Annotated in this window: 58 protein-coding genes and 1 pseudogene (2 of these 59 running past the window's edge); 16 read left to right on the forward strand and 43 right to left on the reverse strand. The window is 41.7% G+C overall.

Features of this window, described 5'->3' with window-relative positions; all coding sequences use genetic code 11:
• The 12 genes from MKZ16_RS20550 to MKZ16_RS20605 form a co-directional block, all read right to left on the reverse strand.
• On the reverse strand, positions 1–1,909 hold the 5' portion of the coding sequence (locus MKZ16_RS20550) for a GNAT family N-acetyltransferase (RefSeq protein WP_076104961.1). Its footprint begins 1,262 nt before the window's first position; only the first 1,909 of its 3,171 coding nucleotides appear in the window; its start codon is at positions 1,907–1,909; the stop codon falls past the left edge of the window.
• Positions 1,910–2,132: 223 nt separating this feature from the next.
• The gene (locus MKZ16_RS20555; RefSeq protein WP_036688825.1) at positions 2,133–3,152 is read right to left on the reverse strand and encodes an LCP family protein; all 1,020 of its coding nucleotides are present in this window, start codon (positions 3,150–3,152) and stop codon (positions 2,133–2,135) included.
• Positions 3,153–3,182: 30 nt separating this feature from the next.
• Positions 3,183–4,304, reverse strand: a complete 1,122-nt coding sequence (locus tag MKZ16_RS20560; RefSeq protein WP_076104962.1) for an FtsW/RodA/SpoVE family cell cycle protein — start codon at positions 4,302–4,304, stop codon at positions 3,183–3,185.
• A gap of 99 nt (positions 4,305–4,403) precedes the next feature.
• Entirely contained in the window at positions 4,404–4,967 is a 564-nt protein-coding gene (locus MKZ16_RS20565; RefSeq protein ID WP_339814656.1) for a hypothetical protein, read from the reverse strand.
• A gap of 60 nt (positions 4,968–5,027) precedes the next feature.
• Positions 5,028–6,413: a HAMP domain-containing sensor histidine kinase gene (locus MKZ16_RS20570; protein WP_076104964.1), complete on the reverse strand. Its 1,386-nt coding sequence runs from the start codon at positions 6,411–6,413 to the stop codon at positions 5,028–5,030.
• A gap of 3 nt (positions 6,414–6,416) precedes the next feature.
• On the reverse strand, positions 6,417–7,121 hold the full coding sequence (locus MKZ16_RS20575; protein ID WP_036689130.1) for a response regulator transcription factor: 705 nt from the start codon (positions 7,119–7,121) through the stop codon (positions 6,417–6,419).
• Between the two features lie 139 nt (positions 7,122–7,260).
• A complete protein-coding gene (locus MKZ16_RS20580) occupies positions 7,261–8,343 on the reverse strand; it encodes a Gfo/Idh/MocA family oxidoreductase (protein ID WP_076104965.1) in 1,083 nt (360 codons plus the stop codon).
• Between the two features lie 17 nt (positions 8,344–8,360).
• Positions 8,361–9,278: an AraC family transcriptional regulator gene (locus MKZ16_RS20585; RefSeq protein WP_235219571.1), complete on the reverse strand. Its 918-nt coding sequence runs from the start codon at positions 9,276–9,278 to the stop codon at positions 8,361–8,363.
• Positions 9,279–9,280: 2 nt separating this feature from the next.
• Positions 9,281–10,279, reverse strand: coding sequence for a Gfo/Idh/MocA family oxidoreductase (locus MKZ16_RS20590; protein ID WP_076104966.1), 999 nt, complete (start codon positions 10,277–10,279; stop codon positions 9,281–9,283).
• A gap of 188 nt (positions 10,280–10,467) precedes the next feature.
• Entirely contained in the window at positions 10,468–10,827 is a 360-nt protein-coding gene (locus tag MKZ16_RS20595) for a GIY-YIG nuclease family protein (RefSeq protein WP_036688839.1), read from the reverse strand.
• 42 nt (positions 10,828–10,869) lie between these two features.
• Complete coding sequence (locus MKZ16_RS20600) at positions 10,870–11,349, reverse strand: DUF6530 family protein (protein WP_036688841.1); 480 nt, start codon at positions 11,347–11,349, stop codon at positions 10,870–10,872.
• Between the two features lie 190 nt (positions 11,350–11,539).
• Positions 11,540–12,094, reverse strand: a complete 555-nt coding sequence (locus MKZ16_RS20605; RefSeq protein ID WP_081386528.1) for a GNAT family N-acetyltransferase — start codon at positions 12,092–12,094, stop codon at positions 11,540–11,542.
• 116 nt (positions 12,095–12,210) lie between these two features.
• Here MKZ16_RS20605 and MKZ16_RS20610 point away from each other — a divergent pair, with 116 nt between their 5' ends.
• Complete coding sequence (locus MKZ16_RS20610; protein WP_076104967.1) at positions 12,211–12,792, forward strand: LysE family transporter; 582 nt, start codon at positions 12,211–12,213, stop codon at positions 12,790–12,792.
• 19 nt (positions 12,793–12,811) lie between these two features.
• On the forward strand, positions 12,812–13,582 hold the full coding sequence (locus tag MKZ16_RS20615; protein WP_036688847.1) for an AraC family transcriptional regulator: 771 nt from the start codon (positions 12,812–12,814) through the stop codon (positions 13,580–13,582).
• On the opposite strand, the gene nagA is transcribed toward MKZ16_RS20615, so the two are convergent.
• From nagA to MKZ16_RS20640, 5 genes are all read right to left on the reverse strand, one after another.
• The gene (gene nagA, locus MKZ16_RS20620; protein ID WP_076104968.1) at positions 13,571–14,719 is read right to left on the reverse strand and encodes an N-acetylglucosamine-6-phosphate deacetylase; all 1,149 of its coding nucleotides are present in this window, start codon (positions 14,717–14,719) and stop codon (positions 13,571–13,573) included. The two genes, MKZ16_RS20615 and nagA, sit on opposite strands and share 12 nt — an antisense overlap.
• Before the next feature lie 23 nt (positions 14,720–14,742).
• Positions 14,743–15,528, reverse strand: coding sequence for a DeoR/GlpR family DNA-binding transcription regulator (locus tag MKZ16_RS20625; RefSeq protein ID WP_038572168.1), 786 nt, complete (start codon positions 15,526–15,528; stop codon positions 14,743–14,745).
• A 175-nt stretch (positions 15,529–15,703) separates the two neighbouring features.
• Positions 15,704–16,183, reverse strand: a complete 480-nt coding sequence (locus MKZ16_RS20630; RefSeq protein WP_036688853.1) for a DinB family protein — start codon at positions 16,181–16,183, stop codon at positions 15,704–15,706.
• Positions 16,184–16,221: 38 nt separating this feature from the next.
• Positions 16,222–17,688 carry a YdiU family protein gene (locus MKZ16_RS20635; RefSeq protein WP_076104969.1) on the reverse strand — a complete coding sequence of 489 codons (1,467 nt, stop codon included), beginning with the start codon at positions 17,686–17,688 and terminating at the stop codon, positions 16,222–16,224.
• A 196-nt stretch (positions 17,689–17,884) separates the two neighbouring features.
• Positions 17,885–19,174, reverse strand: coding sequence for an L-serine ammonia-lyase, iron-sulfur-dependent, subunit alpha (locus MKZ16_RS20640; RefSeq protein WP_076104970.1), 1,290 nt, complete (start codon positions 19,172–19,174; stop codon positions 17,885–17,887).
• A 132-nt stretch (positions 19,175–19,306) separates the two neighbouring features.
• On the opposite strand from MKZ16_RS20640, the gene MKZ16_RS20645 reads away from it, so the two are divergent.
• On the forward strand, positions 19,307–20,116 hold the full coding sequence (locus MKZ16_RS20645) for a lipase family protein (protein WP_076104971.1): 810 nt from the start codon (positions 19,307–19,309) through the stop codon (positions 20,114–20,116).
• A gap of 302 nt (positions 20,117–20,418) precedes the next feature.
• Here the strand turns inward: MKZ16_RS20645 and MKZ16_RS20650 are convergent, their stop codons facing one another.
• Positions 20,419–20,760, reverse strand: coding sequence for a DUF4181 domain-containing protein (locus MKZ16_RS20650; protein ID WP_036688860.1), 342 nt, complete (start codon positions 20,758–20,760; stop codon positions 20,419–20,421).
• 425 nt (positions 20,761–21,185) lie between these two features.
• Between MKZ16_RS20650 and MKZ16_RS20655 the strand changes: the two genes are divergently transcribed.
• The gene (locus tag MKZ16_RS20655; protein WP_076104972.1) at positions 21,186–21,617 is read left to right on the forward strand and encodes a flavodoxin domain-containing protein; all 432 of its coding nucleotides are present in this window, start codon (positions 21,186–21,188) and stop codon (positions 21,615–21,617) included.
• Between the two features lie 56 nt (positions 21,618–21,673).
• Here MKZ16_RS20655 and MKZ16_RS20660 read toward each other — a convergent pair whose 3' ends face one another.
• Together MKZ16_RS20660 and MKZ16_RS20665 are read right to left on the reverse strand one after the other, a co-directional pair.
• The gene (locus tag MKZ16_RS20660) at positions 21,674–23,749 is read right to left on the reverse strand and encodes a serine hydrolase domain-containing protein (RefSeq protein WP_076104973.1); all 2,076 of its coding nucleotides are present in this window, start codon (positions 23,747–23,749) and stop codon (positions 21,674–21,676) included.
• 92 nt (positions 23,750–23,841) lie between these two features.
• Complete coding sequence (locus tag MKZ16_RS20665; RefSeq protein WP_076104974.1) at positions 23,842–24,564, reverse strand: MOSC domain-containing protein; 723 nt, start codon at positions 24,562–24,564, stop codon at positions 23,842–23,844.
• A gap of 197 nt (positions 24,565–24,761) precedes the next feature.
• Between MKZ16_RS20665 and MKZ16_RS20670 the strand changes: the two genes are divergently transcribed.
• The 3 genes from MKZ16_RS20670 (at position 24,762) to MKZ16_RS20680 (ending at position 28,047) form a co-directional block, all read left to right on the forward strand.
• Positions 24,762–26,225, forward strand: a complete 1,464-nt coding sequence (locus MKZ16_RS20670) for an ATP-binding protein (RefSeq protein WP_256715487.1) — start codon at positions 24,762–24,764, stop codon at positions 26,223–26,225.
• Between the two features lie 86 nt (positions 26,226–26,311).
• On the forward strand, positions 26,312–27,163 hold the full coding sequence (locus MKZ16_RS20675; RefSeq protein WP_076104975.1) for an AraC family transcriptional regulator: 852 nt from the start codon (positions 26,312–26,314) through the stop codon (positions 27,161–27,163).
• Complete coding sequence (locus tag MKZ16_RS20680; protein ID WP_256715488.1) at positions 27,163–28,047, forward strand: DMT family transporter; 885 nt, start codon at positions 27,163–27,165, stop codon at positions 28,045–28,047. The genes MKZ16_RS20675 and MKZ16_RS20680 overlap by 1 nt, the downstream gene beginning before the upstream one ends.
• Positions 28,048–28,128: 81 nt before the next feature.
• Here MKZ16_RS20680 and MKZ16_RS20685 read toward each other — a convergent pair whose 3' ends face one another.
• From MKZ16_RS20685 to MKZ16_RS20700, 4 genes are all read right to left on the reverse strand, one after another.
• On the reverse strand, positions 28,129–32,610 hold the full coding sequence (locus MKZ16_RS20685; RefSeq protein WP_076104977.1) for a hypothetical protein: 4,482 nt from the start codon (positions 32,608–32,610) through the stop codon (positions 28,129–28,131).
• Complete coding sequence (locus MKZ16_RS20690; protein WP_076104978.1) at positions 32,597–33,355, reverse strand: DUF6063 family protein; 759 nt, start codon at positions 33,353–33,355, stop codon at positions 32,597–32,599. The genes MKZ16_RS20685 and MKZ16_RS20690 overlap by 14 nt, the downstream gene beginning before the upstream one ends.
• A gap of 12 nt (positions 33,356–33,367) precedes the next feature.
• The gene (locus MKZ16_RS20695; RefSeq protein WP_143759049.1) at positions 33,368–34,876 is read right to left on the reverse strand and encodes a hypothetical protein; all 1,509 of its coding nucleotides are present in this window, start codon (positions 34,874–34,876) and stop codon (positions 33,368–33,370) included.
• 371 nt (positions 34,877–35,247) lie between these two features.
• On the reverse strand, positions 35,248–35,628 hold the full coding sequence (locus MKZ16_RS20700; RefSeq protein WP_235219572.1) for a GNAT family N-acetyltransferase: 381 nt from the start codon (positions 35,626–35,628) through the stop codon (positions 35,248–35,250).
• A 404-nt stretch (positions 35,629–36,032) separates the two neighbouring features.
• Here MKZ16_RS20700 and MKZ16_RS20705 point away from each other — a divergent pair, with 404 nt between their 5' ends.
• Positions 36,033–36,845 (forward strand): undecaprenyl-diphosphate phosphatase, encoded by an 813-nt coding sequence (locus tag MKZ16_RS20705; protein WP_036688882.1) that lies wholly within the window; start codon positions 36,033–36,035, stop codon positions 36,843–36,845.
• 70 nt (positions 36,846–36,915) lie between these two features.
• Here the strand turns inward: MKZ16_RS20705 and MKZ16_RS20710 are convergent, their stop codons facing one another.
• The 3 genes from MKZ16_RS20710 to MKZ16_RS20720 form a co-directional block, all read right to left on the reverse strand.
• Entirely contained in the window at positions 36,916–37,509 is a 594-nt protein-coding gene (locus tag MKZ16_RS20710) for a hydrolase (RefSeq protein WP_076104980.1), read from the reverse strand.
• A gap of 85 nt (positions 37,510–37,594) precedes the next feature.
• Entirely contained in the window at positions 37,595–37,927 is a 333-nt protein-coding gene (csaA, locus tag MKZ16_RS20715; RefSeq protein WP_038572193.1) for a chaperone CsaA, read from the reverse strand.
• A 35-nt stretch (positions 37,928–37,962) separates the two neighbouring features.
• A complete protein-coding gene (locus MKZ16_RS20720) occupies positions 37,963–38,247 on the reverse strand; it encodes an EamA family transporter (protein WP_339814665.1) in 285 nt (94 codons plus the stop codon).
• A gap of 205 nt (positions 38,248–38,452) precedes the next feature.
• Here MKZ16_RS20720 and MKZ16_RS20725 point away from each other — a divergent pair, with 205 nt between their 5' ends.
• Complete coding sequence (locus tag MKZ16_RS20725; RefSeq protein WP_076104981.1) at positions 38,453–39,508, forward strand: ankyrin repeat domain-containing protein; 1,056 nt, start codon at positions 38,453–38,455, stop codon at positions 39,506–39,508.
• Between the two features lie 138 nt (positions 39,509–39,646).
• On the opposite strand, the gene MKZ16_RS20730 is transcribed toward MKZ16_RS20725, so the two are convergent.
• A complete protein-coding gene (locus tag MKZ16_RS20730) occupies positions 39,647–39,727 on the reverse strand; it encodes a YjcZ family sporulation protein (protein WP_232061537.1) in 81 nt (26 codons plus the stop codon).
• Between the two features lie 266 nt (positions 39,728–39,993).
• Here MKZ16_RS20730 and MKZ16_RS20735 point away from each other — a divergent pair, with 266 nt between their 5' ends.
• Positions 39,994–40,419, forward strand: coding sequence for a MarR family transcriptional regulator (locus MKZ16_RS20735; protein ID WP_076104982.1), 426 nt, complete (start codon positions 39,994–39,996; stop codon positions 40,417–40,419).
• A gap of 82 nt (positions 40,420–40,501) precedes the next feature.
• Positions 40,502–41,917 carry an MDR family MFS transporter gene (locus MKZ16_RS20740; RefSeq protein WP_143759051.1) on the forward strand — a complete coding sequence of 472 codons (1,416 nt, stop codon included), beginning with the start codon at positions 40,502–40,504 and terminating at the stop codon, positions 41,915–41,917.
• 190 nt (positions 41,918–42,107) lie between these two features.
• Here MKZ16_RS20740 and MKZ16_RS20745 read toward each other — a convergent pair whose 3' ends face one another.
• The 7 genes from MKZ16_RS20745 to MKZ16_RS20775 all read right to left on the reverse strand — a co-directional run bounded on the left by MKZ16_RS20745 (position 42,108) and on the right by MKZ16_RS20775 (position 47,309).
• The gene (locus tag MKZ16_RS20745) at positions 42,108–42,380 is read right to left on the reverse strand and encodes a hypothetical protein (RefSeq protein ID WP_305953735.1); all 273 of its coding nucleotides are present in this window, start codon (positions 42,378–42,380) and stop codon (positions 42,108–42,110) included.
• A gap of 269 nt (positions 42,381–42,649) precedes the next feature.
• Entirely contained in the window at positions 42,650–43,303 is a 654-nt protein-coding gene (locus tag MKZ16_RS20750; protein ID WP_076104985.1) for a DUF421 domain-containing protein, read from the reverse strand.
• Between the two features lie 122 nt (positions 43,304–43,425).
• On the reverse strand, positions 43,426–44,664 hold the full coding sequence (locus MKZ16_RS20755; RefSeq protein WP_038572208.1) for an ATP-binding protein: 1,239 nt from the start codon (positions 44,662–44,664) through the stop codon (positions 43,426–43,428).
• Between the two features lie 461 nt (positions 44,665–45,125).
• Positions 45,126–45,725, reverse strand: coding sequence for a chorismate mutase (locus MKZ16_RS20760; protein WP_076104986.1), 600 nt, complete (start codon positions 45,723–45,725; stop codon positions 45,126–45,128).
• Complete coding sequence (gene fabZ, locus MKZ16_RS20765; RefSeq protein WP_076104987.1) at positions 45,722–46,162, reverse strand: 3-hydroxyacyl-ACP dehydratase FabZ; 441 nt, start codon at positions 46,160–46,162, stop codon at positions 45,722–45,724. Before fabZ ends, MKZ16_RS20760 begins: the two co-directional genes overlap by 4 nt.
• 206 nt (positions 46,163–46,368) lie before the next feature.
• The gene (locus tag MKZ16_RS20770; RefSeq protein ID WP_036688911.1) at positions 46,369–46,842 is read right to left on the reverse strand and encodes a GNAT family N-acetyltransferase; all 474 of its coding nucleotides are present in this window, start codon (positions 46,840–46,842) and stop codon (positions 46,369–46,371) included.
• A gap of 155 nt (positions 46,843–46,997) precedes the next feature.
• A complete protein-coding gene (locus MKZ16_RS20775) occupies positions 46,998–47,309 on the reverse strand; it encodes an antibiotic biosynthesis monooxygenase (RefSeq protein ID WP_076104988.1) in 312 nt (103 codons plus the stop codon).
• A 166-nt stretch (positions 47,310–47,475) separates the two neighbouring features.
• On the opposite strand from MKZ16_RS20775, the pseudogene MKZ16_RS20780 reads away from it, so the two are divergent.
• Positions 47,476–47,863 (forward strand): annotated as a pseudogene (locus MKZ16_RS20780) (LysR family transcriptional regulator substrate-binding protein); the annotation flags it as partial.
• Positions 47,864–48,073: 210 nt separating this feature from the next.
• On the opposite strand, the gene MKZ16_RS20785 reads toward MKZ16_RS20780, so the two are convergent.
• The 3 genes from MKZ16_RS20785 to MKZ16_RS20795 form a co-directional block, all read right to left on the reverse strand.
• Positions 48,074–48,487 (reverse strand): transporter, encoded by a 414-nt coding sequence (locus MKZ16_RS20785; protein ID WP_076104990.1) that lies wholly within the window; start codon positions 48,485–48,487, stop codon positions 48,074–48,076.
• A 262-nt stretch (positions 48,488–48,749) separates the two neighbouring features.
• On the reverse strand, positions 48,750–49,238 hold the full coding sequence (locus MKZ16_RS20790) for an LURP-one-related family protein (protein ID WP_076104991.1): 489 nt from the start codon (positions 49,236–49,238) through the stop codon (positions 48,750–48,752).
• A gap of 46 nt (positions 49,239–49,284) precedes the next feature.
• Positions 49,285–49,800 (reverse strand): GNAT family N-acetyltransferase, encoded by a 516-nt coding sequence (locus MKZ16_RS20795; protein WP_076104992.1) that lies wholly within the window; start codon positions 49,798–49,800, stop codon positions 49,285–49,287.
• Between the two features lie 110 nt (positions 49,801–49,910).
• On the opposite strand from MKZ16_RS20795, the gene MKZ16_RS20800 reads away from it, so the two are divergent.
• From MKZ16_RS20800 to MKZ16_RS20810, 3 genes are read left to right on the forward strand one after another with little or no spacing between them, the layout of a single operon-like run.
• A complete protein-coding gene (locus tag MKZ16_RS20800) occupies positions 49,911–50,315 on the forward strand; it encodes a hypothetical protein (RefSeq protein ID WP_143759050.1) in 405 nt (134 codons plus the stop codon).
• A 29-nt stretch (positions 50,316–50,344) separates the two neighbouring features.
• Positions 50,345–50,734: a hypothetical protein gene (locus MKZ16_RS20805; protein WP_339814672.1), complete on the forward strand. Its 390-nt coding sequence runs from the start codon at positions 50,345–50,347 to the stop codon at positions 50,732–50,734.
• Positions 50,734–51,087 carry a hypothetical protein gene (locus MKZ16_RS20810; protein ID WP_339814673.1) on the forward strand — a complete coding sequence of 118 codons (354 nt, stop codon included), beginning with the start codon at positions 50,734–50,736 and terminating at the stop codon, positions 51,085–51,087. Before MKZ16_RS20805 ends, MKZ16_RS20810 begins: the two co-directional genes overlap by 1 nt.
• 270 nt (positions 51,088–51,357) lie before the next feature.
• Here the strand turns inward: MKZ16_RS20810 and MKZ16_RS20815 are convergent, their stop codons facing one another.
• The 3 genes from MKZ16_RS20815 to MKZ16_RS20825 form a co-directional block, all read right to left on the reverse strand.
• The gene (locus tag MKZ16_RS20815) at positions 51,358–51,819 is read right to left on the reverse strand and encodes a hypothetical protein (protein WP_076105271.1); all 462 of its coding nucleotides are present in this window, start codon (positions 51,817–51,819) and stop codon (positions 51,358–51,360) included.
• Between the two features lie 68 nt (positions 51,820–51,887).
• On the reverse strand, positions 51,888–53,180 hold the full coding sequence (locus tag MKZ16_RS20820) for a DUF4179 domain-containing protein (RefSeq protein ID WP_076105270.1): 1,293 nt from the start codon (positions 53,178–53,180) through the stop codon (positions 51,888–51,890).
• Positions 53,170–53,718, reverse strand: a complete 549-nt coding sequence (locus tag MKZ16_RS20825) for a sigma-70 family RNA polymerase sigma factor (protein ID WP_076105269.1) — start codon at positions 53,716–53,718, stop codon at positions 53,170–53,172. Before MKZ16_RS20825 ends, MKZ16_RS20820 begins: the two co-directional genes overlap by 11 nt.
• 206 nt (positions 53,719–53,924) lie before the next feature.
• Between MKZ16_RS20825 and MKZ16_RS20830 the strand changes: the two genes are divergently transcribed.
• Positions 53,925–55,790: an LTA synthase family protein gene (locus tag MKZ16_RS20830; protein WP_038572228.1), complete on the forward strand. Its 1,866-nt coding sequence runs from the start codon at positions 53,925–53,927 to the stop codon at positions 55,788–55,790.
• A 69-nt stretch (positions 55,791–55,859) separates the two neighbouring features.
• On the opposite strand, the gene rbsB is transcribed toward MKZ16_RS20830, so the two are convergent.
• The gene (gene rbsB, locus MKZ16_RS20835) at positions 55,860–56,783 is read right to left on the reverse strand and encodes a ribose ABC transporter substrate-binding protein RbsB (protein WP_036688935.1); all 924 of its coding nucleotides are present in this window, start codon (positions 56,781–56,783) and stop codon (positions 55,860–55,862) included.
• Positions 56,784–56,796: 13 nt separating this feature from the next.
• A protein-coding gene (gene rbsC, locus MKZ16_RS20840) for a ribose ABC transporter permease (protein WP_036688938.1) crosses the window boundary here: on the reverse strand, positions 56,797–57,671 show its 3' portion. The gene runs 94 nt beyond the window's last position; only the last 875 of its 969 coding nucleotides appear in the window; its start codon lies beyond the right edge, outside the window; its stop codon occupies positions 56,797–56,799.

The following is a 57,671-nucleotide window of genomic DNA, read 5'->3' on the forward strand; positions in this document are numbered from 1 at the left end:
CTCCAGCGGAGATTCGGCCAAGATTATGCTCCAGCCCAAGCGGGTATTCCGGACGAAGCAATTTTAGCGAAGGATCCCAGCAGATTCCGCATGTGACGTTCTCTTCCTTGCAGAACAACCAGTTCTCCGTAATTTGTGCACTGTCCCAAAGACTTGGATCGCCTGAGTAAGCATCGCCCATGTCCACGTATTGGCCCTGATATGGCAAGATGAGCTGTTTACCGAAAAAGCCGAAATTCGTCAACAGATACATGTCTTCTTCCAGAATATCACTATTGGTATTGCAGACCTCACTATAAAACTCAGCGATTCCGTTGGCAAATAGCTTAGCCACTCTTTTTATCTCAAGACCCGGGAATTCTTCCGACTCGTAAAGAGATTCGAGAACCTGGCTCTCCCCTTCAGAATAGATCTTTACTTCTTTGGCCTGTTTCTTAGAGAATTCTTCTGCGAATGGCTTGCCTAACTTCGGATGGGTCAACCAGAAATTATGGCTCGAGCCGGGATATTCAATCCACATTCCATTGTCGGTATTATTAAGATGAATAGAGTAAGCGCCATTCACAGCCACCCACTGATCCCCGTTTTCCCCGCCAAAGCGGCCATGCGTTCCCTTCATTAGAACGGATAGCTTGCTTATGAAGGTGACTGCCTTCTCTCCAACCGGAACGGCCGTTACCTCAATAGCCTGTGAATAAAGACCGTATGAATTTAGGGTAAAGGGTACTTGAATAGAAGCCTTACTCTTAGCTGGAACAGTAAAGCTTACTGTACGGTCCGCCCACATCAGGAATTCGTCTTCGGGCAAATCAAAAGAAAATTCTGCTTCTGCAGCAAAATTATTCTCCACATTAAGGTACAGTTCCGAAGGAAGACCCAGATACAATTCCCGGTGTGGCAGCGCTATCTTCATTTTGAGTGGAAATTTAGGAGCAACGCCAATGCGGAATTCCGCACGCTTGCCACCGATGATCCACTTGCTCATAACAACGGGGTGTGTCTTCTTATCGTTCTGTTCTTCCCGAACTGAATCAAGCTCAAAATCACCTTCCACGATAACCGTTTCACCTGGAGCGAGTATTCGCGCAGCAGATAGAGCAAAACGGATATTTTTATCGTTCTGGCCTTCGATCTCAATAGCCAGCTCAGACGTCGAACGATTCTTGATGCGATAGCGAATCTTGTAGGTCGAACCAAACACAAGATCATGATCATCAATTTCCGTAGAGATTTCATAGTCTGGTGTATCAAGAGCGGTCAGACCGCGGCCAGTCTTCTCGAATTCCGCCCGCAAGGAGAGTTCTCCCTTTTGCCAAGTATAATCAAAGAAATCAAAGCCACGCTCCTGGCGGCCATCTGGCTGGATGGGAAGTTCACGGGTACTGTCTGCATACCAATCCAGTTCTTCAAAATAAGGAGCAAGTGCTTCCGTTTGCAATACAGTTGGAATGAAGTTCATCAGATGGACGTAATCTTCATTTTTCTCCCAAAAAAATCCGCATTTCTTATACATCGGTACGGCTTTCGTATTACCTGCCCAAGTGAACAGATCAAGACGTGGCCAGCCCGCTTCTATTGTTTGGCGAACAGCGTTCAGAATCAGATTGCGGCCAACCTTGTATCCGTGATAATCGGGCCGTACATTCAATAGCGGGACATACAATGCCCCTTCATCTTGACGGTAGTGGGCGAAGCTGCAGAAGCCGACTACCTCTTTGCCATCAACGGCAAGAAAGGCATTAAGATTGGACGAGATCTCCATCTCACGGCGCACACTGTCCTCAGTTCTCTGATTAGTGCCTCCGCCCCAGCTTTCGTTGCTGCGGTTCCACATTTCTGCGACCGCCCCAGCATAAGAAGAATCGTATTCGATAATGCGGATTTGTTCCGCAGTAGTTTTTACAGTCATGCTCTCATCTCCTTATTCCTCAAAAAAATATGAGTATGTATTCGCATAAAGTTATTGTGGATAAGCTCTCTACAACATATTGAAATAACTCCTACGAGTTCTTATTATACTATTAATTGGAAGCTCAATACGAGGTAAAAAACTCTTTCACCTTATTTTCTACATAAACTCACAGCCGGCAGAAAGCTACAAAAAAACTGCTCCTAAGAGCAGTTTGTTGATGTTAATCCACCGTCCCAACATTCTCCAAGTGTAATGAGCTTTCGGAGCTGACGCCTGCTTCCGTACTCAGAGTAGTAAGTGCTTGTTTTAGATCCTCTTTATTCACATAGACATACGGACTCTTCCAAAGAGATTCCACATGTAAGGAATTAATATGCTCTGGTTTAAGTTTAGGGAAGTTGAATAACCACTGCTGCAGATCTGCTTGAGGAATATCCGTCTTCACATTTTCACCAATGATATCCAATACATTTCCCCATTGGGACACGCCTTGGAAATTTCCTAGCTTATCCAGAATCTGCTTGATTACTTGCTGCTGCCGATCATTGCGCTGGAAATCGGAGGATTCAGCCGTTCCTTGATTCGATTTACGGTACCGTACAAAATCAAGAACTTGTTTGCCATCCAGCTTCTGCAAGCCTTTCTTTAAATCGATGTGTGTACCATCTGCCGTATCGGTATATTTCATATCCATATCGACATCTATAGTCAGTCCGCCAAGCAAATCCACGGTCTTCTGCAACACATCAAAATTCACCACAACCATGTGCTCAATCGGCAGACCGAGCAAATTGCTGAAGAACTCTTTTGTATTTGGAATAGCCTCTGTTTTGTCTTTTATGTAATGATAAGCATAATAATAATTGGCTTTGCGGGAAGGCAACGATTTAGGTTTTAGCAACAAATCCCGTGGTAAAGATAAGAAACTCGTCGACTTCGTGTCCGGATTGAAGCTGACAAGCATCAGAACATCGGTATTCATTACTCCACCACCGCCATCCCGGCTATCTACCCCGGCTAGCAGAAAAATCATAGGTTCAACCGATACCGTCTCCTTTTTTTCCTCTGGAGCAGCTGTGGGCTGGATGGTGACTGGAGCTGCCATACGCTGTATCGCATCATCCGTCTTTTTATATAAATACCCTGCATATACTCCAATCCCTATAATAGCTGCGCCTAAGACAAGACCAATGCTCGTCAGAATTTTACGGGTTGTTGTCCACTTGCGTTTGTTAGACATAATTTCCTCCACTCAGTTCCAATAGCTAATTCAATCAGTGCTTTCATCCTTATGAACTTTAACACTTAACACCATGCCAATCGCAATCATATTAGTTAGCAATGAGCTGCCTCCATAACTAATAAAAGGCAATGAAATCCCCGTCAGGGGCAGCAACCCAATATGCATCCCAAGATTAACGGAAACTTGAAAGATGAACATGGCGATAAACCCGGTGACAATATAGGTACCCGCACGGTCCCTACTATCCAGCGCAATAAAGATCATTCGGTACACGAGCAGTAAATAAAGCATCAGCAGCACGGATGAACCTATAAAACCGTATTTCCCCCCGATGACTACATAGATCGAATCGGAATACGCATATGGAATATATCCTTTTCGCAAAAAAATACCTTCACTGCCCGATAATCCTCCGGAGCCAATGGCTATCATTGCGTTTTTTACATGCCAAGATTTATCAGGATCGCTTTGCGGGTCCAAAAAAGCTTGGATTCGTGACAATTGATGGGGTTCGACAATCTTGGATAACAAGTCGAAGTTGGCATAATACAGCCATAGTATCGTGCCGATCGAAATAATCACAACACCAAGGATCAGAATCATATATAGAGCACGGATGTTACCAATCCACAGCATACTAAGTAATATGCCAGCAAAAACGAGCGCTGTACCCAAATCGGGCTGATCCATTATTAAAATAAAAGGAATTAAAAAAACGAAACAAACCGGTACTAAATCTTGAAAAAACCGCAGCTGCTGGCCCTCTCGTGTACCTAATAGATGAGCAATGAGCAGCACCGTACATATTTTAGCCAACTCGGAGGGCTGAAGCTGAAAGCTCCCAATGCTTAACCAACGCACGGCACCATTGAGGTTTTCTCCAACCAGCTTGACTAGTACGAGTAAACCTATGCCCACGCCATAAAAGAGATACGCTAACCTGCCTAATAGAATCTTATAATCTACCAAAGCAATGAATAACATGGGTAGGCAAAATAAAGAAAATAAATACAAATAACTTATGTAAAGACCGTCTAACCGCGTATCCGTAGTCGCTTCATAAATAGCAACAGTACCCACGCCAACTAAGCAGGTGGTGAGAAAAAGTACGGATCTGTCCAGCTTTGCAATTTTGGTAGAGATGAGCATAAAACAACCTCTATTTAATTTCTGTAGTTTTCTTGTTGTGCTGAGCACTTTTACTTCTTTTTTTCACATTGAAGCGCTACGGATGACTAGATTGAATGATTACCTCAGATCAAATTTGCCCTGATACGCTTTCTTCGATAACAGCTTCAGTTTATCTTCACTTAGCGTATAGATATCCAGACCATTCCCAGCCTCACCCAATGACCAGCCCAGCGCGAGCTCCTTATGGCCATCTTCATCAACATCAAAGAATCCGGCATAATCTAGACCATACCCAAACCCCTCAACCTCGGAAATCTTCTGCCAAGCTTCATTTTCCTGCCTCAACAACATTGCTTTTATAGTATATCCTTTGTTTTTACTGTACTCATACACAACCACAGCTTCGTCAATTCCGTCTCCATCCATATCGCCAAAAGAGATGGCATTATCCTCTTGTCCCTTCATCGGAGTTATCAATTGAGCTTTGTCTGGAAGCCACTTAATAAATTCCTGGCTCGTTTTGTCTCGCTCCAGGCTTGCTTCTGATGATGGAGGTTTAATCAGCTCTCCGGGTGTTGCCGGGACTCCGCATCCTCCGAGCAAAAATAAAGTTGTAAACAGGGTACCAATTTTCATGAATTTGCCCGGCATTTGGATCATCGACTCCTCGCTTGTCCGCATATATAGTATTTTATCTGTGAAAGAGATGAAAGTGGTTATGAAATAGTTAAATTTGAATTCTTATTCTATCGGTAAGTCAAATTGGACAATCGTTCCTTTGCCTAAAGTGCTGCTTATTCGCAGCTCTCCATGATGCAATTTAATGATCTGTTCCGAGATGGATAATCCCAAGCCGCTGCCCGAAGCCTGTTGATCCCCTTTGTAAAATTTTTGCCGCACATTCTCTAAATCCGTCTCTGCGATACCTGAGCCTGTATCCTCTACAGAAATCACGACTTTCCCTGGAACCGTTTGGGCGCTGATTAAAATCCGATCTGATGAACCAGTAAATTTGATTGAATTATCAATGAGATTAATCATGACTTGCTTCAAACGATTCTCGTCAGCTTGAATTACTGGCAGATGTTCTTCTATTTTCACTTCTAGTGAGATGCCTTGTCGGGTCGCTCTAGGGGTAAGTTGTCTGCCGATATGCTGCAGCAGTTCTGTTAGATCCACTGATGTGAAGTGAACGGCAATTCTTCCGTTATCCAACTTAGAGAAATCCAACAATTCATCCACCATATGAGTTAACCTGTCACTTTCGGATTCAATAATATCAAGCCCATCATAAAATAGAGGTTGATTACTCACCTCACTCGCCTTTAAGGTAATTGCCCAACCTTTGATCGAGGTCAAGGGTGTTCGCAGTTCATGGGATACGGAAGCGATAAAATCATTCTTAAGCTGTTCACTCTTGGAGATTCGGCTTGCCATCATATTTAACGTATCCGCCAATGAACCAAGCTCATCTTGATAGCGCTTATGCACTCTGATGCTGAAATCTCCTTCGGTCATCTGGTCTGCTGCCTGCTTCAGATCTTTAATTGATCTGGTTATGGTCCAAGACAGCAATAATCCAAGTAAGGTGACAATGCCAATAACGATTATCCCCACCCCGATCAGTAAAACCGTAATATGTTTAACTGTATGTATAGTTTCCGTTAAGGACGTGATAAATCTGACTCCCCCCACTATGTTTCCATTAGCCTGCAAGGGATAAGATACCGCGTAAATTGCTTCCTCTGTGTTAGGGTCCGCACCTTTCCAACTGCCGGGCTGCCCTTTTATTGCTGCTTGTACATCTATGTACTCAGTCATAGTTAGATCGCCTTGAAGTCCATTTGAGTCCTGCAACAGCCAGCCTTCAACATTAATAATCTGCACCTGTGCATCAGAATGACTCGCAAAACCCTTCAGTAACCTATCCGATTGTTCCACCAGATCCTGGTCCCCAAAGTATTGCTGAAAAAAAGAAGCCGATAGCTCTGCTTGATTCATCAAGGTTTCCTCTATGTTATGAAAATAATAATATCGCACAGATACATTAAGAATGATTTCAAGAATGAGCACAGTAAGACAAATGAGTATAAAATAGCTTCCTACTAATCTTTTCTGAATCCCCATTCTTCAACCATCCTTTCTAAAGCGGTAACCGAGCCCCCATACCGTCTCAAGCCAATGCGGATTAGAAGCATCAACCTCAATTTTCTCTCTTAACTTACGCACATGAACATCCACCGTTTTGGGATCTCCAATATAATCCTCTCCCCAGACAAGATTCATTAATTCATTTCTAGAGAGTGCTGTATCCGGATGCTCCAGAAAGGTTTTCATCAACTGAAATTCCTTCGGAGTTAATTCAATGCTGTCATCCTGCTTAAACATCTTGTTCGCGTTCAAATCCAGCCGGATCGGTCCAGCTTGAAGTATAGTTCTTTGCGGCTTTAGAGCGGATTCTGTACGGCGCAAAATAGCTTTAATACGTGCTACCAATTCTAATGGATTAAAAGGTTTAACAATGTAATCGTCAGCACCCATTTCAAGGCCATTGATTTTGTCCAAATCCTGTCCACGTGCGGTTAAGAAAATGATGATGACCCCAGCGTCTTTCTCTCTTAGCTTTCGGCATATTTCGAACCCATTAGAATCAGGCAACATGATATCCAGAACCATAACATCTGGACGGCTCACCTCAAAGCTCTGCAATGCTTCTTCTCCACAAGCAGCTTCACTAACCACAAACCCATTATTCGTTAAATTTATAGATATAAAACGTCTAATATTATCGTCATCTTCCACAATAAGCACATGATTGCGATCAACAGTATCCACGATTTCCACCCCTATTACCCAGAGTCTAAACAAGTAAAAAAACAAAAAAACTCTCCCGGTAAAGAGAGAGTCTTGTCTCGGATCCCTATAATTAAATCACAAGTGGATATTACTCTAAATCGCTATAGTTGTCAAAAATCTAATCCAGATACACAGCCTTGCCGGTCTGCGCCGATTCATAAATAGCTTCCAATATTTGCGAAACGACAAAAGCCTGTTCAGGAGTTACAACCGGGTCTTTATCCTGTTCAATCGCTTCAATCCACTTTCTTAATTCTATATCCGGAGCACTTTCAGCTTTTCCTTCATAATAGGCAACACCGCCTGCCCCAAGCTCAATTTTATTGGTGTACAGCTTGCTGAATTTCTCTCCGTTAATTCTAAGTCCGTCCTTCATATCTGCGCCTGCTTCCGTCCCACTTAAGCTGCATTTCGCTTCATGTATGTCTAGTGAATTCAGAGCCCAGCTCGCTTCCAGCATGATTGTTGCACCATTCTCCATTACGACCATTCCAAAGGCTGAATCCTCTACGGTGAACTTTTTAGGGTCCCACGGTCCCCATGCGTTGGCGGCTTCTTCTTTTTGTGAAAGTTCATGATATTTAGTGCCCAGCACAACTTTTGGTTTATAGTTATCCATCATCCAAAGGGTTAGATCCAGCGCATGGGTTCCGATATCGATAAGCGGACCGCCGCCTTGTTTCTCTTCATCAAGAAATACTCCCCAGGTCGGTACGGCTCTTCGTCTGATGGCATGTGCTTTTGCAAAATAAATATGACCAAGCTCTCCGGACTCACAAGCTTTTTTCAAATATAAGCTGTCTTCTCTGTACCGGTTGTCATATCCAATGGTCAGCTTCTTGCCTGTACGTTTCGCTGCTTCAACCATTCGTTTGGCATCTGCCGCCGTCTTAGCCATTGGTTTTTCGCACATCACATGTTTTCCGGCTTCTAGAGCAGCGATTGATATTTCCGCATGGACATCATTAGGCGTAAGCACATGAATAATATCAATGGATTGATCTTTTAATAGTTCAGTGTAATCCGTATAGACAGTAGCTTCATTATTTCCGTATTTCTCCGCTGCCTCATCAGCACGTTCTTTAATAATGTCACAGAAAGCCACGATCTCAACCTTACTTTGTCTGCTCAAGCTTGGAAGATGTTTGCCATTCGCAATACCACCACATCCAATAATCCCTACACGAAAAACCTTACTCATATCCTTCACCCTCACCTCTAATGGATTTGTTTGCTGTTTCGATAAGTTGCCGGTGTCATACCTAACCGCTTGCGGAAGACAATATGCAAATAGGTAGCATTGGTAAACCCTTCCGACTGTGCGATTTGTTCTATCGGATAATTGCTTTCTTCAAGCTTGCGGCAGACCGCTTGCAATCGAATATCCTCAAGCGCCCTACTGAATGATTGTTCTGCATTTACTTGCTTAAACACCCGCTGCAGCTGCCTTGAACTAATATTTAGCTTTTCCGCAACATTTTCTAAGGTAACCGTTCCTGAATAATTCGCTTCCATATATTGCATTGCGTATTGATACCGGTAAGTCAGCATATCTCTAACCGGCGCCTCCGTGCGGATCCCGCCTGAATCATACGCTCTAACGGCTTTTAGTAAAATACTGATCACAAGATGCTTAATTGAAGTATAATATCCGGTCAACTTCCCATCGCATGCTTCGTACGCTTCTCGAAAACACTTCATAGCCCCGTGATAGTCTTGTGCTGGAACCAAGGGTAAACACTTCAGCTTCTCCACACAGGTCTCAGCTTCCGCAACCTCCCAAAGATCAGCATCATCCCTGATCCTCTTTTTGATGTCAACATGCAGACATAGCTCTTCCATGGATTCATCAGCATCTGCCTCTTGACGATGCATAACACCTGGTCCGGTTAGATAGAACATTCCTTCTGAAAGAGGATATTTTTGATCCCCAAGAATGACTTCTCCCTTCCCGCGCGGAATGAAATGAAATTCAAATTCAGAATGATTATGGAACTCGACTACTCTGCCCGGTGGAAAAGATGTCAAATGAAATCTAAACACTGTAATCTCGTAATGTCCCCATAAAATCGTGATATCCAATCTTTCAAGCATGTCCTGCTTCTCAAACATCATCTCATAGGGAAAGCTGCTCAACGTTAAGTCCTCCCAATCGGAATTACACAGCCTTCTTTAGCCGAACGGTTCGCCGCCTCCATTAATCTGGTAAGCTCAACTGCCATTTCAACATTTTGAGTGGCAAGTGTATTATTTTGGATATGATCAACCCATTGATGGAAGGCGCTTTCACGATTGCATTGCAGGGCTACTTCTTTCCAGCCTTCTTCTTTATCTGTGGATTTGTTCGTTCTAAGAAGAAGCTTATTCTCTGGTGTTCCGTAAAGCAGCGTTCCTTCAGTTCCATGCACCTCGATAGTAAACGGCGAATGACTATTCACGAAACCAGCCTCCACCACACCAATCGCTCCTGAATCCGTAAATAGTGTCACTAAGGCATTATCTTCCACTTCTTTACCGGTTACATAACCAAAATTAGCACTTACCCCAGTCACATCTTGATCTAAGAAAAGCTTCGCCAAATACATGGGATGACAGCCCAGATCAATCAAAGCTCCGCCTCCACATTGCTCCAAGCTAAAGAAATGATCAGGAAGCCAGCTTTCCGTTGCTCCGTTATGGGATAAGCGAACTCTAACGTAAGTAATCTTGCCGAGCAGTTCCTGACTTAGAATCTCTTGAATAGTTAATGTATAGCCGTCATTTAAACGAGGCAAGGAGACCGTTAGCTTCACTTTGTTCTCGTTAACTTCTGCGATGATTGCGTTAACTTCTTTTAACGTTGGGGCAATAACTTTTTCTGTGAAAATATGTTTACCCGCTTTGGCCGCAGCCATGATTACGTCTCTATGCATATTCGTTGGTGCATCCACGATAACGGCATCTATATCCTCTTGCGCAAGCAGATCATCCAGTGATTCGAAATAAGGAATATTCAAGCTTTCCGCAGCTTTGTTCCCACGCTCTACGTTTTCGTCCCAAACTGCAGCTAATACGGTATCTTCATGCTCCTGAGCTTGCTTGGTATAATCCCATGCATGCACATGCCAATAGCTGAGCTTACCAATTCTAATGGTCATTTACTTGTGCCTCCCGTATATATGTTATTCTGACATCTGCTATAAAAATAACACATAATAAACAGCTTTTTTAGTAGGAAAATGCGACAAAACATATATAATATTACGACACATAAAATCCGGAGTGAAATACGATCAAAAAAAAAGAAACCCTTGCTATGAAAGCTAAAGGTTTCTTTATACTTGGCTTAATGGGTAAGTGGCTTATTATATCCTTTGTCATCAAAGGGTTGCAATTTCTCAAACCACTTCTTTTTCAATAGTTTAAGCTCCCAGCGCACGTCAGTTAAGTCTTCTGACTCCTTCTGCTCTAATACCTCATAGCTGAAAGCTTCTGCTCCAAGTTCCTTCCAGTCCTTTTGCAGCTCTGCATTCGCAAATCTGCCCATATCTAATTGCATCTGTATAGTCATCCATTTATTCTTCAGGTTGGGATAGCTGTCAACGAATATTTTTCCGCTTATTTTGTTTGTAATTTGAATAGCACCCATGTAAGTCTTGAGCTGCTTATATTGCTCCTGAAGTTCTTTACGTTTGCTTTTGTCCATTATGATTCATGATTCTCCTTCCACAAACAATTCTGCTAAATTTCAGTACCCCATTTCTTTTAATAAACGGGACAATACCGAAAGTCGTTCTCCAATCATTTCACCATCATCACTAAGCGCCTGGGCGAACAGCTTAATATCATTATCAATCATGGGATTGTCTGCACAGACAGATACACTCATTGCATCTCCTTGCAGCCCAACACGATCAATCATAGGGCTCTCGGGATCATACATTTTTGGAAAACGATAGGCCTCTTGAAAATACAAACTACTTCTGCAAATCAAAATTGCCAGGTCAAGCACTCTGTGCATTGGCAGCTCTTCGGACTGTCTCGACCATTTGTCCCCTGTATGTCTCCATACCTTTGCTGAGATGTCGACCTTTCCTCTATCATTCCATTGAGCTAATCCTAGGGACAGACCTTTTGCATCTGTGTCCCCGGCGTAGCGGCCATCAACCTGCTCGTAATTTTCTGACACGATTACAGGTTTATGTTTTAGAGTTGTTGGAATTTTCATGATTAGTCACTCTCCATTTTATGATTTACTAATTTACTCATTTACTAAATTACTAATTTACTAAATCTAAGATTCATATTACCCGGCAAAAGATCATCTGTCAAACGACATTACACCCGTTTTATCCAACAAAACAAAAAATCCCTCTGCGCGCAGCAAAGGGACTGTTATTTTTATGAAAAATATATCTCTAGCTTAAATGATCACTCACATTACACAACCAAACCATATGGACGGAATCAGGTCCCCAATAGTCTTCCACTACTTTATAAGGTTTCCCAAATTTACGTTGCCACCTGATTTGTGCACGTTTATAACCGCTGTCCAGACAAAACCGCTCTACCCCTTGCTTTTTTAGAAATATCATCATTTCCTTAATTAAGGCTGAACCCACACCTTGACCCTGATAACTTGGCATAATGTATAGACTGCCCAATTCCCCTATTTCATCTAACTGATGATCCGTGCAGGTTTGAATATCTTCGCCACAAGCTCCAAAGGAAATCGTACCGACCACCTGCTCTTCTATTTTTGCAAGAAGGAAGTAAGGCTCCGCAGTTGTAGTATCCAGTGAAGTCATCACCATTTGCTTTTTATGATCTATTTCACTTTGGATATCGTCTTGTAAATGATCAAGCCCTTCTTTTTCAAAAGCATCTGGGATTGAAATTTCAAAAACAGAGCATGTGGATTCAAAATCATCTGGAGAAAGTGTGCTTATGGCCATTTGATTACTCTTATTCATTGATTCGTACACCTCTTCTATTCCCGGCCGGAATTCTTAAAAATCCTGCAATAATATACTATCAGCATTCAGACTGAAAGGTTTATATTCATAGAACTACTTTACTGGAGGTCATCATGAATATATTGTCCTTTCTGATCTATTGCGTTGTCGCTACATTTACACCCGGTCCTACCAATATTGTTATTCTTTCTTCCGTGCAACATTCCGGGGCTAAAAAATCAATGGGGTATGTATACGGATCCACGCTGGCTTTTGGCTTATTACTTATCATTTCTACTCTGCTGAACCGTGTTCTAGTAGAAATCATCCCAAATATCCTGTTCATTATGCAAGTCATTGGGAGTTTATATATGCTCTACCTTGCTTATAAAATCTTTAAAATGGGTTCAATGGAAGACCAGCCTGACCCCAATGCCAATTTCCGCTCAGGCGTGCTTATGCAGCTTGTGAATCCTAAAGTGCTAGTATTTACACTAACGGTCATTCCCAACTACGTAATGCCATTCTATACCTCTTCGCTTGCCTTGTTTATGTTTGTTATAATTATAACTGTGATCGGATTTTTTGCATTTACGACATGGGTTGTTTTTGGGACAATCTTCAGAACATTTATGAAAAATCATCAAAAAGTTCTAAATACCGTGATGGCACTGTTTTTAGTATACTCAGCCATTATGATATCGGGAATCCTATAAAGTCGCGGAGGTTAAGAACGTGGAGAGATTTAACTATAAAAAGTCAGCAGAGATCCTGTCCTTATCCGCCAGCCTTACTGATTTCACCTATAAAAAACATTGCCATGAGGAATATGCACTCGGTGTGACCCTTCGTGGCATTCAGCAATATAATCTTGACGGTAGTTTGCAATCCTCTCATAAAAATGGCGTAATGTTGTTTAATCCAGAACAAACGCATGATGGCAATGCGTATGATAAAGGTGGCATTGATTATGTCATGCTTTATATTAAGCCAACCCTAATGCGAGAGATACTAGATAAAAAAGAACTCCGCTTCGCCACTCCTATCTTATACGATGACAAATTGGCGCAGTGCATATTAGCCCTAAACCATGCCATCCAGAATGGCAAAGAGGAGTCTTTGTGCAGTGAACTGTTATTCACTCTGCTTCATTTAGTATCTAATACTGAAATAGTTACCGATCGTAGAACGAATAATAAATTTCTCAAAAAAGCAAAGGAAATGATGTACTGCAGTTTAGACCATGTGCTGAAGCTGGACGATCTCTGCACAGAATTTGGTCTGTCCAAATATCAGTTTATTCGCGAGTTTAAGACACATACAGGAATATCGCCCTATCAATTTTTCTTAAATTGCAAGGTAGAGCGTGCCAAGCAGTCCATTGAGAGAACCAAGGATATCTATGCAGCTGTTGTAGATTGCGGATTTGTGGATCTAACTCATCTGAACAGGCATTTTAAGAGCGTGTTCGGAATAACGGCACATGAATATCGGTCACAGCTGTAAGATTTGCCCTCCTACCATTGTCCAGAGCACTTTAAATTCATCATCCAAGAGGACCAGGTCAGCATCTAAGCCAGTGGTTATCGTCCCCTTTTGTTGAAGTTCAAGAATATTAGCAGGTGTAGTTGAAGCCATTTGTACGGCATCTGTCAGCGAAATTCCAGTTTCGACAGTATAACGTAAGGCTTCATTCATGGTAACTGTACTGGAGGCCAGCGTGCCATCTTCCAATCGCGCTATGCCCCCAGATACCGTAACCTGATGTCCTCCAAATATATAGTTCCCATCCCCTAACCCCATTGCTTGTAACGCATCTGTGATCAAGACCATTCCTTCTGGTCCTTTCATGGTATGCATCAATCGGATAATTGCAGGATGCAGATGGACATTATCCACAATAGCTTGCAGGCTTACATGTTTCTCTTCGAAAGCGGCAACCACAATCCCCGGATCTCGATGATGGATCGGCCGCATGCCATTAAAACAATGCGTAACATGACTTGCCCCAGCGGCAAAAGCTTGTTTGGCTTCCTCATATGTGGCATCCGAATGAGCAATTGCTATCACCACTCCCCGTTCCTTCAAAAAGGAAAGAAGCTCCATGCCTCCCGGCAGCTCAGGAGCAATCGTAACCATTTTAATGAGTGATCCAGCTTCTTGGAAAATGAGCTTCATTTCTTCTAAGTTAGGATGCCGCAGATACTTTTCATTTTGCATTCCTTTTCTCTTGGGGTTTAGATAAGGTCCCTCTAAGTGAATGCCTGCGATCTTTGCTCCCACTTCATGCCCAATTACACGTTTGACACTACGAATCATCTCTAAAAGATCTTCCATCGTAGAACTCACAGAGGTAGCCAGAAATGAGGTGCAACCAGATGCTGCGCAAGCCTTCGATACTTCTTGAATACTCTCTGCAGTACCGTCCATCATATCAAACCCGTTAGCACCATGAATATGCACATCTATCATTCCGGGCACTAACAAATGCCCTCCGCCATCAATCCGTTCATACTCACCCTCTGGAATAGAGGTATCTCCTGAGTCTATCCTCATCACTTTTCCTTCAGAAATCCATACATTGGCCGCTGAAACTATACTATTCTGAAGCACTACTTGTACATTTTGCAAAATATAAGTCATAAACGTTCTCCTCCATTTCGTTATCACTCTTGATTTCGAACCTCTTCAGCTTCATCTTGACACTCAATAACTGTGATGTTCTTCTGATCTAGAACTTCTCTGATCTCGATTGGAAGCTCTCGATTTGTAATTAAAATATCAATGAAGTCAAAGTCTAGCCGATAAAAGGATTTGGCATTAAATTTGGTGTGATCGGCTACTAAAATCACTTGATCAGATCTTCGAGCCATTTCTCTTTTTACCCGCGCATCTTCTTCATAAGGATAATAGAGCCCATCAGCACAGATCGCCGACGCTCCAATAAAGGCTTTATCCGCACGAATTTCACTAAGTTTATCGATAATGGAAGAACCATATAACAAGCGGTTTTTCACATTCAAGTAACCACCAAGTACATAAATTTGCAGATCCTCACGATGGGATAAAATCCCTACATTATCTATTGAATGCGTGACAACCGTAATATCCTGTGCACTAATTTGTTCAGCAACAAACTGTACAGTGGTCGATACGTCTAAAATCACAGTCTCACGATCTTGGATAAGCGCGGCTCCGATCTTCCCTATTCTCTGCTTACTCTCGGATTCATCGATCAAACGATCCTGGTAAGATAATAATTCTTTTTGTAATTCTGGTAACGCTAGACCGCCATGCGTCCGAACAACGACGCCCTCTTGTACTAACCTAACAATATCCCGTCGGGCAGTATCTCTTGAGACTTCAAATTGCGTACAGATATCTTGAACACTCATTGCTTGGTGTTGTTTCAAATATTCGAGTATTTTTAATAATCGTTCCTCTTGATACATAAGGTAATCCACCTCCTAAAGTCATCATAAGTCATTTAATAAGTATTTACAAGCGTTTATGAGTATATGATTAAGCATATGTAAGTATTAATACGTAAAAAAAGACGAAAGCCAGATGAATGTGCATCCGCTAACGCCTTTTTAATTTTATTTTTTTAGGATTTACTTCACAATGTCACTTCACATTGCGGTTCCAGCTTTTTTGTATTTTTCGAATAAAAACAATCTGGCCCACATGATAAGCATTATGGGTTGTTACATTTCCGAGTACTTCCCACCATTTACTGTCTGGGAATCCTTGAACATCAGCTTCCAATTGTTCTTTCTTAATCAATTCCTGCCAATGTAAAAGAACCTCTAAAAGTTGTTTTTGCAACGCTTCGAACGTTTTCTCTTCTGCAACGACAAAGGTATTATTATTATCCACTGAAGGAACCGCATGAACACTGGCTTCTTTATACCTAGTTTGCCAAGTTTCATTCCAGTAAAGCAGATGCTGCACAATCTCAGCAATACTATTGCTTTCTTCCGTTACCTTCCAAAAAGCTTCTTCTTCACTTAAGTCTTTAACCGCCACTTCAAAGGGCACATACCAACTCGGATCATTTGCATTGGCCAGCAACTGGTTGGCTAGAACATCATAAGCATGAAACATTCTTCCTTCCCCCATTTTCCAGATAGATTATAAGCAATTTAAGTACCGCAGAATGTACGATATGGACATGCGGATTCCTCAGGAAGTGCCGAGTATTCCTCTTGTTCAGGGGAGTAGGCGTATGGGTTAGACAATGCTTGAAGTAACCTCTCCATCACATCGTAATCTTTCCGCTCTACCGCCGCCTCAAGCGCTTCTTCCACACGATGATTCCGCGGAATAATCGCAGGATTACTGGTACGCATCAGCTCCTGTGAAGAGGATTGTGATTCCTGCTGCCTGCTAAGGCGCGCCTGCCACAGCTCATTCCATTGCTTAAATTCAGGAGTGCCAAACAGATCAGCATCTTCCATTACGCCTAAAGTTAAAGACCGAAATGTATTAGTGTAGTCAGACCGATATTTTTGCATCAGTTCAAGGAGGGTATCAATCAGAGCAACATCCTCTAACTCTTCGTTAAAGATTCCCAGCTTCGCTCTCATTCCCGTTAGCCAATATTGATAGGACCGCTCCGAAAAATCTGAAATTGCCTCCTCAGCCAGCTTAATCGCCTGTGCCTGATCGTCAGCCAGCAATGGCAAGAGAGTCTCGGCAAATCTGGCGAGATTCCATGCGCCAATCCCGGGTTGATTGTGGTAGGCATAACGACCTTGCTGGTCTATGGAACTAAATACTGTCTCAGGATTGTACACATCCATGAAGGCACATGGACCATAATCAATCGTTTCTCCGCTAAGGGCCATATTATCGGTATTCATCACTCCGTGAATAAAACCTACAAGCTGCCATTTGGCAATTAGCGCTGCTTGACGTTCCATTACTTCCCGAAGCAGAACAAGATATGGATTATCTTCCACAGGAGCTTCTGGATAATGTCTTTGCAATGTGTAATCAGCCAGAATACGCAGATCCTCCACAGTCCCCCATGCAGCAGCATATTGGAAAGTTCCAACACGCAAATGACTCGCCGCGATCCGGGTCAAAACCGCCCCCGGCTGTTCCGTTTCCCGGATTAGCGACTCCCCTGTTGCTACCACCGCCAAGCTGCGAGTCGTAGGAATCCCGAGTCCATGCATAGCTTCACTGATGATATATTCGCGTAACATCGGCCCAAGCGCTGCCCGGCCATCGCCACCACGAGAGTATGGGGTTCTTCCCGCACCCTTCAACTGAATATCTACACGATCACCTTGAGGGGTGATCTGTTCGCCCAGCAGCACTGCTCGACCGTCTCCCAACATGGTAAAATGTCCGAATTGATGTCCAGCATAAGCTTGAGCAAGCGAAATGGTACCTTCAGGAACTTCGTTGCCGGCAAGAATCCCAAGACCCTCCTTACTCTGTAGTGCTGTGCTATTCAGCCCTAGAGTAGCAGCCAATGGTTCATTAAAAATAATCAGTTCCGGTTTACGCACAGGCGTTGGCTTAATTCTTGTAAACATTGATTCCGGCAGATGAGTATAACTGTTCGCAAAATTCCAGCCTATATCTATTTTCTCTGTCATATTATCTCCTTTTTATACCCTCAGTCTATGCCTTTATTAACTCAGAATAAGTTATGTTAAAATTTAATGCAAATCTTCTCGCAGATCTATGTTTTGCCGAAGTGTTACAAAGACCGCCCGGCTTCCTGCCATTTTATGCAGGAAACCGGGCGGTCTTAATTATGATGTTCTATCTTGTTTTCAACTTATTTGGAAGCTAATTCGCTCCGCCTTTGGAGAGCATAATATTGAGAATGGTCTTGTCAGTATCCGCCAGCCCTTCCTGAACCAAACGCTCCATGTTGCGGATGGTATCTTCCACCTCTTCGAAAATCACACCATCCTTGGTTGTAGGAGCAATGTTGTTCATAGCTAGTGTGGCTGCCTGGATCGCCGTATTGGTGGAGGTGGAAATCTTCAGCGCACAGGTAGAATTCGCACCGTCACAGATCATCCCTGACAAAGAAGCAATCGTATTCTGTATCCCATGCTTGATCTGCTCAAGACTGCCGCCCATGAGATAAATGATCCCGCTATTTGCTCCTACTCCCCCTGCAATCCCTGAACCACATAATGGGGACAAACGCCCGATATAATGTTTGATGTGCACAGTGACCAGATTGCTCAGTGCAAGCGCCCGAGCTAGCATTTCTTCATCTTTGCCCAGCAATTCCGCCAGAGCTATAACGGGAAGCGTACAGGCGATGCCTTGATTACCACTGCCCGCAGTTGTCATCACAGGCATTGCACTGCCATCCATTCGAGCATCTGAAGCCGCTGCAGTGGCCGCGATAATTCTGTTCGCTACATCATTGCCGAACAGATTCACCGCAGATTGCTGATTCATTTTCTTGCCTACTTGCAAGCCATAATCACCTCGCAATCCCTCATCAGAGATCGCTTTGTTCATCCGCGCTCCTTCCAAGAGAAAGCTAAGCTCTGAAAAAGGAGCGGTACAGATAAACTCGAATATCTGATCAACTGAGCCCGCATACTCTTCCGTGTCGGAAAGACTAGGCTTGCCACAGTCGGCTTTTGAATTCCGGGGTGTTATTTTCTCCCCGTCCAGAGCCAAATATTCTATATGGGTGTGCTCTCTGGCAATAATGGCAGTCGCCGTATGGTTCTGCGTAAACAACTGGGCTTCAATATATAATTTCTCAGGAGTGTCCTTTATCTCCACTTTTAGCAGCTTTCTATCCAGCAGGTCATTTGCCATCTTCAACTCAGCCTGTGTCAGACCTGACAGAATTTCCAGTTCCTTGTGAGAACGGCCGACCACCGCTCCAAGGGCTGCTGCGATGGGCAGGCCTGTCTGGCCTGTCCCGGGAATGCCCACTCCCATTGCATTTTTGATAATATTACCGCTGAGATGCAGCTGAATCCCCGTAATTTCTTCCTCGAGAAGCTCTGCCGCCAAGGAGACGGCATACGCAACTGCAATCGGCTCCGTACAGCCTTCTGCCGGTACGACTTCCTTGTGTAAAATTTCCAATAAGTTGCTCATGTATGCATTTCCCCCTTCTCTCTCCTGTTGGAGTTATTTATATATAGTAACTCAGAGAGAAGTTTCAGGGAATCCTTTTTCTTAGGAATCACTCCTTCATCCCCCTAATATAGTGTAGGAAAGAAAGGCGGGATGCACGTGAGTAAGAGGAATGAGCAAGGGCAAAGGGCGATCTTTCTAGCTGCAGTCTGCGGGCAGACCTATACACAATTTTCAAATATAGATGGAGTTTTCGTCATTCCATTAGATTATCAGCTATGTCATCCCATTGAAGCACAATCCTTCAATAATGTATGGGAACGTTTCGGCTTTATTTTGGAGTCTCCACAAGAGATTATTATTGCCTTTCGGGGAACCAGTACGACGACCAATTGGATATCCAACGTCCTCGCTTCACAGGAACGGTTCAAATATCTTAAAGAAGACTCTCTCACCCATCGTGGCTTCACCAACATTTATTCTTCAGCTCGGGATGGCATCTTCTCTACGCTCTCCAAGCTATCTCCCGACAAGACCTTATACATTACGGGCCACAGCCTCGGTGCAGCGCTCGCCACCTTATGTACCTTAGATATTGCGGCAAATACCTCTTACACCTCACCTAACCTCTATACTTATGGTTCCCCACGGGTAGGCGATCCGGACTTCGTTAATATTTTCAAACAATATGTGCAGAAGAGTTACCGGTATGCCAATCTTTTTGATGTTGTAACCTACGCACCTCCGCATGTCTATAAGCTCCCCAAACGGGAAAAAAAGTATTATTACAATCATGTCCACACTTTTAACTCACTGTCTTTCCAAAATGGATCTACAAGTGGTAATCACGTAATCAGCAGCTATTTCGCCGAGCTCTCCAAGCTCCAACCGGAATTCGCTCAAGAATTATGTATAACGAACCCTGGATTCTGTCCACTCGTGGCTACGAAAGCAGAAGTATAATGTGAACACAAAAAGGAGGTGCCCAACAAGCCATAAGCTGGCTGCCGAAACACCTCTTTTCTTCGTATGATTCGATGCCATCAGCAGTTACAAAGTCACTAACGGACTCCATTGACACTAACAGCAGTATATTTCCACTTTAAGAATTCCATCGGACTCCATGGCCACTATTGGCATAAAAAACACCTAATATAAGTCACTTTCTAACGAATAGCTGCACTGGAGTCCGAAACGCTGCCCAAAAGGCGATTATTCAGCAATTAACGTCATCTGGGTCCGAAGCCGGTACGAATGAAACTAGATCAGAATATAAAATAAACTAATACCACACCCAGGACTAACAGAATAAGTGAAACTATGTGCTGTTTCGTATGTTTTAGAAATTTCCAGTCGATGAACGACTGAAACCCTATTGCTACTACTATAACTACAATCCAAAACCATTTTATAACCGTACCCTCTGGGCCATCGGCAATTATTATCACAATCCCCGTAATTAATCCCACAAGTGCAAGTATAAGCTTCCCTTTTATATTAAGCTCATAACCGTCTTCAGGAAGTTTTTCTTTGTCCGGGCCAACAATCCATATCCTTAGAAATAGATTAGAAAAAGCAAGTATTATAAGTATAAGTCCAATTTTCACTTTCGTTCACCTCCACCCTTATATAGAATTCATTCGTATTTATTTCTGATCATTAGTTCTTTGATTTCTTTTAACTCATTTAATATTTCTTTTGATAGTTGCGTACTTCTAGAGTTATCGATGCCTACTTTAATCACAAATATTCCAAGCAACAAATAGATGATTAGCATTACGATGATCCCCAATTTACGTTCACTCCTCTTTTTTTGTATATTTCCTTAAAGATATTGTTAGCATTAGATTAATATTATTCCCATGATACCATAATAAGGATATCTAATTAACACTCAGGAGCTTGCCGTTGGCTTGACAAATGATCAGTATATTCGATAAAGTATATTATATCTTGATAATCAAGATAATTGATTTGCGAGATTTTTTCCATGAGGGAACGCGATTAATCTTAACTGAAAAGAGGGAACACAATGGCAGTACTTATTCTATACGCTACAAAATCTGGAGCAACAGAACAATGTGCAAAAGTATTATCAGAAGAGCTACCTCAGAGCAAAATTTGCAATATCGAACTAGAAAAGCCAGATATCGAGGCATTTGATAGCATTATTTTAGGGGCAGGAGTAAGAGATGAAAAAATATATAAAGCCATTCGTGACTTTATCAAAAAAAATAAAGATGAGTTACTGACTAAGAAGATGGGCTACTACATTTGCAACGAGAAACCCAAGAAAACCGAAGAATTAATAGAGAAAAATTTCCCTGATGATCTGAAAGAAGCTGCGATTTGTATTGAATCTTTTGGAGGTTATAAGGCCTATAAGGCTCCAAAGGAAGGTACTGATCAGCTCAAAGGGATATTGGTAGATAAAATAAAAGAATTCTCACAAAATTTCAAATAAAAAATCCTGTTACCAAGACGAAAATCTTGATAACAGGATTCTTTTTTTATATACGTTTATTGCGCCTTGAGGGTCACTTCAAACTTCGCACCGACATCACCTACAAATACAATTTTGCCGTTGCTAGGAAGTTTGACTTGCTTAAGACCGCTAATGGTAAAGTAATTCACACATACACCATTCTCATCATAGACGGCAAAGGAACTCTTGGTTGGCAGCTCTACTGTCATTATCTTACCTGTTGCCGTTTCAGGAACTCCATACCATCTAGCATATCCATCTGATTGGATCGTTACCATAGATTGCGGGCCTGCATAAATCGGTTTAACCGCATCTTGATGTATAAATAATTGATTGCCAATCTTTAAATACTCCACACCATTTTTATTTTCAAAAATAAGATCCGCAAGATCGCGCCCAGCGATGGTTGGGATTTGCACGGTCATTTCTGCTTTATTAGGTCCAGTTATTTTATTCGAGCCCATATAACCAGGTGCGTCAGGGAACATAGCGATTCCAGCTACCGGCATACTCATGTAATATTGGGAGCTGTACTTCTCGCTGACATCAAAATACAATTTCCCTTGACGCTGCTGCCATGCAGTAATGACCTCTTGAGATAGGGCATTAGGTTCAAGCTTCTCAGCTGCATATTGGGTAACGGCAGTTTCACCAAGTCCTGGAATTACCCCATACCCTTGACTCCAAAGATAGATACGGCCATTGCTCTCCTTCACAAAGCTAACTTTACTTGTACCCTCGGCATCTAAAAATTCACCGTTCGAATTATATGAAAATTTCTGTGCTGGCATTGTAGGAGCTATAATCGAAGATATACTCAATTCCCCAGCTTTACTAACTTCTATCTTCATTAGTTGCGTAGAATCACCATAGACACCCGCATAGTTTACCAATTCTTGCGGCATATCCTCTTTGTTCGAAGCTTTAAAGGTAGGTGTAGCTTTCAGTTCCTTAATAACTCCCTTTTCCTGTAAGGCACTGAGTAAAATTTCGTTGGCAAGCATCTGGTCCGTTGTACTTGCTCCGCCAGAAGATATTACTGCTGCTGCCATCCGTTGTTCGGGCAATACAACTAATGAGGTATGATACAGACCCGTATCTCCCCCCTTTGTCAAAGCCTTGATTTCGTACTGGTTAAATGGATATAAGTTCACACTGTCCCAGCCTAATCCATAAGCTAACGAATTATCTGTTCCCTTAGGCCATATTCCACGCTTATATTCCTCTTGTTCCATCGCTTTCACAGACTTTTCTGACAAAATGCCAGTCGATTGGCCCGTAAAAATAGTTGCAAAGCGCACCAAGTCCTCTGCAGTGGAATAGATACCACCTGTTCCAATCACATTAATGGTTTCTTTGGGTAAAGCTGCTGAGTAGGTAGCATTGTAGACACTAGCCAGCTGAGAAGAAGCTACAGAATCTACAGGCGTTTTCGTATGTTCAAGCCCTAGAGGTTCTGTGAAATTTTGATGAATGAATGTGGTAAAGTCCGTGCCACTGACCTTTTCAACAATCAACTCAGCCAACGTAAATCCATCATTACAATATACTGAGTAGGCACCTGGATCGGCCTTCAGACGTTGTGTTGACAACGTTTCTAGTAAACTATCTTTTGCAATAGGATCAGAATCATTAAATAAGAAAGAATTGGATAAGTTCGAGCCAGCAAGACCTGAGGAATGATTCAACAGCATCCGTACAGTGATTTGCTTATAACGAGGATCTTCCATCGTAAAATTATTCAAATAAGATACGACTGAACCGTCCAAGTCTACTTTCCCTTGCTCAACAAGCTTCATAATAGAAGCTGTTGTATACATTTTACTCGTTGAGCCAATTCCATACATCGTTGTAGCGCTTGGTGCTGTCTTACTCTCCACATGACTATATCCAGATTGACCGCTCACAACGATATTATCGCCATCAATAAGAGCATATTGGAGACTAGTCGTTCCCAGCTTTTCCGTTAAGAATGCTGCCTTCTCTGCTGCCACCTTCTGAGTGTTCACATACGTTTGCCCTTTGCCGCTATCTGCTGCTAATGCACTCGTAGGGACATACATTACCAGTAGAAGCAATGCAACTAATAGGGATGCCAAATTCTTCTTCATACATAACCTCCCGATATGAAATCGTCATCCTTTAAAGGATAATTTATCCATGGAGTAATGTAAAGGAAGTTTGCAATATTGGGACCATGTATCTAATCTACTAATTCTACTTTATCTCCGATTCGAATTTGCCCAGTTTTGATTACTGAAGCATAAACTCCAAAATGCAAATCAAACTCTTTATGCAGTTTTTTCAAAAGTACTGGGTCCTTCTGGAGACTATCCGGGTCCATCGTAATCACAACACATCTCTCACAAAAACTATCTACCTGTAGCTGTGCGTCCCCAATGTTAAGCCGGCGTCCAATCCAATCTCCTTCAAAAAGAGAATCATCATTCAGCGCAATAACAAAATTCCCGCGAAAACGCCGTTGATCCAAGGAATGCCCCCAGGTTGCCTCCAGTTTTTTTAAGCTGGCATCCGTAATGAGTAGAATACTAGCGCCATCCACGGATAGGAGCTGCGGATGTTCTGGCTGAGGATGTGCAGCTTTTAAACCAGACATAGTGATTGGAGTTTTGGTTTGGCTTTGGATTTCTTCCAATAGATTATCATCCCATCCAAAGGTTCGCCCGTCTGATGCCGTTACATGGATTTGTCCATCTATAAATTGCGCTTGATAGGTAAGCATATTCGGAATATTTCTAGCGGTGATATATTTTCGCCAGCCCTCTTTTGACTCATCGTAAAAGGAGCAAAAACGGTCACCAAGCATTCCATACGGTTCAATTATACAGCTTTCTAAATTCTCACCCGCAAATGACTTGACCGGGTAACGATTAATTCCTTGAATTTCACCAACAACTGATAACATGATACAACGCCTCCACTTGTCTTAAAATGCAACGTATCTTCCCATTCTACCTGATTTTATTTAACTGTTGTATGAATATCTAATAACCCAGAAATTTTATATGTTTTATTGAGTTATATGTTTTATACTATGACTGTTGGATATATTGCATTTTGAGATAACACTCACTCCCCTATAAAGAAGAGAGGTAACCTGCTGTGCGGACAAATGATTTTCAAGGTTTTGACTTTGTTTTTACCCAAGCCGTGATGGGTATGGCCCTTATTTCGCTTGATGGAACGTTCCTAAAACTGAATTCAGCATTATGCGACCTCTTGGGGTATGATGAAAACGAGTTAACGACACCCTCTCCAACCGTCCGTACCCTTCTAGATCAGATTCATAAATTCATTTCATTAGGAAGCTCTCTTCCATCTACGAGTACTGATCCGCAGAGACTCGAATTAGATTATTTCCATCCAACCGGACACCGGTTATCTTTAAACGTCTCCTTATCTATCCTTTCGGATGACATTGGTAAACCTATATTTTATTTTACTCAATTCGAGAATAAGACCCTGATCAGGGAAATGGAGACTCAGCTTCAGGTTGTGAAGACCCATCTACTTGAAAAAGAGAGCTCTTTTCTACAGCTGCTGGAGGAACTGCCTCAGCCCGTGCTTATCACTAGGGGAGGGATTGTTCTATATGCAAATTCGGCAGGTTTACAATTAATCCATGCAGAAAGCCTAGATCAAGTACTTGGTCTATCGACTATGGATATTGTAGACTACTCTAATTATGAAATTCTCTCAGAACGAAGAAAGAAATTCAACACTGATAGAACAACAGGTTCTGTCTGCTACCTGATTAATTGTTTAAATAACCAGCAGAAATATGTGGATGGGATTACATTGCCAATCATTTATGAGGGAAACGAAGCGTACATTGGCATATTCAAAGATATATCCGAGCAAGTATTGGAAGATGAACGACTGATACAGTCCGAGAAATTATCTACAGCAGGACAGTTAGCCGCTGGAATCGCTCATGAAATACGGAATCCTCTTACAGCCATTAATGGCTTTATGAAGCTACTGCGCTCTTCCGAGCGGATGAATGATAAATATATTTCCATTATTGAGTCAGAATTGAAACGCATCGAGTTCATCGTCAACGAACTGCTTGTCTTATCTAAACCCCAAACCACTCATATTAGTAAACCAGTGGATTTATTGTCTTTGCTGGAACAAGTCACCACACTAATGAATGGACAAGCTGCCCTAAAAAATCTCAAGATCCTCCCTGTCTGTACTGATCAATCCATTTGGATTAATGGTGAGGCTTATCAGATGAAGCAGGTATTTATTAACTTACTTAAAAATGCGATGGAAGCAATGAATCATGGGGGAAACATCTATATTCATGTGCAAACCTATGACAGAGAAGCCCGAATCAGTGTGCAGGATGAAGGCTGTGGGATGACAGAGGAACAGATCAATGCCCTCGGCAAACCATTTTATACGACCAAAGAAACAGGAACAGGCTTAGGTTATATGATCACACAAAATATTATACATAATCATGGCGGAGCGATCTCTGTAGAAAGTACTCTGGAGCAAGGAACAACTTTTACTGTGAGTATTCCAACGATCATTACACCTGAGGAACCTATCATGTAGAAGATGTGGTATCGCAACATCATGCAAGAATGCCCCTAATTTTCACATTATAATGGTTATACATTATTGGAAAAGAAGGTGCAGCAATGACTCGTGAAGTTCGAACTGTAGTTTTCGATCATGACTTAAAATTTGAGGCGTATCGATTCGAAGGTATTATGCAGAAGTTTCCCAACCATTTTCATGACCATTATGTCATAGGTTTTATTGAACAAGGAAAGAGACATCTGCTCTGTAACCAAGAAGAGCATATTCTTAACAGCGGAGATGTGGTCATCTTTAATCCGGCGGATCCCCATGCCTGTGAACAGATAGACGGGAGAACGCTTGACTATCGCTGCATCAATATTCAGCCGGAAGTCATGCGTGAGTATGTGCTAGAAATTACCGGCATAGGCTACTTACCGCGGTTCACACACAACGTTCTCTACCAAAGTGAACTGTCGAACCCTTTACACGACCTGCACCAAATGATATTAGAGGATCAATCCGATTTTCAAAAAGAAGAATTGTTTCTATTTCTCCTGGAGCAGCTTCTGAGAGAATACACGGAGACAGAAACCCCCTATCCAGCTCAAGAGCCTACTTCTGAAATTAAAATCATTTGCGATTACATAGAGTTACATTATGCGCAGAACATTACGCTAAACCAGTTAAGTGAATTAAGCGGCTTAAGTAAATATCACTTGCTGCGTTTATTTACCAGACAGAAAGGAATATCACCTTACCGTTACTTGGAAACTATTCGCATCAACCATGCCAAAAAGCTTTTAGAACAAGGAATATTGCCAATAGAAGTGGCCTCTCTAACCGGATTCAGTGATCAGAGCCATTTCACAAATTTTTTCAAAAGACTCATAGGCTTAACCCCTAAGCAATATATGCGTATATTTGTTCAGCAAACGGGAGTAAAGTCATCAATGGAACTTACGAAATGATAAATCAACGCAAGATTAACACAGGACATCTGCTGGCATTACTTACGATTTTAATCTGGGGAACCACCTTTATCTCCACTAAAATACTGTTAAAAGACTTTACGCCTGTGGAAATTCTGTTCTTCCGTTTTCTTATTGGGTACTTTGTACTGTTACTGATCTATTCACGTCCAATCCGAACTACATCCTTTAAAGAGGAATTACTCTTTATCTCAGCAGGTCTTTGTGGGGTCACGTTATATTTTCTTATAGAAAATATTGCCCTAGTCTATACCCTTGCATCCAATGTAGGTGTGATTGTCTCCATCGCTCCATTTTTCACGGCGGTGATCGCTCATTTCTTTTTAGAAGAAGAGAAATTTCGTAGGCAGTTTATTATAGGATTTTTGATAGCCTTGGCAGGAATTATATTAATTGGGCTGAACGGGAGTTTTCTTCTGCAGCTGAACCCCATCGGTGACTTGCTGGCATTGCTGGCACCTGTGGTTTGGGCAATTTATTCAGTGTTGATGAGAAAAATAAGCGTATTAAAGGTTCATACTATAGGGGCTACCCGCAGAGTATTTTTCTATGGTCTGCTGTTTATGCTGCCTGCTCTGTTTCTGTTTGATTTTCAGCTAGGTCCGAGTAGATTTAAAGAAATTTCAAATGTAGCTCACCTGCTTTTCTTAGGTTTGGGTGCCTCGGCACTGTGTTTTTTGACTTGGAATAAAGCTGTAGGGATTCTAGGGGCTGTAAAAACAAGTGTATATATCTATATTGTTCCTGTAATTACAGTGGCAGCTTCCGCCCTTGTTCTGAATGTAAAGATCACCTGGGCAATTCTAACGGGAACTTTTTTAACGCTTATCGGTTCTTATATTTCCGAACGCAAACCTAAATAAACAAAATATCTTTAACATTTAATAAAAAGAAGCCCCAGCAGCGTGATGCATACTGGAGCTTCTTTAAGTTTCATTCCATACTCAGAACAACGAGACAGGAATAAGCTTTCTTCCTCCCTTGATCAGGGTTGATTCCAGCATGTCCCCTTTGACGCCTCCAAAATAAAGCTGCCAATACACGCCAAAACGCACGCTGACATCATTCTTGACAAGCTCCGGCGGCGTAACAATCAGCCATTGGAATTTGAGTGCCTTGGAAATTTCGAAGACGGGGTCAAGCACGTTATTGGAGACCATTTCTCCGAAAGGATTGTCATATAAAAAGACCGTCCACCCTTTATTCTCACGATTCACCCGTTTATGCGTCATGATCATCATTGCGACCAGCAGCTGTACAGATTGACGTTGCCCCCCACTGCCGACAGCTTCATCCAGTGCGCCGCGATTAATAATCTCCCAGTCCGAATAATGATAATCTTCCGGTGCGGCGTAGAGGAAATAATTCTCCGTTACCGGTTTATACACCTGAAGAACTGGAAAGCGGTTCTGCAGCGCCGCATAGACAATTCGTCCGTCATTAATAACCTCTTTGATTACCAGTGCCGGCACTTGTTCTATCTTTGGATACTTTTTGAGCAATTCATTGATACATTGATTGAAGTAGTCACTCACCATCGGCTCTACCTCATCGCTTGTTCTTGGCACATTGATATTCTTGTAATTCAGACGTACCAGCGGGAAGGCATAATTATTCTCGTTATGAATAATCATCCGGCGTTCCATTCGCTTCATAATATCAATGATTTGTACCACTCTTAGAGAAGCCCGGCCTACCCACATCTTGCGGGAGAGATCCATGCCTTCCTTATCGCTTTGAATGCTCTCGATCTGATCACGCGAACTGCGTAGCATGGAATCTAGGACTTGCAGTGCAATAGCGAAATTATCCCAATGGACCGTATTCAATCGATCTAGAATCTTGGTCTCCAGTTCGGAGTTCCGTTCATTTTTCGCAAGTTTTTCGGTTAATGAATTTTTCTCTTCCTTCACCTTTTTGGAGATCTCATCCTGTCTAATCCGGCTATCCTTGATGCGGAGAAGCCAGTCGGCTACTAGAGGCTCGCAGCTTTCTCTAACCCTCAGCGTTATTTCTTCTGGTACACTCCGTAGGTTGACGCGATCCTCAATATGCGCATTCATTATTTTGATTTGATTGGATAAAGTCTGGATGAGGACATCCATTCGATCCAAGGATCTTTTACACTGGTTAAGCATAAGCTCATTCGCTTGGCAGCGCTCCTGAATTTCTGTCTCCTTATCCTCTAGCACCTCATTCCAAAGCTCCACGGCACGTTCATGTTTCTCCTTGATACCCTTCTCTACTTTGCGCAACTCTTTCTGCAAGTTCTCCAATTCAGTCTGGCAGCGGATGTAACCGTCGTGAACAATCTGATAGTCTTCCTCCAATGAAGTAGTATCCGTCTTTTGGCGATTTCTTGCAGCCATTATAGACTCGGCCGTTTCCGTAGGTTCAGTCGCCTTCCGCCAATTCACATCCACTTGATTCAGGCTGGATTCAAGCTCAGCCAGATTCTCGCTTGCTGCCTTAATCTGTGCAGCTCTTGTCCGAACTTCCAGCTCATTTTCGGTAAGTGATTGCTGCAGGCTTTCAACGGTACTGAGCTGCTGCAATAGAAGATTCTGCTCTACAGGATCTACAGGTAGGACTTCTCCTTCATCAGAAAGCTGGCGATCTGTTGGGAAAACAATCTCAGGAAACCATCGTTGCAGTCTAGGGAACATCGCGTATTCGGTTTCTCTCGTCCATTTATTGCGTTGTCCGCTCAAGCTTTCCATTTGCACCTTTAGGTGTTCAAGCTGCTGATCTTTACCTGCTAACTCTTTGCTCACCAGATTCTTTCGTTCGATTATTTTTTGTTTTTCCTTATAATCTTGTTCCTGTTTCTTCGTCCGTTCAATCCAAGCTTGCAGAACCCCCGCTCTCTGCTCATGTTCCACACTTAGAACTTTGTTCTCAGCGAGCTCTCGTCCGATCCGGGTAAGCGTCCCCTCATTCTCATCCATCTCATTGCTCAGATTGATAATGCTCTGCTGAAGTTCAGCCTGCAGTTTAATAAGCGCATCATGCTTGGCTGTAAGCGTCATGGTATTCTCGACTTGAAATAAACGTTCATACTCCTGACGCACCGATTTCAACTTAGATAAATAGGCTTCAGAGTCCTGAAGGATCTGCTCCTGTTCCTTGAGCTTCCCCTGAATACTGCTCTTCCAATCCTGGAAACGATCCGGCTGCAAGACCATTTGCGGCCCTTGATTCGCAAAAAGCATGAAGGATGCTTGATTCGAAGCTGCCATCTCTTCACGAATAAAGATCGGCACCGCTGATTTCAGCAAGGTGTCCTTCATCAGTTCCGGCTGAATTTTATCAGCTTCGCGCCGGGTCAAAATCAAACTATATGGAAGTAACGGATATTGCTCCAGTTCTTCCTCACGTTCAAGATACGGACGGTCATTTAAGTAGGAACTACCTAGCGTTGATTGAATCTTTAACGAATCGAGTGTATCTTTGACCGTCAGAATATCTGAATTGGGTAGCCAGTAGGATTGGTTCTGAAGTTCCACATCCATGAGCTGATTATAGTAATCCCGTCTGGAACGTTTAGTCTGTTGCTCTATTTCATCTATTTTTCGGATAAAACGTGCCGGGATAACATCTTGTTCTTCAAAAAGGCCAGTAGCACCTAAACGATTGTGCTCTTCATACATTTCCAGCAGCACAACGAGCTGTGACCATAATTGGGATTCTTTCTGAGTCTGTGACTCAAGCAGAACTCCAAGCTCGTCCGCTTCACGCTCATAAGAACGCCGTTTCTCGCTCAGCTCAGCATGACTCTTATGCAGTGCCAGCTTCCGAATCTCTTCCTGCTTGCGCTGTTCTTCCAAGTCTCCAATGACTTGAAGAATCGTTTTGGCCGCTGAGACCGTACGCTGCAGCGCAGCTGCCGGAGAATGGGCGGCATCCTGCCCATATTGGGCTGCGAATGCTCCGAGTTCTTCCGTGTATTGCCGAATAGATAAGGTCAAATCATTGATCTGATTATCCAGCCCGGCCAGCTCTACCAAGAACCTTTCCCTTTCCTTGCGCAATTCCCTTTCTTCCGCCGTCAGGTCTTGCTGCGCTGTCTCAAACTCTCTAATCGTTTGCTGCCAGAGATTAAACACCACATCCCACTGTTTCCGCAGCTGTTCCTTGGCTGCCTGAATGACCTCTTGCTGTTCTTTCATCTCCAGAGAACCTTCGATAGCTTGAATTTCTTTTTGCCACTGCTCAATTTGCCGGGTATGGAGCAACCGTTTAGCCAGAAAATAAGCTACTTCAAGCTTCTTCTCTTGCGCTTTGGAATCCTCCAACCGACCACGCGCACGGCTCTGATCATCACTGAGCTTCTTAAACTCTTCTTGCTTCAGTTCCGTTTCTTCCTTGCTGCGTAAGTATTTAAGATTGTCTGTCTCAAAGCGCAGTTGCTTCGCATCCTGATAACGTCCAGCCAGTTCATCAGCAATCTTACTTCGCTCAACTTCTGCATTTCTCTGCTCTTCATAGATAACCGTATAGATTTGGCGTCCACGTAGTTCAGTTTCTTGTACTACGTTTTCCGCCTCCACGCCAAGTTTCACCAGCTCATAAAGCGGTGCAGCCATACCAAGAAACTCTGAATAGACCTGCTCCCGCTGTTCAAGCATCGGCAAGCGCTGAGCCACTGTTGCTGTATCGATAAACATCCGCTGCAGCGTATTGTCGTCTTCCTTTAATCCTTCATTCAGACTAGATCCGATTTCAGGAATAATCAGCTTTTCGAACAAGTTATGATTGGTGAAGGCATCATTCTTTTTAAAATAACCTTTGATACCGCCCTCTTCACCATTGATCCGCCGCATATTACGCCACTCGGCGATATGGATATCCCGGATAGCCAGGAAGTCATAATATCTTTTCAAATCCGAGCTATGGCTGCCAAAAGGTACAATCTCTCCCCGCCGATCGCGTACAAATTGCTGGATCGTTTCAAAACTCGTAGGTTCAGCAGTCACTTCGTCAAATAACGGCAACGTTGATAGCGTAAGTTCAGCCGCTTCACCGTAATCTGTAAGTGCGTACAGCAAGTAATCCACTTTGATATCCTGCTGATCAAGCGAATTATGTGCCGTCATAGCAATTCCCGTAGTCATATACTCATTGCGCTCATTGTTGTCGAGATGCCATTCGATAGCTACGTGAAAAGTGTACGGTTTAAGTTGTTTTTTATGATTATGAAAAAAAGCCTCAACCTGGTTCTCACTGTCTTTGCCCCATGGTGTTTTGGGCATTAACAGCTGAAAAATGGATTGCAGCAGTACTCCCTTTCCACCGCCATTCATGAGCGTAATAAGCGTATTAGCGGGTCCCTCTTCGTTGCAGAGGTCCAGAATCATATCGTCGTATTTCTTGAGCATCTTCTCGTATTTAAGTCCTGTAATTCGTATGCGTTCAATCCGCGGCATAGGTAGCACCGTCTTTCTCAGCTAAAGTTCTTCCAATGAGGCTCTTTAATTCCTGGTATCGATCGACATCATGATATAAATAACGCATTCTCTCATACAGCTCTTCCCGAGGAAAGATACGCTTCTCTGTCTCAGAGATGAATACGAGCTTCTCCTCTTCCAGAAGTTTCATGCCTTCATGGATCAGTCCAATTCGTGAGCCTGCGCCTCTGGTCAGAAGATCGCTTTCTTCCTGACTCTTAGTCTGCATGTACAGACTGGTCCATACCTTAGACATCGCTTGGATATCAAGCTGCCACTGCTGGCTAAATCGCCCATCCTCATCCATCTGAATCCACGTCTGAAAGAGCGAGGACACCTGATCAGCAATTTGAATATAGGACATACTGTCCTGCCCCGACTTAAAATGAGTCTCATCCTGATCCATTTCGGCCAGAAAAACCAGAATAATAATATTGATAATATGTAAGTGAGTTTTACGCTCAACACGTGAATATTTGTTCTTTAACTGGGTGAAATTGGTTGCAAACACTGACCCCAGTGGATTAACCAGCAGATGGAGACGGTGCCCCGAATTCATCACCCGACAGCCCCCTTCTTTAGCAACATACTGAAGCGCATCATAAGTTCCTGCATCCTGAAGGCATTCTGCCGTTGCAGGGTCATCGAGAGGAATTACTTTTTTACGGAGCAATTCAAAAAATAGCCGCGAAGCTTGCTGTACCTGTTCTAATGTATAACTCATGTTAGTAACTTCTCACCTCTCCACGATCGTAATCATATATGGACTCATATCCAGACCAGGACACCGTACCCTTGAGGCTGGCTCTGGAGCAATGCTCGTCCGCAGCATTTTGCCGCGTAAACTCTCAAACAGAAGATCTTCTGCAAGTACATATTGGATTAGCTGTTGGCATTCATCAGAAACGCCGCCACCACCTTCTGGTGCCTGTTCCTGCACTAAAATCTCTGTATGAAAAAACTGCACCCACAGATCAACAGCATCCGGTGTATTTGCCCACCCTGTTAGTTCTTCGGCGGAAAAAGCCTCTGCAGTAAAGGTAAAGCTTCCCTGCTCAGCCAAGGCAGTAAAAACCGGCTTCCACAGATCCACTACCTTTGCCCATGGGATACCTTTAGGAATATATTGAACAGGCTCTGCGTCCACCTCATCTTCGAAATCATCCATCACTAAGTCGGGGATAAAGCCTACCTCTTGTTCCTCCCAAGCCCAAGGAAGCGGATAAACGAAGTCCTGATTCGGAGCGAATAATCCGCTGAGCAGCAGTTCAAGACTGTCACCGCTTGGCAGACCCTCTTCTTTCACCCATTCCTCCCATACGTGAGTACGGAAGTTAAACCCGGCTGCTCCCCAGAATAATTCAGGAAAGTTCAATCTTAAATTGGTCTCCATCTCAAAAATATTCAATACTACCTCAGCCAGCTCATCGTGCACACGCCTAGAAAGCTCGACTCGTTCAGAGAGAATACGGATCTCATTGAAGTCGATTACGTCTTTCTCATCATTGGCCAGCCGGGCCAGAGAACGGTGAATACTGTCAAAATGTTTGCGTTCCTCCTCGAACTGATGATGAATCTCTTCGAGTCGCTGATGCCGAGCCACTCCGAATTCACTAAAAATATGCTTCGGATTGCGGCGTAACGCATTGCGGTATTCTTGCTGTTGCTGGGTCATCTTACGGACACGGGAGATCAGTTCATTAACATCCTGAAGAGCCCGAGTTACGCGCCCATGTTTAATATGCATTTGAATCTCGAGCAGTTTGATGCTGATCTGAAATTCATCAATAATCTCATGGCTCATAAAAATGAGCTCCATTGCATATTCGGAGAGACGATAGATGGTTCTGCCATTCTCTTCCCAACTGCTGCGGGTCGCATCCTCGTCCACCGTGAAATACTTATATTTCTGCGCGGACATTTGCCGGGTCACATCATCATAGAAAAAGGATTCGAAATCTCCACCATTCCCGCTCCACAATAAACCGTCCACGAGACGCTCTACGGATTCGGTAGTCCCAAGATTGGCGATATTAAAACGTTCCAGTGCAGTCCAAGTAAGTTCTATAATATCCTCCTTGGATCTTCTCTCATTCGATTCTAGCTCCAGATAATAGACTTGAAGCAGAACGCTTAAAGACACCATTTCTTTGTACGGTTGGATTTCGCCAAGGTTCATGCCAGCCCCCAAATTCCACAGGGGATTCAATCGTTTGTTTCGTTCACCAAAATCCGACCAATTCATCTTTCTGCTAACCTCGCCATCACTTCATAATTTAAAATTTCCTGCGGAACTCTCCGGTCCTTTTCTCCCTGTACGGACAACGCCATACTTATTCTCGATCACCCTCACTAAAAGAAATAAAACCCCTATACATCCTGTATAGGGTTCTGAAACACGGGAATATATGTTTCTATTATAACAATCCTTCGAAGCTTATGCTATTTTTGTTAAACAAAATAATAGATTCTAGCCGGATGACAAAAGATCGCGGAATTACAGGGAGAAATCCCCTGATTTTTCTCTTGAAGCTTCATTAACTCTTATGGACTAAGCAAAAAAAGGCTGCCCCATAAACCATGAATTGGCTGAATGAGACGGCCCTTTTTTATTAACTACTCAGCAACTCCTTGCGTAAACGCCATACAATACTGCTCAAGTGGGCTATTAGGTAGAGGAATGACTTTAACCGTACGGAAATGATAATGCTCATAAATGGGCAAGTTGCTCGGCGTCTGTGTCTCTAACGTGCATAATGTATTGTTCACACGACATTCCGCGAGCAGCGGTGTCATGATTTTTGATACATATCCTTGGCCTCGATATTGTTCTTGCACTGCAAGCATATCCAAATGTTTATACTTCTGATCCCCAAACATTGATAACCATAAAGAACTCATACTACGCAAAATAGATAAACCACGTATAAATCCTCGCACCCCAATGATTCGGCAGATCGGTAATGACTTGATGATCGCAAGGACTATCTGTTTCATATACCTGACGTTCGAAATCAATGTCCCTGTCTGACGCTCCGAATGGAACACTAAAGCCACTGCTTCAAAGTTAGTAGAAGTCGTTAGTAAATCCGAATATGGATACAACATCTCAATGTAACGATGGAAAAAAATATTCAACACGCGTAATCTGGTTGATTCATCAGGCAAGATATGCTGATATAACGGATCATTTTTAGCAAATGCTTCGGCCAGAACACTGGCTGCTCTCGGAATATCATGCTGCTGAATTTTTAGTAATGTACTACAAATAGTTCCACCTCATTTAATAGTCTTACGAATTAGTATAACTCGTCCAATTGAATATGGCACGATGGTTCTATTGTCATTTCTTTATTGAATACGATATGATTGAAAAGATTACAAAAATACTGGGAGGTAAAATGGAAGATATTATACTGTGGCTTAAATACTTGTTTCTAGGGTTTGTTCAAGGGGCAACTGAGCCAATCCCCGTCTCTTCGAGCGGCCATTTGATCATCGCACAGAAATTGCTAGGCTTAAAACAAAATGGGCTATCATTTGAAATCTTAACAAATACGGCTTCACTAATCGCGATTTGTTTTATTTTCCGTAAAGATATCGGAAGATTGATCACTGGATTCGTTCAATTTATTCTGACCCGCAAAGAGGAATATAAGTCAGATTTCCTGTTCTCTTTGTACATCATCATCGGTACCTTGCCTGCGGTAATCGTTGCTTTACTCTTCAAGGATCAGATTGAGGATATCTTCTCGTCAGTTCATACCGTATCTATCGCCTTGCTGGTTACAGGGGTAGCTTTATGGTTGATCCGTAACCTTCGCGGCCGTAAACAAGATGGTGACTTAAAAGCGAAGGATGCAGTTATAGTCGGACTTGCCCAAGCAGTCGCCCTTATTCCTGGGATAAGCCGCTCTGGTGCAACTGTCATCTCTTCCATCGCTGTGGGAATGAAGCAAGAAACTGCTTTACGCTTTTCTTTTATGCTTTATATTCCTGTCAGTTTGGGCGGACTTGTTATGGGTGCATCTGATATTGCCCACGATCCTAACCGCTCGCAGCTAGCAATTCCATACTTGATTGCATTTATTACTACACTTATCGTTACTTATTTCTCCATGCGCTGGTTTATGGGGATTATGGCTAAAGGTAATTTGAAGTATTTCTCTTATTACTGCTTCTTAGCTGGGATACTTCTCCTCATCTTTATGTAAGACATAACTTCAATTAAAAAACCTCATGACAATCTCTGAAATTACAGAGAGAGCCTGAGGTTTTTTTATACTATTTCAACATGGATATTACTTCATCGCTCGACCGGATCTTACCTATACGAGGGAAGATAGTTTTGCATACATAATCATGCTCTTCTTTTACCATCGCGGTCATAGCGTCTTCTATAAAAACTTGATGATAACCAAGCTGATAAGCTTCTCTTGCAGTAGTATCCACACCAATCGAGGTAGAAATACCACATAATACGATCGTATCTATTCCGCGGCGCCGTAACTGCAAATCAAGATCTGTACCGAAAAATGCCCCCCACTGCCGTTTGGTAATCAGATGTGCATTTTTGATATTCGCTAATTCTGGCACGATGTTGTCCCAACCTTCTGGATAGGTGACAGAATTCATTTGTAAATCAGTTTTAGGTTTAAGCATATCTTGCCCATCTAGCCATGACACCCTCACTAGAACAACAAATCCTCCTTTCTCCGTAAAGGATTGAGCTAATTTGCAGGCATTCTCAACCACCTGAGCACTTGTATGCGGCCCCTGCTTTGGACTGAGGACAATTCCTTGTTGCAGGTCGATCACGACTAGCGCCGTTTTACTTGCCTCAATACTTTCAGATACTAAGCTTGTTAATTCTTCCATGGTCTTCTCTCCGATTACTATCAATTTTGTGTACATCTTAAAATAGACCCACTGTTAGTTAGTTTAATACAACAATTACCCTATATTACCCAATAGGTGTCCCATTAGGTAATTTAATATCTGGCTTCAAGAGAACCACATCCCCTTTATCCGGTATTCCTCCAAGAACTAATACTTCTGATAGGAAACCCGCTATATTTCGAGCAGGGAAGTTAACTACCCCAATGATTTGTTGCCCTACAATCTCTTCAGGCCTATATCGTTTAGTAATCTGTGCACTTGATGTTTTGCTTCCGATATCTGGTCCAAAATCAATTTGGAGTTTAATCGCAGGTATTTTTGCTTTTGCAAAAAACTCCGCTTTAATAATCGTTCCAACACGAACATCAAGTTTCAAAAAATCATCAATAGTTACCATTTTCCATCCCCCTATACATATTTCCGACTACTCATTTACTTATTTTGAATGTTGTACTTTAAAGATTTCGACCAAAAATACATTCCCATACCGAGTAAGGTTATTATGCCGCCTAAAAGCTGGAATAATGACATAGTTTCCCCTAATAATAGGTATGCAAGGACAATGGCAAGAACAGGCTCACCAATAATCCCAACCGAGACAGTAGTTGCTCCAATCGAGTCGATCGCTTTGGCTGACTGCCAAATCGTGTTTATTGAGCTATCGTTCTCCGTTAGCGTAATTTCGATGTCCTTCGTAAATCTCGAATTTATTTCCAAGACACAAGCTTAATGTTTTCATTTTCTAATAGTCTATGATTTCGGGATCGCCATATAAACGATATTCCATTCTCTTTTCCAATAATGTTACGTCTATATCTTCAACCTTTTCGTCCTGCATGAATTAGTGTTCAATTCTCCTATATGATAAACTTGCAAGAAGTTATCTGCTATTTATCTATTAATAAAGGAGCGGAAAAATGATATGGGCAAAAAGAAAAAAACATTACCCGCCAATTTTGCCGAGCTGGTTAAAACGAATGATATATCTGCCTTAAAAGAGGTATTTGAGCTATGCGAATGGGATGCCCGCGGGGGTTACAGCAAAGGTACCGCCCTCAGCTTCCGGCAAATACCGGATGAAATGGTTTCCTGGCTTGTGGAGCAGGGTGCTGACATCAACGCTGCCGACAACTATAAGCGTACCCCTCTTCATGCTCAGGCTGCAACCTGGTCCGGAAATGTCCCCTTACTCCTTGAGCTAGGTGCAGATATGGAAGCTCTGGATTACCAGAATGAGACACCGCTGCACTCAGCAGCAGCTTCTTACAAAACAAAAGTAGTGCGGGATCTGGTGGAACGCGGTGCAAATGTCCATGCAGAAAATAAGCGAAAAAACACACCTCTCGCCAAAGGATTATTACAATGCCGGAATATCGATATAGTTCACATGGCAGAAATCTCGCGAATTATGCTGGATGCAGGTGCAGCAATTACGCCGGAGATGAAGGAATCCGTGCGGCGTATCGGCAAGGATTTTGAATTCGTCAGAACAAATTACAATAAAGATCGACTGGATGAAACTGCAAATGCTCTCCTGGAGCTGTACCGGCAATTTGATGTCGAGCCTATAGCGAAACTGGAGAGACATGACGGAATTTCTCCCATCAAGGTAACGGCAGCCGCATGGCCCGCACAGCACCAAGAGCTGTGGGATTTTCTTGTCCCTGCTTCAGGACATGCGACAACGGTGCAGGGTGAGGTTATCCGCATCACAGGGCGGGTGTCTCATGAAATACTTAATAATGGCGGAGGAAACTGGGATGCCGATTACCGTAAAATGCTGGATGCACTGATACGGCATTTTAGCACGGGCACGCCTTTAACGCCCGCCCTTCTTCAAGAGGCAGCTGCACTCGCCAAGCGGTTCCGCAACATTGCTGGCAATGAGCAACCAGCCAGATTATGCGAGCTGGCGGTGCAATGGGTACTTGCCAATCCTCAGCCCATTTCTATGACACAACCCGATTATTCCCGTTAAGTCTTCTATATGAATATTCATGACAACATTAACCACCGTAAAAATAATCCAGAATCCTTAACGTTGTCAATTATCTAACTAAAGAAAACACAGAAACGCCCCGAAGAAAAAAACTTCGGGGCGTCGATTTACATAATTCTAGATCCAACAAGTTTTAAGGATAATGACGAGAAGAATGTAAAGCACAAGAATCGTACCCGTTGATGTCCAAGGATTAATACAAACTGGAGCCTTTTTTTGTTCTTGAACGCCCCCAACACAATTATATCCCATTTTAATCCCTCCCTAATTACTTTTTTTTAATTTCACAACAGCATATGACTATGTATCATCAAATGATTGGGCATTAAACAACTTTGTCGCTTGTATCTAAGCCTATGATTCTATTCATTTTCTTTAACTTGACAAGCATCAGTTACTGTATGCTAATATAGACAAATCAATAACGTTGATATATCATCTATTCTTCAATTAGGAGAGATTATATGGATTCCAAAGACCCGCTAGGTTTAGTGATTCGCGATTTACATTTGGAAATAGCAAATTATTTAACAAAATTGCTTGCCCCTGTTCGACTTGCGCCTGAACAACATCTACTTATGGCTTTGTTGCTTGAGAAAGAAGGTTTATCTCAGAACGAGATTGCTAATAAACTTGGGAAGGACAAAGCCAGTGTTGCCCGAATGATCGCCAGCTTAGAGAGCAAAGGTTATATACACAAAATAACAAGTACGCAGGATCGTCGTTCGGTAAATGTTTTTGTCACAGACGAAGGCAGAAAATTAGGATCTACAATAAATGAGGTGACTATTAAATTAAACGAAGTTATCGCAACAGGACTATCTCCTGCGGATTATTCAACACTTAAGACTTTGTTAACTCGTGTGCAGGATAATGTAAGAGGTGCTTAGAGCATTTCTCTCCTCCTCATAGTTGATATATCATCTATCCAGCATAAATAATCCGAATCAAAATTCTGAAAAGAGGTTCATCATTATTATGGAATCAACATCAACTGTTCAAGTTAAACGTCCCGCCCTTATGGCCTTCTCGCTTATGCTAGGTGCATTCGTCGGGCTATTTAGTGAAACCGCCTTAAACATGGCTTTTACAAATTTAATGGATGAATTTTCAATCAACGCCTCAACGGTTCAATGGCTAACCACAGGATATTTACTTGTATTAGGAATCCTCGTTCCAATATCCGCCCTATTAATGCAATGGTTTACCACTAGACAATTATTCACAGCTTCCTTGCTATTATCTATCGTCGGTACATTAATTGCTGCCCTCTCCCCTAATTTCAGCTCATTATTAATTGCACGATTAGTGCAAGCCTTAGGGACAGGCTTATTGCTTCCATTAATGACCAATATTATTCTTATTATTTTCCCTGCACATAAACGCGGAACTGTCATGGGAATGATGGGGCTCGTTATTATGTGTGCACCGGCCCTTGGACCTACTCTATCTGGTTTAATTGTAGATCATTTTGGCTGGGAGTATATCTTTTGGATAAGCTTACCTTTATTGTTATTTACATTAGGTTTCGGATTAACATTAATCAAAAATGTAGCCAACATCACAAAACCTAAAATAGATATTTTATCCATCTTGCTTTCTACGCTTGGATTTGGTGGAATCGTCTTTGGTTTTAGTAACTTTGCTGATCATTCTTTGAGTGAAATCATTGTTTTGTTGCCTCTTATTATTGGTTTCATCAGCTTAATCTTGTTTGTATTACGGCAATTTAAATTGGAAACCCCAATGCTGAATTTACGGGTATTTAAATATCCCATGTTTACGATAGGTCTTATAATGCTCTTTTTAGGAATGATGATCATTTTATCTTCTGCAATTTTATTACCTTTATATTTAAAAGGAGGTTTGTTGTTATCGGCCACAATGGCTGGTTCTCTACTTCTTCCAGGCAGTGTTATTAACGGGGCTATGGCTCCAGTTACGGGTAGAGTATTCGATAAATACGGTCCGAAATTATTGCTGCCGCTTGGATTTTCCATCACAACCATTGCTGGTTTTCTATTTACAAGAAACTCAACTGAAACCAGTAGCCTAACCTTTATTTTAATACACTGCGCAATGTTTATCGGATTAGCAATGGTCATTATGCCCGCTCAAACCAATGGGTTAAATCAATTACCTGTGAAATACTATCCGGATGGGGCTGCTGTTATGAGTACACTTCAGCAAATTGCAGGTGCTCTTGGTACAACGTTCGCTGTTACGCTAATGTCTAGTGGACAAACACGATTCGCAATCACACACCCAACCGCTGCACAGCCTGAAATATTAACCGCTGGAATTACACATGCTTACTTATTTATCGCAGCAATTGCAGGTATAGGATTGATTATATCGTTATTTGTGAAGCGTATTCGAGTGTATTGATTTGTATGTTAAAAAGACAGTGGACATGAACTGCCCGCTGTCTTTTTTTTCAAGTATAATCCTAAGGCTTTAACTCATATGTTTTTCATAAAAAACTAATGTTAAGTTGTCATTTATTCTTTTGGTTTCCCCCGTGCTTCTATACCCTAACTTTTCATATAAATAGCAATTCCTTTGCTCTTGTATAATACTATCCAGCTCCCATTTCTTTGATACTGACCCGATAAGTTTTATTTTCCTTTTTAAGGATGCGGACACCACCCACAACAATATCAAAACTCTTAATCATGTAATAATCTGCAAAAGACTGATTAATTCGATCCCTTATTTGTTCCACAGATTCATTGGCTGGGCTGGTTTCATAATCTTTATATTTCTCCAGCAATGGCATAAAGGCTTTGACTTGCATTTCATGAATAAACGCTGCGTCACTCGCGTCTGCTTTACATATAGAAATCTCCATAAAGTTATACCCCTCCGAAAGTTAGTAAATATATAAGCTGTCAGATATTCTTTTTATCCTCCGATTTAGAGGAATCTCTAAAAGAGCCCAAGATACCCGTAAACAGCCCAACTAATCCAATAAAAACGCCTATCCCGCGGCCACCCTCATAGGCTAATATCACAACTACTCCAAACAATGTAATGTGAAGCCCAAAAAGTTGAGTTTGCACTCCTGATTTCAAATAAAGACACTTGAGCCTCCCGGCTCCAGCGTCTCATCATGTGGATTTATGGTTTGTTTTTGGGAAGGATATAGAGTGTTCCGTCTTCTTTATATTCAGCATAGGCAATATCCTCAATGCAATTATAGCCCTGCTCTCTGACGCGTTCCTTAATCTGCTCCTTGTTCATCGATCTGCCACGCATGGACTCTTCCAGTACCCTGCCTTTATCAATAACTGTAACGGAAAAAGCAGAAGATTGCTCATCTTCAGACTTGCGCATTACCGATAGAGAACCGTTCGTTTCGAGCAGAGCATACCGTACTTCACTTAGGGAAAAGATATTTTGTTGCCTCAGCATGAACAGCAGTTGGGTATACTCAATATCATATTTCTCCAACAAATCCTGATTCACTTTGCCATCGTCAATTAGCAGCACTGTCCGGCCTTCCGCCATGTTCCCGAATTTCACAAAATGGGTAGTCACCTTTTCGAACAGATAAGATAATGCGGTCCAAATAAAAAGAGCAAACAGCAGATGCCAGATCTTCACCTCATCATCATATATCGTATTGCCGACAATTTCACTTAAAATCAATGAAGACAGAAAATCAATTGGTGTCAATTGACTAAGCGTCTTGCGGCCGGTAATAAAGGTAATGATCCACAAACCAAAAAAGCTGATGACCAATTTGACGCCTATAGTTACAAATATCTCCATTGCTGCACCTCCAGATGGGACTCGCGCAGGCACGTTGCCCTTTTTACACGAAATCCATTCATGAAAGGTATTACACACTCCTAGTGGGGTATAAACAGCAAAAGATACTCTCTACAACTTGCCTATGTTGGGATGGTTATAAGGAATGTTGTCCCTTTGCCTTTTTCACTATCGACTTCAATATTTCCTTTCACTTTATCGACGGTACTGTAGACCATAAGCATACCCAGCCCCGTCCCTTCTGCTTTAGTAGAATAATACGGTTTACCGAGTCGCGATATTTCATCTTTAGTCATGCCGACTCCGTTATCTTTGATACTGATCATAATATTTTGCTTTTTTTCAAATATATCGATAAATAGCGTTCCGCCATCGGTTTCCTTCATCGCTTCTATACCGTTTTTATATAAATTAATTAGACACTGCTGAATCTGGTTCCGGTCATAATTTTTATTTAAGGAATTATTAAAATTGAATTGAACATCTACTTTGTGCATGGTGGCATAAGGCATTATGATATTTTTAGTATATTCTGATTCTGCCTTCATATTGGAGTAAACCATGTTTTCAGATTGTGGCTTGGCAAAGGAGAGATAATCACTTACAATTTTTTCTGCTCGCTGTAGCTCTTGTAAAGACAACTCTACAAATCCCTTTTCCTCTGGCGTCATTGTTTTAGATTTATTTAATAGCTGCAAAAAACCACTAGTCACTGTAAGTGGATTTCTGATTTCATGGGATACACTTGCCGCTAGCTCGCTGACGACATTTAATCTTTCCGATTGGACAATCCGTTCCCGATTTTTAATATTAGATATAATTTTTTCAATCAAAATCATAATGACACTCATCACCCCAACATGAGTCGTCAAAGCATTTAATGAAAGAATCCAAAATTGCCTGTCTAAAGAATCCTGAACCAAACCTAAAATAAACAGATAAACCCCCATAATTAGCAAAGCAATCAGATTTGCCGCAATCACACGACCTTTCGATGGTAATTTTAAAAATCTGTTTTTATATAACGGCACCAAAATCAGAATCGCCGTCGCAAATAGAAACGAATAAAATACGCCATCTCCACCCACATAGAATCTGTACGCATTCAAAATAATATATAGAGGAAAAACATTCCTATATCCTCCAAAGAGTGCCACAATAATAAACGGAATGTACCTTAAATCAAAAATATAGCCAATTTCTAGTCTGATAGGTTTAGCGATACAGAGACTCATGGTCACTGCTGACATAAAAACGAGAATCAATCTATTGTAGGAATAGGCCCGATTCTCAAAAAATATCAGAAATGTTAATACTGGAAAAAGCAAAAACAAAAAATTCAAAAGTAGGGTTTCAAACAAGAGATGACTTCCTTTCAGCCTTTTGCTGCGTAAATGAATATATTCAAGGTTATATTAAGGGTTTTAGATAATTACCTAAGCTAACATTATAAGTCACAGTATTGACTATACACTATGTATTTCTCAACCATTTTTCAAATAATCCCAAAAAATCATACTATAGAACCACAATTAGCAAAAAAATACAGACATCTGAAGTCTGTATGGGGTCATCAATTTTCGTATTCCTGAATATCCACATTATAAACTGTACCTTCGTAGTTTTTATGGCTGGAAATGAATCATTGAATTTGTTTTACACAGAAAACAGCCATCCCCTCAGGATGGCCGGTTTTTATTTCACTAAAAATCCGTTAACTGTGATATGGAGCGGCGCCTAATTTAACTTCGCTCGGATCTCCACTTTTGATCATAGCAATGGAGACAGCTATAAGCAATATTTTCCGGTGAATAAATAAGTACTACAGCCTAAAAACAATTTGATCTCCTGTCTCATTGTTCTTGAAGGGTTTACCATATTTCCTGAACTCTAATGTAACGCCTGAAGGATCGTCAGAAAGCGGTGGAGAAATCACGTAATTATAAGAAGCTTGTCCGGTTGAACTTCCGCCATTCGTCATTCGACTATCATATTCTTCTCCTATAAACAGCTCGAAAAAGCTATGGCTATAAGAATTTGCTGGAAGCTCAGTTGTCATGTCCCAATCTATATTAAGGGTGACCACACTAGCATTACTGTATTGACGTATAGAGGTCAGTGTATAAAATAATTCATCTTTCTCAATTGATTTAAGAACTGCAATATGTTTTCTAAAATCAATTGGCTCAACCATCGGTTTAAAATGCTCTTCACTTAGCAATGTCCCAAATACCGCTTTCAAAAAATCCTCATAGAGCTCATAATTTTCTGCCCATTTAGAGATAGATTCAAACGGTGGGAATCCTGGATTATTATTCGAGATTTCCTTTCGTTGCTTGATCAATGCACATATTTGCTCGTCGATATCCTTAATTTGCAGATCGTAATGTTCAGTTGGTCGTACAAACGGCATCCTTTTCATTTTGAACCTCCTTTTTGCACAAATGCAAAAGAAATCTCAGCTTCACATACCAGCTCACTATTTACTGTTGCGATGCCTTTGCCTTTTACAATCTCACCTTTCATCCGATTGACTTCGAATTCGAGAAGAAGCTGATCCCCAGGCGTTACTTGGCGCTTAAAACGGGCATTATCAATGCCAACTAATAACCCTATCTTGCCCATCAGCTTTTCGTTTTTGCACATTGTGATTCCTCCTACCTGGGCTAATGCCTCCACAATTAAAACACCTGGCATAACAGGATGCTCAGGAAAATGGCCGCTAAAAAACGGTTCATTAATGGATACATTTTTTATACCTACTGCTCTCTTGTTCTCCTCCAACTCAATAATTCTGTCCACTAAAATAAACGGATAGCGATGAGGAATAAGTTCTACAATCTGCTGTATATTTAGCATAATTCCCGTCTTAGCCTCCTAAAATACTTTTTGGGTAATTTTAACACCAGAAGAGATTTTGTACTACTCAAAAATACCAAAGCAACTGGCTTATAACATCACTTCTGGAGAACCTAAAAAACAACGGCAGCCCTGAACTAGTAAATAAAGTCCACGACTGCCGCTTTTTATTGATCTACTGTATCCTGTTAGCTTAAGATTCAAACTCAATTAACAAACACCTGTGTCTTTCTCCCTGCTTCAATTCGTTCAGTGAATTTTCCGCCAGTGTATTCCTCTATTACCTTTTTCCAAAAGCGTTGTGCGGGCTCATTATTATCTATTTGATAAACTTCCCATTGCCCCTTATGTAAATTAAAAATATCTTTTGCAACTAGTCTACCTAATCCTACTCTCCGATACTTTTTTATAATAAAAAACTCTGCAATGGAAAAGTATAAATCATCATCTCTATTTTTTAATTTGACTAAAACGAATCCAGCATTTTTCTCATTCAGAGTTAACAGATATGGGAAATTCGACTCTTCTGTCCAGTAATCGTTGAGAGGATAATCATTAAATTTTCCGTTTTCTTCAAGGTGCAAATCCATATACTCGGAGAAATCATACATATAAAATTGCATTAGGTTGTTGAGGATTTCTTTTTCTTCAAGGGTTGCCCTTTTAATTTGATAGTTCATTTAATAATCATCCCATATCTATATTTTATCTAATTAGTAAAGGAATCTTCTATTTTCTCGGATAAGTTTCTTCGCATCCTTTTGAAATAAAACAATTGTTGTTGTACGCTTCAATGGATTGATTCCCAAATTACTTTGCAGTAATATGTTACCACTCAAGAATACTCTCTTTCAACTTTACAAATTTTCACTTTGTAATTTTGGTACCATTCTTTCTTACCTTTCTCCTGAGCAACTTTGTGAGATTGATGCTGTTTCCAGTTACTAATCGCCTCTAAGCTCTCCCAATAAGAAATCGTAATACCCGCTCCTGAAGAATTCCGGACACTTTCCACTCCTAAAAACCCTGGTTGCCCGGACGCAAGCTGCTCCATTTTTTCAGCCATAATGTTATATCCGTTATCCCCCTCCGTACGTTGACTTGAAAATATGACTGCATAATAAGATCCGTTTGATTCATGAACCATTCCGCTCAAACTCCCCTTTAATCGTAGATGTTTTTTTATAAAACAGATTATACTATTATAATTAAGATAAAAATAATGAATATTAATTATTAGTTTAATGAATTTTTTTCATATATTATTGAGGAGAGAAATTATTATGAATCTTTTAAAATATCAGATTTTCAGTAAGGTAGTTGAGATTGGAACTGTGAAAATAGGTACTTTCACTAGTGTATCGATCCAATGGATGCCCCAAATCATTAAACAATTTCAAAATCAGTTTCCACATATTGAAATAAAACTACTTGATGGTAACTACTCTGAAATAGAAGAATGGATTACCGATGGAACCGCTGACTTGGGATTTGTAAATCTGCCTAGTAAGTATACTCCCCGAAATGATTCTGTCACATCTCCCCGACAATGTATGTTATCGCCCATTAGAAGGAGAGCATTATCGTTCTATTGGCATTGCAGCCGCATCCATTAAAAATGCCTCTCCAGCGGCAAAAAAACTAATTGAATTCATAACAGAATGGATCACCCAACGTGCCCAACCCTCCGCATTACCGTGATTAATGATACGGCTCAACGCGCTGTCTGTAACGGCCAGCTTTAAGGTTATCCTTCGCAGAGTAGTCCTTTTTTGAATCTAGTATTAACGTCAGCGTCAGGGAAAAATGAACCTTGTCTATGTATCTTTTGCGTAATTCACTACTCCCGGAACACGAAAATTCGCATAACATAGAGAACAGCCTGCTGGCTGTTCTCTATCGCTGTCTGCCTTAGAAGCACGTGAACGAGCTAATCCGATTCAAATCAATGCCGAAGTACGACCAGAAAAAACCGTTCCATCTGAACCCTGCAATAGAATTACGTCCGACGAATACCGGAAAGAACCAGAATTGCTCGCCGTTGTTCAGCCAAATGTATGTGTTGCGGAACAGGCAGCGTCTGATCCCGCCGGGATCAATGGCAAATGTGGTAGTCGACATTTGCGGCACGAATTGCGGTGGAGGAGCCGTCGGCGCTTGAACGCCTCCTGGTGCACCCCCCGGAAATTGTCCGGGGGTTCCCGGAAACCCTGGTCCCCCGGGTCCTCCAGGTCCTCCGGGTCCTCCCGGCATGCCAGGTCCGCCAGGTCCGCCCGGGAATCCTGGAAATCCTCCGCCGGCTCCCGGTGTTGGAAAAAATCCCATATGTGATCGCTCCTTTCAATGAGTAGGCATAATCATCATATGCATTCGTGGAGAGGGCGCTTGGGCGCAATGGGCGTTTTTTCAAAAAATGAAAATCAACAATAAGATCTAACATAGGCAATATCAAAAAACTAAACTTGCTCCTACTTATAGTACGGTTCAACGCATCATAAATAAACTAAGCCAATTACACTCATCAGCACCTGCTGAATTAATTCCGTCCACGTCACCTTGTTAAGTTTTCAACTTTAATGTTAAATCGTCACTGATGAGATGCAGATGCTTGGTCAGCCTTCACACAATCAATAGCGACAACGAACGCAATCATGAGCGTCTCCATCTCATCATTCAATATTTGAACCTTATAGCTATCACCCCAAGTGAACCACTCCTTGTTCACTTTACCGATGACTACACCATGCTGTAAAACCTGAAAATCCATGTCCCACCAGTTACCATGTACCTCAATGTCAGCAGCATCAATCGTATAACGTGCTTTAAAGAAAGAAAACTCCTTCTTAATCGTTAACACCTCTCGACCATCTACTTCAACAAAAAACTTTGGTAAAAAACTGAACACCTTTTTCGTAATTAGTGCGACTTCATCTCTTGTTGTATTCATAATAGAGAAAGTCTTGGGAATTTGCATAAAACTGCCCTCTACGTAATAGACATCTTGCTCCTGCTGATTCTTTACCGTGAATTTACCACTTAGACTGAATACCTTTTGTTTTATATAAAGTTGCTTCATTCTAAGCCTCCTATCGCTCCTTAGTTAACATCATTTTAGAGAAATGTTATAGTTGTTTTGTCATAATAAAGTCTATTTGTTCCTCATCACCCATATAAAAAGAATGAGTTCCTGTATGAACAAACTTCATTTTTTCATAAAAGCTAATGGCGTTCTTATTTTTTTCCCAAACCCCCAGCCAAATCTTCTCTTTATTACATTGTATCGCTATTTCTATAGCTTTATTTATTAGATATTGCCCAAGCCCCTGTTTATGAAATTTTTTCCTAATATAAATCCTCTCGATTTCAAGCCAATCATTGCCCATTACTTCAGATTGAGCATCATCGGTGTTAACCTTTAAATACCCAGCGATTTCTTCATTAAAATAAATAAAACAGAATTCTGATGAGCTATCCGACAATTCTTTTTCTAATTGCTTTAAGTTAAATGCTCTATCCAAGTAGGCTTTCATATTTTCAGGTGAATTCTGATTACTAAATGTCTCATTAAATGTTTCAACACTAATTCCTTGAAGTGAACCTAAATCTTCTAACGTGCACTTTTTTATATTTATAGCCATTGTGTTTTCTCCTTTTAAAATATCAATTTACAAATAAACTTTATTTTGAGCTCTATTTATATGGTGTTATGCAGATGTGACAGGAAAATAGTATACCATAATTGTTGTATTTGCAACAAAAACTAAGTGTTTTCCATTCATCCCACCTATTAGCGTATTGGCGTAATCAGTCTCTATGCGGCAGTCAGGACTCCAAAAGTGGAAGCGAACGAGGTTTTTGGGGTTCGATGATGGATGGCGGTTACTTTCGGACCCAGATGACGTTATTTGCGAATATTTCGGCTTTGGAGCAAGGGTTCGGACTCCAGTGCAGTTATTCCCCTGAAAAGGCTGCTTTCGGGGTGTTTTTCAGGCCAATAGCGACTATGCGGTCCGTTAGAATTCCAAAAATGGTATATGACGCGTCTAAGGGTCATCTGAGTCCGATAGATGCTTCCGGACGCGCAAATGTGATCGAAGAAAGTGTGACTTGGGAGTGTGATAGCGGAAGAGAACAAAATTTGAGGATTCGGTGATGAAGAATGTGAGCGAGGTTTGGGGTTGAATGATGGAGAATGTGAGCGAGGTTTGGGAAATCGGTGATAGCGGTAACAAACGAAGTATGAGAAATCGCGGATGGAGGAAGCGAACGACGTTTGGGGATTCGATGATGGAAGACGGTTACTTTCGGACCCAGATGACGTTATTAGCGAATATTTCGCCTTTGGAGCAAGGTTTCGGACTCCAGCGCAGTTATTCCGTCGAAAAGGCATCATTTGGGGTGTTTTTCAGGCCAATAGCGACTATGCGGTCCGTTAGGATTCCAAAAGTGGGATATGACGCGTCTAAGGGTCATCTGAGTCCGTTAGCCACTTCCGGACGCGCAAATGTGATCGAAGAAAGTGTGACTTGGGAGTGTGATAGCGGAAGAGAACAAAATTTAAGGATTCGGTGATGAAGAATGTGAGCGAGGTTTGGGAAATCGGTGATAGCGGTAACAAACGAAGTATGAGAAATCGCGGATGGAGGAAGCGAACGACGTTTGGGGATTCGATGATGGAAGACGGTTACTTTCGGACCCAGATGACGTTATTAGCGAATATTTCGCCTTTGGAGCAAGGTTTCGGACTCCAGCGCAGTTATTCCGTCGAAAAGGCATCATTTGGGGTGTTTTTCAGGCCAATAGCGACTATGCGGTCCGTTAGGATTCCAAAAGTGGGATATGACGCGTCTAAGGGTCATCTGAGTCCGATAGCTACTTCCGGGTGCGCAAATGTGATCGAAGAAAGAGTAGTTTTTGGGGGATAGCGGAGGTGACAAAATTAGAGTGTTCGATGATGGAGAATGTGCGCGAGGTTTGGGAAATCGGTGATAGCAGCAAACGACGTTTCTGGATTTGCGGATGGAGAAAGCGAACGACGTTTCTGGATTCGCAGATAGAGGAAACGAGCGACGTTTTGGGGTTCGATGATGGAGCAAAAAAAATGAGGTGCCCCAGTAGCCATTTTCGGCTTTTGGGACACCCATCCTCTCCGCAGTGCGCATATAGCGCGGTATGGTGGACTGGTCAGAGCCCGGTTAAAGCCATCTCATAAATCTTTTTTTAGATAGTTTAATCTGATTATGTTCGGCCCATGCGGTTAGTTCTTTCATACCTTTGTATTCTTCGTCAAGAAAACTAAAACATAATCTATAGGGAGGAAATTTGTGATCTACAGGTTTAATGCCTATTACGGGTATGAAATAGCCCTTTACATAAATATTCTCAATTTGTTTCGCTTGAATTTCTTTGTTATCTACTAGTATAGAGTCTGGAAGAATCCGAACCTCAATGAACTTTCTAATCGTAATGATCCTATAGAGCAATATGATTACAACAATCAGACAGAAGGTCAACCATATATAACCAAAATAAAGTAATACTTTATACTCCATATTATTTCTGGCATTTAACAGTAGTATGCTACTTGAAAAAATCATAGAAAACAGAAGCGACATTAACGACGGACGACTCACTTTATAAGCTCCTATATTTTCCATAACCCCCTCACTTTCTCAGACTATTATAGCTTACTATATTTCATAAATTATGGATATGGCACCTCTTTTTAATCCACTGGAATCTCAATCACCTTGTTATATTCCTTCATATAATGTATTCCTTCTATCAGAATATTTTCAGGTTTCGTTTGTGTATCAAATAATAAGGTGCGTTCCTTCATGAGTTTACCGTTGTTTTGTTCTGACTCTTTTTGATTAATTGTTGTTTTTAAAGCCGTGTTTTCGCCAGCATTTTCTATAGACACACCATCCAGCATTACATCCTCATCTGTAGCAATAGTTACTTCAATCCCTTGAGCGGTATTGGACACATCCTTAATCCATAATTCTTTATCCCCCAGTAGAATCGGCTCATTACTATCAGCATTTAGAGGATACTTCTCTTCCAGCTTCTGATATCCAACAAACTCTTTAACAACCAGCTGCAATGAATGTAGTTCTTTTGGCAAGGTGTCATAACGAATATCAAATGATCTCCCACCCAGCGAGGTTTTATTGCTACTGCCTAATATTTCTACAGGCTTTCCATTGGCAATTAATTGAATGCCTTCTAACCCTAATCTTATTCGATCGAAATTCTCGACATTCATACTCCCTTTAATCACAGTCATGGTTGGTGTGGCCGTGATCGATTTGAAGGTAATTGATCCTTTGTCGGCTTTGACCTTTTTATTAATCGACTGTTTGATCTGAGTCACCATCGCTTGATTTGGATTATAAGAAAACGTTATGCTCCCTTCACTCATCTGCCCTTTCTGTAGAGGTCCCCAGTAATGAAGTGTTAGTTTTTTCGAAAATGGGCTTACGCTATCAAATGTCATCGTGCCTTTTATTTCTGTATGTTCGTCATTGATTAAAGATACGCCACTTCTTATGTTGGAATTCGTGAGAAACCCTTCTATTTTAGAAGGACTAAAATGATCTCCCGTCTCCTCTAGTCCCTTAGGATTGTTTAACGTGTAATACACAATAAATTGATTGGCATCTGCCATAATTCCGTTAATCTTAAGTTCTGTTCCATCTGCTAACGTCGTCTTTTTGTCTATGCTTTGTCCCATTCCTTGTTCATTGAGTTGTTGTAAAGTTCCCTCTAGCACCTCATCAAAACCAAATAACTTTTTTCCATAATAAGCGAAGGCATTATAGCTGTTTCCAGTAACCACTATCACTAATAAGATGACGGCTGCAATCTTCCAGAGGGGGGAGCTTTTTCTTTTTATTCTTTTTGGGGGTGCCGAGTCTAAAGCATTTCTTAATCTCATTTCTAAACCCTCAGGTGCAGTTATGGACTCTAAATTCCTCTTCTCATCCACCAATCGTTGTTCGACGTTATCGTTCATCAACATCACCTCTGTAATGATTTTTTAGCGTTTGTAATCCATTGTAGATTCTTGATTTAACAGTTCCGATCGAGACCTGTGTAATGTCAGCTATCGTTTGATAATCGAGATCATGAAAATACTTTAATTGAATTGCTTCTCTTTGCTGCTCGTTCACATGTAACAATAACGCCTGCATATCCATTTGCTGTTCACTTTTATGATAAGGATCGCCTGGTGCAACATGGACGCTTTCCATCTTATCATTGGAGCTCCAATCCTCTAATAACACCAGTTTGCTTCGCTTATGAAGCTGCCTTTTGCAGCCATTTACCAAAATCGTTTTACTCCAGCTGTAAAAAGACTCCTCTTTCTTAAGTTGATCAATCTTCTCGTATAACGTAACTATCATTTCCTCCATGGCATCCATTGCATCTTGCGCATTTCCCATATAGCTGTACGCAAGCCTATAAAAAACATCTTTTTCAGACATAATTAAGTGCAGCAAAACTTCTTTATTTCCTTTTTTGGCTTTTTTCACCAATCGTATAACATCCATGCCTTCACCTCTCTCCCCTATATGAGTCAGGAGCACTGTAAAAAGTTCATCTTCATAAAAAATTTTTATATATTGCGAACTATTCAATCCACCTAAACTGTAATATTAAGGAAAATTTCACTCAGACATACCCAAATCTAGTTGATTTTAAACGCTTCAATGTAATAGAATGAACTAATCTAAAAAGAAAAGGATGGGCATAAGCAATGCCGTTTAAAGAACCTCGTACCCTCAGTAAAAGATCCCTGCTATTCTTCTCTCTCATTATGCTTGTAAAAAGCTATTTTGCCTGGTATTTTCTATTTGAAGATGGCCCTACTTGGACCACTTGGCTTAAAGAAATCCCTTTTGTACTTCTAGTCTTTTGCTTGATTGAATGGTTCGCTACGAAACGAAAAATTGCAATTTACATGCTTGTCAATGTGTTGATTACTACTCTATTTTTCTCATTAATTGTATATCATAATCATTTTGGCATCATTGCTACTTCGCAAGTATTAGATCAGGTCAAACAAGTGGGAGCCGTAAAGAAAAGTATATTTTCGGTCCTTCGTCCTCAATATATGCTTATCTTTGTGGATATCATTGTCATCAGCTTGGTGATGTTTAGAAAACAGAAAGCACTGGATTGGAAAAAAGCCATGTCGCGCAAAAGTAACCGTAAAGCGGTGGCAGTCCTGTTCTGTATTTCCATCATCATTTGTGCAATGAATATTTTTCCAAACCGTGCCAGTATGAACGAAACGATTAAAGCGGAGCAAATGGGCATTCTTAATTATGAAGCCTACTCTCTGCTAGCTGATCAAGAGGAAGAACAAATTGACGTCTCTGAGATTACGCAATCCACTATTGATAAAACCAAAGGAATTCAAGCGATCTCTAACCCGGTTTTATTTGGAGCCGCCAAAGGAAAAAATCTAATCATTCTGCAAATGGAGTCTTTCCAGAACTTCTTAATCAATCTAAAGATTGATGGACAAGAAATCACACCAAATATGAACAAGCTTGCGGCCAGCAGCTTCTACTTCCCGCGTTTCTACCAGCAGGTTGGACAAGGCAACACTTCTGACGCAGAGTTTATTGTAAACACTTCTTTTTATGTACCACCTGATGGTCCAGCTACCCAAATGTACGCTCCTAAAGAGCTTCCAAGCTTACCCAAGCTGCTGCAAGCACAAGGTTACGATACGGCAACATTCCATACGAACGAAGTCGACTTTTGGAACCGTGGTGAGCTTTATAGTGCTTTGGGATTCAATCGTTATTATGATAAAACTTACTTCGGGGAAGAAGACACAGTATTTTATGGCGCTTCTGATGAAGTTTTGTATGAAAAAACCGCTGCAGAGCTGGCAAGAATGGATCAGGATAACCAGCCCTTCTACTCCCATGTAATTTCGATGTCATCTCATAACCCGTTCTCCATCCCAGAGGATAAATACAAAATGACACTTCCAGTGCGATTCGAAGGAACGCTTGTTGGCGATTATATTCGGGCTCAGAATTATGCTGATTATGCGCTAGGACTTTTTATCGATGAGCTCAAACAAAACGGAGTATGGGATAACAGCTTGATCGTATTGTACGGGGATCATCGTGGACTGCCTATCTTCTCTCTAAAAGAGGATGATCATCTCCTACTGGAAGAGATTCTCGGCCATGAATATTCGGAACGTGAATTGATTAATATTCCGTTGATCATGTCAGCGACAGGGATTACAACACCTAGTGTAAAAGAACAGCTGGGCGGGCAAGTGGATATTTTACCTACCGTATCTAATTTATTGGGTGTCTCTCTTACAGATCATATTCATTTCGGACAAGATCTCTTGAATCAATCAACATATAACTTACTTCCACAACGGTATTATTTGCCTACAGGATCTTTCGTAAATAACGAAGAGCTCTTCTTATCCGGCAGTGGCTTCGAGGATGGCCAGCATTATACTTTATCTGGTAACGGCGATCAACCTCTGCAATCCACAGAAGACGAATTCGAGCGTGCCTTACAGCTGCTCCATTTGTCAGACAGCTATGTTACACAGCTACCGGATAGAGTTATTGAAGAATAAGCTGCAATGTACAGCAAAAAAGACTGTGCTCGCCAAATCGGCGAGCGCAGTCTTTTTCTATAATGGTTATTATTTTGACTCTTTAACAACTAGTTTAAGCGGTGCCGCAATCAGCTTTTCTACGGTTTTGCCTTCTAATACATCCTTAGCGGCTTGAATGGCTAGCTGGCCAATTAATTCAGGCTGCTGAGCAACGGTTCCTGTTAATTTACCAGCTTCGATGGATTTAAGTGCATCTTCATTTCCATCAAAACCAATCACAGGGATATTCTTGCCTGAACTTTGAATGGCTTCAATGGCACCTAGCGCCATTTCATCATTATGAGCGAAAACTGCTTGTACGCCAGGATTTCCTTGTAGAAGGTTCTCCATAACGGTCAGGCCTTTCGTACGGTCGAAATCAGCCGTTTGCTTAGCAATGACATCTAGCTGGCTGTCCGCAATTTCATGGAATCCCTTACCGCGTTCCCGAGTCGCTGACGCTCCTGGGGATCCTTCTAGCTCGATGACCTTTGCACCTTTCCCAAGCTGCTCTACAATATATTCTGCCGCCATAGAGCCACCCTTTACATTGTCAGAGGCAACTAGAGCTTTGATATCCCCTTGATCTGCGGAACGGTCCAACGTAACGACGGGAATATTTAAACTGTTAGCTGTTTGCACTACCGTCGAGATCGCTGATGAATCTACAGGATTGATCAATAACGCATTCACACCTTTTTGCATCAAATCTTCGACGTCATTACTTTGTTTAGCAGAATCATTTTGGGCATCAATGACAAGGACTTCCAAGCCTTGCTTCTTAGCCTCGGCCAAAACACCATCTTTAACGGATACAAAGAAGGGGTTATTTAAAGTAGATATGGATAATCCAATCTTCATATTCTCCATGCTTCCACCACTGCTAGGCTTAGCCCACTCTGGAGGCTCCAAGGAACATCCTGTCATGAGAATTAATAGTAAGGAAGTAAGAATCAAAGTTAACTTTTTCATGTTGGAATCCCCCTTATACGGCTTTCTTACGGTCTATGAGTACGGCAATGGCAATAACGATCCCTTTGACCACCATTTGGTAAAAAGAGGATACGCCGAGCAAGTTCAAACCATTGTTCAAAATCCCGATAATCAGTGCACCAATCAATGTGCCTACGATACGTCCACGACCACCAGTTAAGCTCGTACCGCCTAATACTACAGCTGCGATAGCATCCAGCTCATAGGATGTGCCTGCTGTGGGTTGTGCTGAGTTCAATCTGGAAGTCAGGATAGCTCCTGCCAATGCGGACAACATACCGGTCAATGAATAGATCATAATTTTAATGCGGTCTACTTTAATCCCTGAAATAATTGATGCTTTTTCATTACCACCAATGGCATAGGTTTTACGACCAAATGGAGTTTTGTGCAATACAACCCATAAGACTGCGAAGACGATGAGCATTGTTATAGCAGGTACAGGTATTCCCAGTAAATATCCACGACCAAACAATTGGAAGGTCATGCTGTCTCCAAGACCTGTGATTGGATTACCGTCTGTGTATACAAGAGTTAATCCCCGGAAAATCGTCATGGTCGCCAACGTAGCGATAAATGGTGCCATTTTACCTTTGGTAATCATGAGTCCATTGACCATCCCCATCACACCACCCGCTAAACAACCTACAATAATAGCTAAGACAGGATCCCAACCTGACAACATCAGGTTAGCTGTGAAGGCACTGGATAGGGCTAGAATAGAACCCACCGATAAATCGATACCACCCGTTAGAATAACAAAGGTCATCCCAAAAGCGATAAGCGCATTTATGGCAACTTGTCTAAGCAAGTTCAGGATATTAAGGGGCTCCATAAAGCTTGGGTTCAACACCGTAACGATAACAA

Origin of the sequence: Paenibacillus sp. FSL R5-0928 (assembly GCF_037970385.1) — a bacterium.
Taxonomy (GTDB): Bacteria; Bacillota; Bacilli; order Paenibacillales; family Paenibacillaceae; genus Paenibacillus_AQ; species Paenibacillus_AQ odorifer.

Coding starts and splice junctions, on each gene's coding strand:
- MKZ16_RS20805 (WP_339814672.1), top strand. CDS start 50,345: ATGATGGAGAATGTGAGCGAGGTTTGGGAAATCGGTGATAGCGGTAAC.
- MKZ16_RS20700 (WP_235219572.1), bottom strand. CDS start 35,628: ATGAAACAGATAGTCCTTGCGATCATCAAGTCATTACCGATCTGCCGA.
- MKZ16_RS20825 (WP_076105269.1), bottom strand. CDS start 53,718: ATGGATGTTATACGATTGGTGAAAAAAGCCAAAAAAGGAAATAAAGAA.
- MKZ16_RS20600 (WP_036688841.1), bottom strand. CDS start 11,349: ATGAAAATTCCAACAACTCTAAAACATAAACCTGTAATCGTGTCAGAA.
- MKZ16_RS20605 (WP_081386528.1), bottom strand. CDS start 12,094: ATGAATAAGAGTAATCAAATGGCCATAAGCACACTTTCTCCAGATGAT.
- MKZ16_RS20710 (WP_076104980.1), bottom strand. CDS start 37,509: ATGGAAGAATTAACAAGCTTAGTATCTGAAAGTATTGAGGCAAGTAAA.
- MKZ16_RS20830 (WP_038572228.1), top strand. CDS start 53,925: ATGCCGTTTAAAGAACCTCGTACCCTCAGTAAAAGATCCCTGCTATTC.
- MKZ16_RS20635 (WP_076104969.1), bottom strand. CDS start 17,688: ATGACAGAGAAAATAGATATAGGCTGGAATTTTGCGAACAGTTATACT.
- csaA (WP_038572193.1), bottom strand. CDS start 37,927: ATGGTAACTATTGATGATTTTTTGAAACTTGATGTTCGTGTTGGAACG.
- MKZ16_RS20665 (WP_076104974.1), bottom strand. CDS start 24,564: ATGTTATCAGTTGTTGGTGAAATTCAAGGAATTAATCGTTACCCGGTC.
- MKZ16_RS20750 (WP_076104985.1), bottom strand. CDS start 43,303: ATGGAGATATTTGTAACTATAGGCGTCAAATTGGTCATCAGCTTTTTT.
- MKZ16_RS20685 (WP_076104977.1), bottom strand. CDS start 32,610: ATGCCGCGGATTGAACGCATACGAATTACAGGACTTAAATACGAGAAG.
- MKZ16_RS20785 (WP_076104990.1), bottom strand. CDS start 48,487: ATGGGATTTTTTCCAACACCGGGAGCCGGCGGAGGATTTCCAGGATTC.
- MKZ16_RS20570 (WP_076104964.1), bottom strand. CDS start 6,413: ATGGGGATTCAGAAAAGATTAGTAGGAAGCTATTTTATACTCATTTGT.
- MKZ16_RS20580 (WP_076104965.1), bottom strand. CDS start 8,343: ATGAGTAAGGTTTTTCGTGTAGGGATTATTGGATGTGGTGGTATTGCG.
- MKZ16_RS20655 (WP_076104972.1), top strand. CDS start 21,186: ATGGCAGTACTTATTCTATACGCTACAAAATCTGGAGCAACAGAACAA.
- MKZ16_RS20735 (WP_076104982.1), top strand. CDS start 39,994: ATGGATTCCAAAGACCCGCTAGGTTTAGTGATTCGCGATTTACATTTG.
- MKZ16_RS20555 (WP_036688825.1), bottom strand. CDS start 3,152: ATGTCTAACAAACGCAAGTGGACAACAACCCGTAAAATTCTGACGAGC.
- MKZ16_RS20815 (WP_076105271.1), bottom strand. CDS start 51,819: ATGGAAAATATAGGAGCTTATAAAGTGAGTCGTCCGTCGTTAATGTCG.
- MKZ16_RS20760 (WP_076104986.1), bottom strand. CDS start 45,725: ATGAAAAGGATGCCGTTTGTACGACCAACTGAACATTACGATCTGCAA.
- MKZ16_RS20660 (WP_076104973.1), bottom strand. CDS start 23,749: ATGAAGAAGAATTTGGCATCCCTATTAGTTGCATTGCTTCTACTGGTA.
- MKZ16_RS20675 (WP_076104975.1), top strand. CDS start 26,312: ATGACTCGTGAAGTTCGAACTGTAGTTTTCGATCATGACTTAAAATTT.
- MKZ16_RS20565 (WP_339814656.1), bottom strand. CDS start 4,967: ATGCGGACAAGCGAGGAGTCGATGATCCAAATGCCGGGCAAATTCATG.
- MKZ16_RS20645 (WP_076104971.1), top strand. CDS start 19,307: ATGCACGTGAGTAAGAGGAATGAGCAAGGGCAAAGGGCGATCTTTCTA.
- fabZ (WP_076104987.1), bottom strand. CDS start 46,162: ATGCTAAATATACAGCAGATTGTAGAACTTATTCCTCATCGCTATCCG.
- MKZ16_RS20625 (WP_038572168.1), bottom strand. CDS start 15,528: ATGTATCAAGAGGAACGATTATTAAAAATACTCGAATATTTGAAACAA.
- MKZ16_RS20630 (WP_036688853.1), bottom strand. CDS start 16,183: ATGTTTCATGCTTATGATGTTCTAGCCAACCAGTTGCTGGCCAATGCA.
- MKZ16_RS20795 (WP_076104992.1), bottom strand. CDS start 49,800: ATGGCTATAAATATAAAAAAGTGCACGTTAGAAGATTTAGGTTCACTT.
- rbsB (WP_036688935.1), bottom strand. CDS start 56,783: ATGAAAAAGTTAACTTTGATTCTTACTTCCTTACTATTAATTCTCATG.
- MKZ16_RS20775 (WP_076104988.1), bottom strand. CDS start 47,309: ATGGTTCATGAATCAAACGGATCTTATTATGCAGTCATATTTTCAAGT.
- MKZ16_RS20590 (WP_076104966.1), bottom strand. CDS start 10,279: ATGACCATTAGAATTGGTAAGCTCAGCTATTGGCATGTGCATGCATGG.
- MKZ16_RS20790 (WP_076104991.1), bottom strand. CDS start 49,238: ATGAAGCAACTTTATATAAAACAAAAGGTATTCAGTCTAAGTGGTAAA.
- MKZ16_RS20595 (WP_036688839.1), bottom strand. CDS start 10,827: ATGGACAAAAGCAAACGTAAAGAACTTCAGGAGCAATATAAGCAGCTC.
- MKZ16_RS20690 (WP_076104978.1), bottom strand. CDS start 33,355: ATGAGTTATACATTAGAACAGGTACAGCAAGCTTCGCGGCTATTTTTT.
- nagA (WP_076104968.1), bottom strand. CDS start 14,719: ATGACTTATATTTTGCAAAATGTACAAGTAGTGCTTCAGAATAGTATA.
- MKZ16_RS20770 (WP_036688911.1), bottom strand. CDS start 46,842: ATGAACTATCAAATTAAAAGGGCAACCCTTGAAGAAAAAGAAATCCTC.
- MKZ16_RS20820 (WP_076105270.1), bottom strand. CDS start 53,180: ATGAACGATAACGTCGAACAACGATTGGTGGATGAGAAGAGGAATTTA.
- MKZ16_RS20695 (WP_143759049.1), bottom strand. CDS start 34,876: ATGAATTGGTCGGATTTTGGTGAACGAAACAAACGATTGAATCCCCTG.
- MKZ16_RS20810 (WP_339814673.1), top strand. CDS start 50,734: ATGAAGAATGTGAGCGAGGTTTGGGAAATCGGTGATAGCGGTAACAAA.
- MKZ16_RS20640 (WP_076104970.1), bottom strand. CDS start 19,174: ATGAGCAACTTATTGGAAATTTTACACAAGGAAGTCGTACCGGCAGAA.
- MKZ16_RS20560 (WP_076104962.1), bottom strand. CDS start 4,304: ATGCTCATCTCTACCAAAATTGCAAAGCTGGACAGATCCGTACTTTTT.
- MKZ16_RS20745 (WP_305953735.1), bottom strand. CDS start 42,380: ATGGAGATTTCTATATGTAAAGCAGACGCGAGTGACGCAGCGTTTATT.
- MKZ16_RS20610 (WP_076104967.1), top strand. CDS start 12,211: ATGAATATATTGTCCTTTCTGATCTATTGCGTTGTCGCTACATTTACA.
- MKZ16_RS20725 (WP_076104981.1), top strand. CDS start 38,453: ATGGGCAAAAAGAAAAAAACATTACCCGCCAATTTTGCCGAGCTGGTT.
- MKZ16_RS20705 (WP_036688882.1), top strand. CDS start 36,033: ATGGAAGATATTATACTGTGGCTTAAATACTTGTTTCTAGGGTTTGTT.